We start from the raw sequence: 56,564 nt of genomic DNA on the forward strand, positions 1-56,564 counted from the left end.
CGGGCAGGTCGCGGTCGCGGCCCAGCACGTCGTCGGCGAGCAGGGCGAGCACGGCCGGCAGGTCGGCCCGGGTGGCCTCCCGGAAGATCACATCGGTCACCCCGGCAGCCTGGCACAGCGACACCGGGCGATGGGAATGCGGCGCTTGCCGGCACCGGGCAGCATGACGCCATGGACCTCCTGCTGCCGTTCCGCTGGATCTACCGGGGCCTGGTCTGGTTCGCCAACTCGCCGCGCACGCTGATCACGTCGTACCTGTTGATGATCGTGGTGGCGGGCGTGCTCTACAGCCACTTCGAGCACAAGAGCGCCCCGGACTCGGTCTGGTGGGCGGTGGTGACCGCGTCGACCGTCGGGTACGGCGACATCTCCCCGACCACGTTCGGCGGCCGGGTCCTGGCCGCGCTGCTCATCTCCACCATGGTGCTGCTGGTGATCCCGCTGATCACCGCGCACTTCGCCAGCCGGCTGATCGTCGACGACGACGCGTTCGAGCACGCCGAGCAGGAGGAGCTGAAGGCGGACGTGCGGCGGCTGCGGGTCCTGGTCGAGGAGATGGCCGCCCGGCAGGGCGTCGTGCTGCCCGAGCCGCCCCGTCCGGTGCCCGAGGTCGCGCCCGGCGACCGCCGCCGGCGCCGCCGCCGGTGAGGCGGCCTCAGCACCCGTCCAGCCAGCTGCGCAGCGCCCACCACCAGTGCACGGTCTGCGGCACCGTGCACCGCGCCCCCTCCTCGACCGGCGGGCCGCCGGTCACCTCCCGGAGCCGGCGCAACCGGTAGCGCACCGTGTTCGGGTGCACGTGCAGCGCGGCGGCGGTCTGGTCCAGTCGCTGGCCGTGATCCAGCCAGGCGAGCGCGGTGGTGGCCAGCTCCCGGTGGAACTCGTCGGCCGGGTCGAGCGGGCCGAGCAGCGTCGCCCGCAGCAGCTCGGCCAGGGCCGGCTGGGCGGCCAGCGCGGTCTCCCCGGCCAGGTCGGTCACCTGGCGCAGCCCGCGCAGCCGCCGGTGCGTGGCGGTACGCAGCGCCGCCAGGCAGAGCGCGTACATCGCCGGGGCGCGGGCCAGCGGCTGCGCCGGCGTCACCAGCGCGAGCAGGTCGGCCGGCGCGGCGCCGGGCAGCCGGGGGAGCAGGCCGGCCAGCCGGTCCTCGACGGCGCCGAGCAGACCGCCGTGCCGGGCGAGCTGCCGGTGCAACGCGTGCGCGCGGACCGGATCCGGCGCGGCGGCGACGAGGCAGTGGTAGCGCCCGTCCGGTCGTAGCCCGAACCGGGCCAGCTCCGCCGCCGGCGTGTCGTCGGGTCCGTCGATCAGCAACCGGCGCAGCAGGTGCGCCCGGGCGGCCGGGCCGCCGCGGACCAGCTCCCGTTCGGCCTCCCGGTGCCCGTCGACCACGGCCCGCTCCACCGCGGCGGCGTACCGGCCGATGGTGAGCAGTCCCTCGACGAGCACCTCGTCGGGGATGCCGGCGTCGCGGCCGTGCCGGACCACCAGCTCCACCGCCCGGTCCCGCCCGGCCTGCACGCCGCGCAGCAGGCCGGCGACGGAGACGCCCTGCGCCGCCCGGTCGGCGCCGAGCCGGCGGGCCTCGGTGAAGTCCCGGCCGGCGGGGTCCTCGCGGCGCTCCAACGCGCCCAACCCGCTGCTCAACAGCAGCACGACCTGCCGGCGGACCTCGGCGGCCGGGAGGCGGTCCACCTCCGGGGAGTTCGCCCGGGCGGCCCGGGCCACCTCGTCCACGGCGGCGGCGTCGGCGGCCAGGTGGCGCAGCAGCGCGCCGAACGCGGGGGCGCTTCCGGTCCGGGTCATCGGCGCCCGCCGTCCTCCCGTTGTCGTCGCGGCACAACCGGGCCGGTCGGGCGTTGGCGTCCGGTGCCTAGCCGGGCCGGCCGTCCGGTTGCTCTCCTGGTTGTTACCGAAAGGTAACACCGATCGAGCCGTTGAGAAACGTCGATGTCGCACCGGCTGCCAGGAGGCGTCCATGACCCCCGTGCCACCCCGCCCGTCCCGATCCCGCCGCCGCGCCGTCCTCGCCGCGCTGGCCGCCCTCGCCCTCGCCGCGCCCAGCCCGCTGGTGGCGGCGCCCACGCCCGCCGCCGCTGCCGCCGCGCTCCAGGAGGTGATGTTCGTCGGCAACAACTGGGACGGCACCGCCGACGTCATCCGCTCCCGGGGCGACTACGCCAGGCTCGGCCGGATCAACGTGATCCCGGACCGGGCCGCGCGGCTGCGCGAGATCTACCTCAACCCGATCCGGCTGGCGTTCTTCCTCGGCATCCGGCAGGGACCGGGGGAGGGACACGACCAGTTCGTCGACGACATGTACACCACCCCGGACGGCACCGCCCTGGTGGTGTCCCGGCCCAGCTTCGCCGACGTGGTCTCGATCGACCTGGCCACCGGCGCGATCCGCTGGCGGTTCCCGGTCTCCGGCTACCGCGCCGACCACATGGCCGTCTCGCCCGACGGCACCCGGGTCGCGGTCTCCGCCTCCACCTCGAACACCGTGCACGTGCTGGACATCCGCACCGGGGCGCAGCTCGGCTCGTTCGGCACCGGCGACAAGCCGCACGAGAACGTCTTCACCCGCGACGGGCGGCTGTGGAACATGTCCATCGGCGAGGTCAACACCGACCTGGACGCGCCCTGGCTCGACTGGACCAAGGGTGACCGGCGGATCACCGTCGCCGACGCCACCACGTACCAGGTGGTCAAGGTGATCGACATGCGTGACCGGCTGGACGCCGCGGGCCGCCGGGACCTCTCCGACGCGGTCCGCCCGGCGGTGTTCACCCCGGACGGCGGCACGCTCTACTTCCAGGTCTCGTTCTTCAACGGCCTGGTCGAGTACGACGTGGCCACCGACCGGATCACCCGGGTCACCACGCTGCCGAAGAACCCGGCGACCAGCGACGACCGCACCACCTGGGTGAACGACTCGCGGCACCACGGCCTGTCGGTCAGCCCCGACGGCACGCGGCTCTGCGTCGCCGGCACCATGGACGACTACGCGACGGTGGTGGACCGGGCCACGCTGCGGGAGGGCCCGCTGGTGCCGGCCAGCAAGCCGTACTGGGCCACGGTCAGCGGCGACGGCCGGGACTGCGTGATCTCCGAGTCCGGCGCGGACCGGGTCACCGCGATCACCTTCGCCACCGGGCAGAAGGTGGCCAGCGTCCCGGTCGGCGACCACCCGCAGCGGGTCCGCATCGGGCACCTGCCGGAGGGCTGGACCCCGCCGGCGGCCGGCTGACCGGCCGCCACGCCGTCACCGGGCGGGGCAGCGCAGCCCCTCCCGGGGGACGGTGAGCGAGATCAGGTACGCGTCGACGGCCGCGGTCACGCACGAGGTCTGCGGGTAGGCGGTGTGCCCCTCGCCCTCCCAGGTGAGCACCCGACCGACGCCCAGCATCGAGGCCAGCGCGGCGGTCTGCTCGTAGGGCGTGGCCGGGTCGCCGGTGGTGCCGACCACCAGGATCGGCGGCGCGCCGGTCGCCCGCCCGGTCGGGTAGGGGTCGCGCCCGCCGGGCCACTCCACACAGCCGAGCATCCCCACGGCCAGCGCCGGACCGAACAGCGGGTATTTCTGGCGCCACTGCGACTGCAACGACCGCACCTGCTCCCGGGTCGGCTTCTCGGTCTCGTCCGCGCAGTTGACCGCCATGTTGGCGTCGAACAGGTTGGAGTAGTGGCCGTCGTCCTCGCGACCCGCGTACGCGTCGGCCAGCTTGAACACCCCGTCCGGGTCGCCGCCCTGCAGGTCGTCGATCGCCCGGGCCAGCTCCTGCCAGCCCTGCTCGGTGTAGAGGGAGGAGATCACCGCGTAGAACACCCAGCCGGCGGTGGCCTCCCGGCCGCCCTGGCCGCGTACCGGGGAGGTGGTGGCCTTGTCGATCGCGGCGGTGACCGCGCCGCGGGCGTCCGGCGCGATCGGGCAGCGGCCGGCGTTCGCCGCGCACCACCGGGAGAAGTTGTCGAACGCCCGCTCGAAGCCCTTCGCCTGGCTCTCCGACCCGGCGATCAGCTTCTGCCGGGGGTCGACCGCGCCGTCGAGCACCAGGGCCCGCACCCGCTGCGGGTAGAGCTGGGCGTAGGTGGCGCCGAGCAGGGTGCCGTAGGAGTAGCCGAGGTAGGTGAGCTTGTCGTCGCCGACCGCCGCGCGCACCGCGTCCATGTCCCGCGCGGCCTGCTCGGTGCCGTAGAGCCGGAGCTGGTCGCCGTACTTGGCGCCGCACCGCTGACCGATGCGCCGGTTGAGGTCGACGAAGCCGTCGAAGGACGCCTGGCTCTCCGGATCGGGGTCGTAGCCGAAGCTGGCGTCCAGGTCGGCGTCGGGGATGCACTTCACCGGGCTGGACCGGGCCACCCCGCGCGGGTCGAAGCCGACGATGTCGAACCGGTCGGTGACCGCCGCCGGCAGACCGCCGAACGCCGGGCCGAAGGAGAGATAGACCGCCGTGTCGACGCCGGACGCGCCGGGGCCGCCCGGATTCACCACCAGCGACCCGATCCGGTCGCGCTGCTTGGTGGAGCGGATCCGGATCAGCGCGATCTCGAACGTCTCGCCGGTGCCCGGCCCGGCGGTGGCGCCGGTGGTCGCGCCGGTGCCCCAGTTGCGGGGCACGGCGATCCGGGCGCACTCGTAACGCATGTCGGCCGCGCCCCGACCGACCAGCTCGTCGGGCACCTCCGGGCAGGACCGCCAGGTGGGCGCGCTGCCCGGCGGGGCCGCCTCGCCCTCGCTCTCGGCGCGCGGGGCGAACGCCGGCAGCGTGCAGCCGGCGGTGAGGACCACCGCGGCCACGAACGCGGCCACTGTGGGCCGGAACCGGCGGGTCCGGTCGGGGAAGCCTGTCACGTGGGCGCCTTCCATGATCGTGTCGACCGCCAGGCTACGCCCGGCCGTGGGCGTCGCTCACCGTCGCCGCCGGATTCCCGCGCAGCACCTCGTCGACGTCGTAGCGGATCGGCCGGTCGAGCTGGCCGTAGCCGCAGGAGCGCGGGTCGCGGTCGGGCCGCCAGCGCAGGAACCGCGCGGTGTGCCGCAGCCGGTCGCCCTCCATCGCGTCGTAGGCCACCTCCACCACCAGCTCGGGTCGCAACGGCTCCCACTCCAGGTTCTTGCCGCCGGTCCACCGGCTCACCCCGCCCGGGATGCGTTGCCCCCGCTCGTGGTCGCCGTGCACCCACGGGTGGCCGCCGCCCACCTCGCGGTAGGGCTCCAACTCGTCGAGCAGCTCCTGGCGCCGGGCCATGGTGAACGAGGAGCTGACGCCGATGTGGTGCAGCACCCCGTCGTCGTCGTGGAGGCCGAGCAGCAGCGAGCCCACCACCGGACCGGACTTGTGCCAGCGGAAGCCGGCCACCACCGCGTCCATGGTGCGCGCGTGCTTGACCTTGGCCATCAACCGCTTGCCCGGCTCGTAGGGCAGGTCGGCCGGTTTGACGATGAGACCGTCCAGCCCCGCGCCCTCGAACACCTCGAACCAGCGCCGGGCGGTCTCCGGGTCGGTGGTCACCTGCGTCACGTGCACCGGCGGGCGGACCCCGGCCAGGGCCCGCTCCAACCGCTCCCGGCGCTGCGGGTAGGGCCGGTCGGTGAGCAGCTCGTCGTCCAGGGCGAGCAGGTCGAACGCGACGAAGTCGGCCGGGGTGGTCTCGGCGAGCAGCTTCACCCGGGAGGCGGCGGGATGGATCCGTTGGGCCAGCAGCTCGAAGTCGAGCCGTGGCTGCCAGCCGGGGCCGTCCCGGCGGATCACGATCAGCTCGCCGTCGACCGCGCACCGGGGCGGGAGCTGACGGAGCGCCTGCTCGACCACCTCGGGGAAGTAGCGGGTCATCGACTTCCCGCCCCGGCTGGCCAGCTCGACCTCGTCGCCGTCGCGGAAGATGATGCAGCGGAAGCCGTCCCACTTCGGCTCGTACGTCAGACCGGGATCGGTGGGCAGCTCGGCCACGCTCTTGGCCAGCATCGGCTCGACCGGCGGGTTGATCGGCAGGTCCACGGCGACCAGTCAACCAGACCCCACCGACGCTGGTGAGCCAGATCACCGCCCGGGCCGGGCGGCGTGTCCCGCCCCGGCCCCTTTCGTCCCCGCCGACCGGATGATGAAACCGCAGGTCAGAGCTACCGTCGCGGCGTGCCGGAGTGGAGTTGCGGATGCTGCGGGCGCTGGCGGGTCAGCGTCGAGCTGGTGCGCGGGCGCTACCGCTACCGGCTGGCGCACCGCTACCCGCCGGAGCACGGCGGCGGCGCGAACGTCGTCGGCGAGGTCGGCTCGGTGGCCGAGCTGGAACGGCTGCTCCGCCGGTACGCCCCGGTCGGCCTGGCCGACCTCCACGAGGCCGCCTGACCCGCCCGCCGCCCCGGGCTGTCGCCGCGCGCTCCCGCCGTCGGCCGTGCGGGACACGTCGTGCGAGTGGGCGGCGTAGGGTTGGGTGGACTGTCCATGGGGGAGGGACGCCATGCGGTTCGTCGAGTCCGTCGAGATCGCCGCCGACGTCGACCAGGTCTGGGCGGTGCAGAGCGACGTCGAGCGCTGGCCGGAGTGGACGCCCTCGGTCACCGCCGCCCGTCGCCTGGAGCCCGGCCCGCTCGCGCTCGGTGCGACCGCCCGGTTGACCCAGCCCCGGCTGCGGCCGGCGGTCTGGCGGGTCACCGAGATCGACCCGCCGTACGCGTTCGTCTGGGAGTCCACGAGCCCGGGCGTGCGCAGTCGGGGCGAACACCGCCTGGTGCGCCTCGACGACGGGCGGACCCGGGCCGAGCTGACGCTGACCCAGAGCGGCCCGTTGGCCGCGCTGGTCGGGCTGCTCGGCGGCTCGACGATGCGCCGCTACCTGCGGCAGGAGGCGGACGGGCTCAGGCGTCGCTGCGAGCGGGGCTGAGCTTCTCCAGCACCGCCAGGCGGTTGCCGTTCTCGTCCGGGCGGTGGGTCACCACCCGGTAGCCGCGCCGGGCGTACAGCCCCAGGTTCTCCGCGCTCTGCGCGCCGGTGAACAGCGCGAACCGGGCCACCCGGCCGGCGCAGGCCTGCTCGACCGCTGCGAGCAGCCGGCCGCCGACGCCGTGTCCCTGCTGGTCCGGGGCGACCGAGAGGCGGCCGACGTGGGCGGTGTCCCCGTCGATGCGGGCCCGCACCGAGCCGACCAGGCGGGGGCCGCGGCGGGCGGCGAGCACCACGTCCGGGCCGGTCAGCGCCGCCCGGACCTCGTCCAGCGTCTCGGTGAGCGGGGGCAGGAACACGTCCCGGTAGCGCTGCGCCTCGACCAGGTAGGCGGCGCGTTGCACGGTGAGGATCTCGCCGGCGTCGGCGACGACGGCGGGGGCGATGGTCACGTCGGTCACCGGCTCAGCTCACCACAACCGGCCCGGGCGGTCGTACCCTGGCGGGTGTGGAGAGGCCCGAACTGACGTACGCCGAGGTGGGTGCGACCCGCGGCGGCGACCTGCCGGCCGGCTACCACCACCTGCGCCACCGGGTCCGGCTGCCCGACGGCGGCTTCCCGCTCGCGGCGGACGCGGTGCTCGGCTGGCGGCTGCACCGCGCCGCCGGCGTGGTGATGCGCACCGACGCCCCGCGCGCCGCCCCCGGCGTCCGGGTCACCCCGGGGCTGGGCGTCGGCCCGGCGCGGGTCTGGGGGCCGACCGAGGTGGTCTGGGCGGTGGACGAGCCGGACCGGGCCGGGTTCGGCTACGGCACCCTGCCCGGGCACCCGGAGATCGGCGAGGAGGCGTTCCTGGTCACCCGGGGCCCCGACGGCACCTGGTTCGAGGTGACCGCGTTCAGCCGGCCGGCCCGGTGGTACGTGCGCGCCGCCGGCCCGGTCACCCGGGGCTTCCAGCTGGGGTACGCCTGGTGGCTGGGGCGCACGCTGCGCCGATTGTGCGCCCGCCGGTGAGCGGTCAGTAGCGGGCGAAGGAGCGGATCGGGGCGCGGGGGCCGTACTTCGGCGCCTGGATCCCGGCCGCCTCCAGCAGCACGCACACCCGACCCCGGTGCCCCCGGAACGGCTCCAGCAGCGCCAGCATCCGGGCGTCGTCGCCGCGCGGTTCCCCGGCCAGCGCCCAGGCCACCGTGTTCGGCACGTGGTAGTCGCCGACGCTGACCGCGTCCGGGTCCCCGTACGCGATCCGCACCACCTCGGCGGCGGTCCACGGGCCGATGCCGGGGACGGCGGTGAGCCGGCGGGTCGCCTCGACCGCGTCGGCGCAGCGTTCCAGCCGGTCCGCGACGGCGGCGGCGCGGCGCAGCGTGTCGGCCCGCCGCTGCTCCACCCCGAACGGGTGGAAGACCCAGTACGGCGTGGCCGCCACCGCGGCCGGCTCGGGCGGCAGCAGCAGTGGTTGCAGCGGGCCGGGCGCCGCCTCGCGGAAGTGCCGCACGGTCGCCGCGTACGCCCGGTAGGCCTCCTTGCCGGTGACCTTCTGCTCGAACACCGCCCGCAGCAGCCGGGGGAAGACCTGGCCGGTGGCGGGCATCCGCAGCCCGTGGTGCTCGTGGGCCAGCCGGGCGACCAGCGGGTGCGCGGCGGCCAGCGCGGCGAACCCGGTCAGGTCGTCGCGCAGCCCGGCCACCCGGTCGGCCCGCTCGAGGACCCACGCCGCGCCCGGCCCGTACCCCTCGGCGACCAGGTCGCCGGCCTCCGGACGCAGCGCCAGGGTGGCCGGCCCGTCCGGGGTGCGGGTGGCCCACCAGAAGCTCCCGGCGGCGATCCGCGCGCACGGGTCGTACGGGCTGAAGGTCAGCGCCCGCACCGAGGCGGCCAGTCGGTAGCCGGCCGGAGGGCGCAGCGTCCGGCGGGCGGTGGGCGAGGTCACCCCGCCACTCTGCCACGCCGCCCCGCCGTGACGGCCGACACCGCCGCGCGGGGCGCGGCGGTGCTCGTGCCGGAAGGCGGGGCGATGCCGGTACGCCCCGCCTTCCGGGTCCACGACGGTGACCGGCCGCGCCCTCCCCGGCGGCGACCGGTCACCGTGACCAGGTGCGTCAGTACGAGTAGGTCGACCCGCCACCCGAGTCGCCGCCGCCCGACGCCGGCGGGGCGACCGCCTTCGGCGTGCCGGTCGGCAGGCAGGTCAGGTTCTTCTTGCCGTTGGGGTCGACCACGAACCAGGTGCCGCCGACGCCCTGGCCCTTCCACTGGCCCGGCTTCTTGTCCCCGATGTAGCGGTAGACCGGCCAGCCCCCGATGGTGATCTGCCGGGTGCCGTCCTGCCGGGTGACCGTGCCGACCTTGTCGTCCGAGACGCCCTGCAGCTGCGGGTTGCCGTCGGTCAGCGCCGGCGGCCACACCTCGGCGCACTTGTCCACGCAGTTGGACTGCGCCGGGTCATCCGAGTCCTTGTCGAACCGGTACAGCACCCAGCCGTCCTGGTCGGTGACGACCTGGCCCATCCGGGGTAGCTTCTTGCCGACCAGCTCGTCGGTGAGCTTCACGTCGGACGGGGGCGCCTGGTCGGCGGCGGGCGCCTCGGGTGCCGCCGACGCCTCCGGTTCGGCCGCCGCGGTCGGTTCGGCCGCGGCGACGGCCACCGGCTCCGCCGCGCCCGAGTTCGCGCCGTTGTAGCCCGCGGGGGCGCAGGCCGTCAGTGCGACCATCGCGCTCGCGACGATGACGGTCGTCCGCTTGTGGTGTGCCACGTGCCCTCCTCGATTCTGGCAGTTCGCCGAGTAGTACGGGCGGCGGCGCTGTCAAGGTTGAAGTCGAAAGGGTGGTCCATTTCACAGTGGACCGGTTGAACCGTTCCGCACCGCCGCGCGTGCGGCACCGCGAGGGGGAGGTGGCGGAAACGACGCGACGGCGCCGGGCGGCCAGGCCGCCCGGCGCCGTCGGCGCGGTCACCTCAGAGGTCGGAGACGGTCACCAGCGGGCTCGCCACCCCGTTGACGTCGACCGACTGCACCTGGACCTTCTCGATGTCGCCGAGCGGGGCCGAGGTGGACGCGCTCAACTGCAGCGTGAGCGGGTTCTGGTTGGTGCCGTAGCCGTTGCCCGGCACCGACCAGGTGCTCACCACCTCGCTCGTGGCGTTCTTGCGCACCACCACCAGCCGGCAGGTGCGCGGCCCGGGCAGGCGGCCGAGCTGCACCGCGATCTGCGTGCCGTACTCCTTCTTCGCCAGCCACATCGTGGTCTGCACGCCGGTGCCCGGGTCGGTGGCGCGGTGCTCGTCGCCCTCGATCTCCTTGTCGCCGCCGACGCCCGGGGCGTTCGGGTCGGCCGGGCCGCTGCTCGGCGCGGCGGTCGGCACGGGCGGCGTCGGCCCGGCCTGCGGCACGGACGGCGAGTCGTCGCCGAGCATCCCGGCCGCGACACCGCTCAGGCCGCCGAACACCACCACGGCCGCCGCCGTGGCCAGCAACTGCCGGACCCGGGTACGCCGGCGGTCCCGCCGCACGGCCACCAGCGTGCGGTCCAGCAGCGCCGGGTCGGTGTGGGTCTGTTCCAGCGCGGCCATCGCCTCGCCGTCGATGCCGGAGAGCATCCCCACCACCGGGACCATCGTCTCCAGCTCCGCCGCGCACGCCCAGCAGGTGGCCAGGTGCTCCTCGAACCGCTCCGTGTCCTGCGGGTCCAGCACGCCGAGCGCGTACGCGGCGACGTCCATGTGGTCGGCCCGGCTCATTCCGTCACCCCCCTCTCCTGCAGAGCCGTGCGCAGCGCGCGCAGCGCGTAGTAGACCCGCGACTTCGCGGTGCCGAGCGGAAGGCCCAGCTCCTCGGCCGCCTCGGGCACGGTACGACCCCGGAAGTACGTCGCCACCAGGATCTCCCGGTGGGACTGGCTCAGCGTACGCAGCGCGTCCGCCACGGTCATCGTGCGCAACACCCGGTCGGTGCTGTCCGCCTCCGCGAACGCGGTCAGGTCCCGGTCGTACGTCTCCGCCGGCCGGGCCTGCTCGCTGCGGTGCTCGTCGATCGCGATCCGCCGGGCCACCGTCACCAGCCACGGCCGCAGCGAGCCCTGACCACCCTGCACGCCGAGGCGGTGCGCGTTGCGCCAGGCCCGCAGCAGCGTCTCCTGCACGATGTCCTCGGCGCGCTGCCGGTCCCCGCCGGTCAGCCGCATCACGAACATCAGCAGCGGCCCGGCGTGCTCCGCGTAGAGCAGCCGGATCAGCTGGTCCGAGTGGCTGGCCTCGGCGGAGGTCGCCTGGTGGCGTCCGGGGGCGGGTCGCGGCGGCACCGGGTCATTCTGGCGATCCGCCGGACGGGCGTCGACCCCCCGTCCCGAGCGCGACGCGCGCGAGTGTGGCTGCGCCCGGGCGAACATCCACTCGGGCCTCGCCACCTCGCCGTGCCAGCCGGCCGCCACCGCATGCATGCAGACCTCCGGTGTCCAATGACATCAGCCGGCCCCCCACGGGCATGGCCGCCCGGTGATACGCAGCGACCCGCCGATCGGATCAACGATCGACCGAAAAAATTCCCGGCGGGGGCGGAGTGGAGTCGACGGCGTCCGCGTCGCGCACCACCGCGACGCCGCCGGAGAACCGGTCCAGGTCCGCGCCGGCCACCACCCGGCCGGGGAACCAGTCGCCGGCCGCGCGTCGGGTCAGCTCCGGCACCGGCGGCTCCACCCGGGACGCCACCAGCACCAGGTTGCCGTACCGCCGGCCGCGCAGCACCGCCGCGTCGGCCACCAGGCAGGCCCGGGGCAACACGGTACGCACGGTGGCGACCTGCCCACGGGCGTGTCGCAGCGGCGGCCCGTCGGCGATGTTCGCCAGGTAGCAGCCGTCGGGCGCGAGCACCCGGGCCACCTGCGCGGCGAACTCGACGGAGGTCAGGTGCGCGGGGGTGCGGGCGCCGGCGAACACGTCCGCCACGATCACGTCGTACGCCCCGTCCCGGCTGGACGTCAGCGTGGCGCGAGCGTCCGCCACCCGCACCTTCAGGCGGGGGTCGGACGGCCAGGGCAGGGCACGTCGGACCAGGTCCACCAACGCGCCGTCCACCTCGGACACGCGTTGCGTCGAGCCGGGCCGGGTGGCCTGCACGTAGCGGGGCAGGGTGAGCGCGCCGCCGCCCAGGTGCAGCACCCGCAGCGGCGCGCCCGCCGGCGCCACCACGTCGAGCGCGGCGGCCAGTCGCCGGACGTACTCGAACTCCAGGTGGGTCGGGTCGTCCAGGTCCACGTGGGACTGCGGCGCGCCGTCCAGCAGCAGCGTCCAGGAGCCCGGGCGGTCCCGGTCCGGCACCAGCTCGGCCCGGCCGGTGTCGACGTCGGCCACCACCCGGTCGTCGTCGCGTCGCCGGCCCATCAGCGCCGGATCCCGCGCGCCGCCGCGGTGAGCACCCGGTGCAGCAGCCGGGCGTCGCCGAGCATCCCGCGCAGCCGGCGCTCCAGCCCGGCGATCGGCACCAGGTTCTGCGGGGCGCGCGGGTCCTTGTACGGGGTGGACGCGAACCGGGGCAGCGTGACCAGCGACAGGTCGGCCAGCGCTACCGCCTCCGGGACGGTCAGGTCGGCCGAGCACTCCATCCGCACGATGCCCGCCCACGGCGCCCCGGCGGCCACCGGCAGCCGCAGGTACCAGGACCAGCCGCCCCACGCCGTGCCCAGCCGGAACACCGGGCAGCGCTGGCCCGGCGCCAGCCCGGTCACCACCGCGGTGAGCCGGGCGTCCAGGTACTGGCTGTGCTGGGTCTTGATGTAGCCGAGCGTGCGCGGCAGGTTGCGCCGGCTGCGCAGCGGGCCGTCCACCACCAGCAGGTCGCCGTCGGTGCGGACCGCGTCCGAGACGGCCACCTCCAGCGCGGTGAGCGGGGCCTGCACCGCGGCCGGCAGCTTGCTCAGCTCGCCGGTGCCGGAGACCCGGTGCACCGGGTAGCGGATCGCCCCGGCCACCACGTCCTGCGCCGACGGGCTGGCCGTGAACAGCCCCCGGCCCACCCGGGCGCCGGCCAGCTCGGCGGCGCCCCGGTCCAGGTCGCAGCGGACCACCCCGGCGGCGTACGAGGCGGCGATGCCGGGGAACGAGCCGCCGTCCTCCTCGGCGGTCCACACGCTGGCGTCGATCCGGCGCACGCCGTCGACCAGCAGCACCACGTCCGGCGCGCGCACGTCCGGGCGGGCGTCGATCGCCCGCCAGTCCGTCGCCGGCAGCTCGACGTCCGCGTCGACCTGGGCGCTGCTCGGCGCGGCCGGACCGGACCCACCCGCCGCCTCGAACGACGCGCCGTACGCCGGGTCCCACGTGTCGACGAAGAACTTCGGGGTCACAGGCCGGTCCGCTCGACGCGGGCCGTGCGCGCGTCCTTGCGGACCTCGAAGCGGACCGGGATCCGCTCCGCCAGGGCCGGCACGTGGGTGACCACCCCCACCATCCGGTCGCCCCGGGCGGCCAGGTTCTCCAGCGTCGCCGCGACCGTGTCCAGCGTCGCCGCGTCCAACGTGCCGAAGCCCTCGTCCAGGACGATCGACTCCAGGCTCGCGGCGCTGGTCGACATGCCGGCCAGCTGCTCCGACAGCGCCAGCGCCAGGGCCAGCGACGCCTGGAACGTCTCCCCGCCGGACAGCGTCCGCACGCCGCGCCGCAGCCCGGCGTCGTGATGGTCGACCACGAAGAACTCGCCCTTGTCGTGGACCAGGTCGTACTGCCCGCCGGACAGCTCCCGCAGGATCCGCGACGCGCCGTCGACCAGCAGGTCCAGCGCCTCGGTGAGCAACCAGCGCTCGAAGTTGTTGGCCCGCAGGTGCCCGGCCAGCGCGCGGGCCACCCGCGCCTGGCGCTCGTGGCCGGCCCGCTGCTCGCGCAGGTCGGCGGCCTGCTCGCGGCGCTCGGTGAGCCGGCGCACCTCCGCCTCGGCCCGTTCCACCGCCACCGCCACGTCGCGCGGTGCGTCCTGCGGTGCGTCCAGCCCGGCCGCGGTGAACAACGCGGCGATCCCGTCGGCGACCTCGGCCGCGGCCCGCTGCGCCGCCTCCACCGAGGCGGCCAGCCCGGCCCGGTCGGCGCGCCGCCGGTCGGCCTGCTCGCCCGCCCAACCGGCGAGCGCCGCCCACGCCGCTGCCACGTCGTCCCGGTCGGCGGCCGGCGGCCCGAAGCGGGCCAGCCCGTCGCGTACCGCGTCGAAGTCACGCCAGGCCCGGCGCAGCCGCTCCTGCGCGGCGTCGAGCGCACCCCGCGCCCGCCGGGCCGCCTCCCGGCCGGCCCGCACCGCACCGGCCGCCTCCTCCAACGCGGTCCGCAGCCGCGCGTGCTCGGCCAGCGACTCGCGCAACCGCTCCGGCGCCGGCGCGTCCGTGAGCTGCTCGTCCAGCTCGGCCAGGCGAGCGCCGAGCTGGTCGTGCTGGGTCCGGGCACGCAGCAGCACCCGATCCAGATCACGCGCCGCGGTGTCGCGGTCCTGCACGACCCGCTTGGCCACCTCGCTCGCCGCCCGCGCCGCCTTGCCCGCCTCGATCGCCCGGCTCACCGCCGAACCCTTCGGCACCGCCGGCACCGTGGTGACCGTCTGCTCGCACACGGGGCACGGCGCGCCGCCGACCAGGTGCGCCCGCAGCGCCACCGCCTGGTCGGCGGCCTTCGCCTCCTCGTGCGCGCGGAACGCCGACTCCAGCTCCGTCTCGGCCCGCTGTGCGTCCGCCCGCGCCGCCGCCAGCGCCGCCACCGCCGCGTCGTGCTCGGTCCGCGCCGCGTCCACCGCCGCGCGGACCGTCGCCGCCTCCGCGGTCAGCCGGTCCCGGTCCGCGTACGCCTTCAGGTGCAGCCGCAGCGCGCTCTCGTCACCGGCGGCGGCCAGCTCCCCGCGCAGCTTCTCCTCGCGTTCCTCGGCCAGCCCGACCGCGGCCGCCGCCTCGTCGGCGGCGACCCGGGCCTGCGCCACCGCCCGCGCCAGCTCGGCGGTGCCGTCCGGCGGCCGCACCCCGGCCAGCACACCCAGCTCGGCGTCGAGGGCGGCCAGCGCCGCCGCCCGTTCACCCGCCGTGGCCCGGGCCTGCTCCCATTCGGGTACGGCGGCAGCGACCGCGGCGGCCAGTTCCCGCATCGCGTCCACCCGCTCCCGGGCGGCGGTCAGACTGTCGTCGTCGACGTCGGCGAGCCCGCCGAGCATCTTGTCGACCGCCTCCAGCTTCGCCTCGGCCTGCCCGGCGCGTTCGACCGCCTTCTTCTGGACCTCCTCGTAGACGCCCAGCCCCAGCAGGTTGACCAGGATCTGCTGGCGAGTGGCCGGCTTGGCGTGCAGGAAGTCGGCGAACTGCCCCTGCGGCAGCACCACGCAGGAGGTGAACTGCTCGTACGGCAGCCCGACCGCGTCCAGCACCGCCTGCTCCATCTCAGCCGGGGTGCCGGCCACCACCTCGCCCAGGTCCTCCGGGCTGAGCCCGGTGTCGAGCTTGGTGACGTCGAACCCCGGCGGCATGAGCTGGAGCCCGGCGTTGGCCGTCTTCACCGTGCCCCGGCCGTCGCGACGGACCACCCGGGTGGCGACGTAGCGGTCGCCGGCGGACTCGAAGACCAGCCGGACCCGCGCCTCGGTCGCCGACGGCGCCAGCGCGTTGGCCAGCCCCCGCGCGCCGCCCCAGCGGGGGACCGTGCCGTAGAGGGCGAAACAGATCGCGTCGAGCACCGTGGACTTGCCGGAGCCGGTCGGGCCGACCAGCGCGAAGAAGTCGGCGTCGGTGAAGTCGACGGTGGTCTCGTCGCGGAAGACGGTGAAGCCGGCCATGTCCAGTCGCATCGGGCGCATCAGTGGTCGACCTCCTCGAGCAGCTCGTCGAAGAGTTCCCGGACGTCCTCGTCGGCGTGCCCGCGGCTGCCCAGGTAGTCGGCGAACAGGTCGCGCGGTGAGCGGCCGGCCCGCTGGGCGGTGCGGGTGCCGCTGCCCGGCGTCGGCACCAGCTCCGGGTCGATCCGGATCTCCAGCGCCCGGGGCAGCAGTTCCTGCACCTCCTCGCGCAGCCCGGCCCGGGGCTGCTCCCGGACGTAGACGCGCAGCCAGCCCTCCGGCGGCTCGATCTCGGCGAGCTGGGCGAGGGTGCCGCGCACCGTGCGCAGCGGCACCGCGCCGGGCACCGGCACCTCCCGGATCCGGGCGGCGGTCGTCGCGGTCACCTCCACGATCGTCACCGAGCCGACGTTCTCCTGCTCACCGAAGTCGACCGCGAGCGGGCTGCCGCTGTAGCGGATCGGGCAGGGCCCGACGACCCGCTGCGAGCGGTGCAGGTGGCCCAGGGCCACGTAGTGCGCGTTGCCGGGGAACACGGTGGCCGGCACCGCGTAGCCGAGCACGGTGTGCGCGTCCCGCTCGCCACCGCCGGTGCTCGCCCCGACCACGGTGAGGTGGGCGGTGACCAGGTGCACCCGGTCCGGCTCGGTGAACCCCTCGGCCAGCTTGCCGAGCACCCGGCCGAGGTGGTCGGCGTAGGTCTGGTTGGCCTCGGCGGGGGTGAGCGAGTACATCTCCACCGCGCGGACGGCGAAGCGCTGGGACAGGAACGGCAGCGCGGCGACCTGCCACCGCTCGCCGTCGCGGGTCACCCCGTCGACGACGTGCTCGGCCGGGTTCTCCCGGACGCTGCCGCGCAGCGTGATGCCGGCGGCGTCGGCCCACGGCCGCAACGCGTCCAGCGCCGCGCCGTTGTCGTGGTTGCCGCCGATCACCACCACGTCGGCCCCGGTACGCCGCAGCGCGGTCAGCGCCCGGGTCACCAGTCGGGTCGCCTCCGGCGTCGGCGCGGCGGTGTCGTAGAGGTCACCGGCGACGATGACCAGGTCGGGCCGCTCGTCCCGGGCGATGTCGATCACCTGGGCGAGGACCTGTGTGTGCTCCTCGGCCCGGGACTGCCCCTTGAGGACCTTGCCGACGTGCCAGTCCGAGGTGTGCAGGATCTTCATGGTGGGTGCCGCCTAGAACGGGATGTCGTCGTCGGAGGAGCCGGAACCGACCACCGCGAACGGGTCGGCGGCCTGGGTGATCGACCGTAGCGTCTCCGACGGCGCGCGGCCCGCCTCGGAGACCCGGGTGGCCCAGGCCGGGAACGGGAACTCCAGGCAGAGCGGCACCGGGATGTCGGGCTGGTTGACGAACATCGTGCCCGGCTTGGCCAGCAGCGCCCGCTGCCGCTGGGCGGGCGGGAGGAAGCCGTACTCCGGGCGGGACGCCTCGGCCGGGTCGAGCCGGCCGACCACCCGGATCGCCGAGTTGGTGACGATGCGCCGCTCGACCTCGCTGGCGGTCTGCTGCGCGCCGACCAGGATCACGCCCAGCGAGCGGCCCCGCTCGGCGATGTCGAGCAGCACCTCCTTGATCGGCGACGAGCCCTCGCGCGGGGCGTACTTGTTCAGCTCGTCGAGCACGACGAAGAGCAACGGCTTGGCGGTGCCGGCCTTCTCCTTGCGCTCGAACTCGCTCTTGAGCGTCACGCCGACCACGAAGCGCTGCGCGCGGTCCGGCAGGTTGTGCAGGTCGACCACGGTGACCTGGGCGCTCTCCGCGGTGTTGATCGAGTGCGGGCGGCGGGTGGCCAGGTCGCCCCGGATCAGCCGGCCCAGGTCCTTCTTGCTGCCGATCAACCGGCGGGCGAACGCGTTGACGGTGCCCAGCCCGACCGCGCTGCCGGCCCAGTCGCCCCGGGTCTCGTCGTCGTTGAGCTGCTCGACCACGTGGTCGACCAGATCCGCGTAGGAGCCGAGCCGCACCCCGTCGATGCTCACCCCGCCGTCGGCCGGCTGGGCGTACCGGGCCAGGTGGGCGGCGACCGAGTGGACCACCATCGTGTACTGCTGGCGCTCGTCGTCGGCGTCGGCGAACACGTAGGGCAGCAGGCGGTCGGCGCAGAACTCGGTCAGCGTCCAGTAGAAGCTGTCCACGCCGGTGAGCCGGCTGCTCACGTCGGGGGTGCCGGAGGAGTCGCCGACCCGGGGCGGCGCGTAGACCCGCACGTCCGGGAATGCGCCGGCGTCGAGGCCGAGCTTCGCGTACGCCGCGCGGGTCGGGTCGTCGAGCCGGCTGTTCGGGTGGTCGAGGAAGAGCAGGTCCTCGCCCTTGACGTTGAAGATCAGCGCCTTGGCGTTGACCGCGTCGCCGCCGAGCACACCGGAGCGGAACACCGAGTAGAGCAGGAAGGTGGCGAAGCTGGTCTTGGTGGCGACACCGGAGATGCCGGAGATCGACACGTGCGCGCCCCGGGTGCCGTCGAGGAAGTCGGCGTTGAGGTAGACCGGCACCCCGTCACGGCCCATCCCCATCGGGATCCGCCGCTCCATCCGGTCGAAGTGCAGCGCGCGGGCCCGGGCGTCACCCTCGGCCCGGTGCACCACCGCGCCGGGGGTCGGCGGGACGTAGAACTCCGGGTCGACCCGGGTGGTGGTGACCTCGGCCGCCTCCTGCACCTGGGCCGGCAGTGTGCCGTCGGCGATGGCGAAGACGTCGGAGTCGAACTGCGCGCCCTCGTGCCGGGCGCGCACCTGGGTCACCACCCCGGCGATGGTCACCGGCTCGCGGTCGGGCAGCTCGCGGCGGGTCACCACCACGTCGTCGAGTTGCAGGTAGCTGCCGGGGGCGACGGCCGTCCAGAAGGTGAGCGGGGTGGCGTCGGCGGTGCCGAGCACCCGGCCGACCCCCTCGCCGGGCCCGTCGAGCTGGTCGTCGGTCATCGGCTGTCTCCGGTCGGCTGGTCGTACCGTTGGCGGTGCACGTCGTGCATCCTGCCCGAGGGATGCGACAGGTTGCCACGCGACGCGGCGGACGCCACGCCGGCCGTGTGCCCGGCGGTCGCCCCCCGGATCCGACCGACCACGGTGCGTGCCGTCCGGTCCGCCTCGGCGGCGTCCCGGGCGAACGGGCCCGACTGTTCTCCGCCCGCTCGGGTCGCTGCGGTGGCTGCTCCGGCGACCACGTGCCACGCAGCAGGTTTCCGAACTTCGAGAAGCATGTCCCGCTTCTCGGGAAGCGTGGAGATCTTGGTACGAAACGGCCCTCATCGGGGCCCTTTCGTACCAAGATCTCGCCAGCCGCCAGCCGCCAGCCGCCAGCCGCCAGCCGCCAGCCGCCAGCCGCCAGCCGCCAGCCGCCAGCGGCGGAGGGCTGCTCAGGCGGGGGGTGCGGCCCCGGCGGGCGGGGGGTCGCCCGGGTCGCGGGCGTAGCGCAGCATCAGCGTGCCGTCGCCGGCGGCCAGCACGTGGCGTAGCGGCAGGCGGCGCGGGACGCTGCCGTCGCCGGCGGTGATCCGCCCGGGTCCGGCGCCGGCGAGCAGCGGCGCGACGGTCAGGCACAGCTCGTCGACCAGGTCGGCCGCGGTGAGCGCGCCGAACAGGTGCGGGCCGCCCTCGCAGAGCACCTGCCCCAGCCCGCGGCGGCGCAGCTCGGCCAGGCCGGCGGCCAGGTCGACGCGCTCGTCGCCGTAGCGGAGCAGGTCGGCCACCTCGGTCAGTCCGGCCGGTGCCTCCGCGTCGGAGCGGGTGAGCACCAGCGGCCGGACCGGGGCGTCGGCGAAGCAGGCCTGGGCCGGGTCGAGGTCGAGCGAGCCGGAGACCACCACCAGGGTGGGGAACTCGGCCAGCCCCCGCTCGCGACGCCAGGCCCGTCGCTCGGCGCTCAGCCGGACCGCGCGGTAGCCCTCGTGGCGCAGCGTGCCGGCGGCCACCAGGAGGCCGTCGCAGAGCATCCGCAGCAGCCCGAACACGCGCTTGTCCGGCTCGCCGGAGAGCCCGGCCGAGTAGCCGTCCAGGGTGACCGCCCCGTCCGCGCTGGCGACGAAGTTGACCCGCAGGTGCGGGTGGTCGGCGCGGCCGTAGAGCGCGGTGAGCTGCGGGTCGGTCAGCGCGCCGGTGACGGGTGCGGGCCAGATCCGTTCGATCGGGCTTCCGACGCTCATTCGCCGGCCGGACCGGTGACCGGCGGGGTGGGTTCGGGGGTACGGTGCTGGCAGTCGCACCACTTCCGGCCAGGACAGTCGTCGTGCCGCCGCTCCCGGCAGGCTCGGCAGATCATGCCGGCAGCCTATGCCGAGGAAGGATGGGACCGCGTGTCGCGTCAGATCTTCCAGCTGATGGTGTCGCTGGCCGGGGTCCGGCCGCCGGTGTGGCGGCGGGTGCTGGTGCCCGGCGGCTACACCCTGGACCGGCTGCACCGGGTGCTCCAGCACGCGATGGGTTGGCGCGACTGCCACCTGCACTCGTTCGACGTCGACGGGCGGCAGTACGGCGAGCCCGATCCGGACGGCGAGCTGGCGCTGCGCGACGAGTTGGACGTCCGGCTGGACGCGGTGGTGGGCAAGGGCGACCGGTTCCGCTACACCTACGACTTCGGCGACTGGTGGGAGCACGACCTGGTGGTGGAGGACGTTTGCGCCGCCGACCCGGACGAGCGTTACCCGGTCTGTCTGGACGGGGAGCGGGCCTGCCCGCCGGAGGACGTGGGCGGCCCGGGCGGCTATGCCGTCCTGCTGGCCGCGCTCGCCGATCCGGCGCATCCCGAGCACCCGGCCATGCGGGAGTGGGCCGGTCCGGCGTTCGATCCGGCCGGGTTCGACCCGGACCGCGCGACCGTCCTGTTGCGCCGCTGCTGCTGACCGCGCCCCCGGGATTCCGGCCCGGGGGATGACGCGGTAACGAAATGGGAACGCTCCCACCGGTCTATTGACACCCCTGACACCTGCCGGCAATCTCATGGGAGCGCTCCCGCGAGTGGCGTCGGTCTCATCCCTGCCTCTTCCGGTTCGCGCGACACGCACCCCCCACCACACAGATATCGCCTCACCACCGAAAGAGGGGTCTCGGATGAGCGTCCCAATCCGCCGTCGGCAGCTCGCGGCCATCGCGCTCGCGTCCGTCGCGGTGCTCGCCACCGCCACCGCCTGCGGCGACGACTCGTCGGACAGCGGCGACAGCAGCGGTCCGGTGACCCTGGTCGTCGACGTCTTCGGCGATCAGGGCTTCGGCTACGAAGAGCTGTACAAGCAGTACGAAGCCGACCACCCGAACGTCAAGATCCAGGAGCGCGGCAAGGGCCTCGGCCTGGGTGACTACAACACCCGCCTGACCCAGCAGATCACCGCCGGGTCGGGCGCCGGCGACGTGGTGGCCCTGGAGGAGGGCACCATCGTCCAGTTCTACGCGCAGGCCGACAAGTTCGTGAACCTCGCCGACCACGGCGCGAACGACCTCAAGGGCAACTTCCTGCCGTGGAAGTGGGAGCAGGGCACCACCCCCGACGGCAAGGTGCTGGGCCTCGGCACCGACGTCGGCTCGATGGCGCTGTGCTACCGCAGCGACCTGTTCAAGGCCGCCGGCCTGCCCACCGACCGCGAGCAGGTCGGCGCGCTCTGGCCCACCTGGGACCAGTTCATCGCCACCGGCCAGAAGTTCGCCGCCGCCGACAAGAAGCACAAGTTCGTCGACTCGGCGACCAACTTCTACAACGTGGTGCTGATGCAGATCGCGGGCCAGGGCACCGGCTACACGTACTACGACAAGAGCAACAAGATGGTCATCGACCAGAACCCGGACGTGCAGGCGGCCTACCAGCTGACCACCAAGATGATCGCCGCCGGGCTGTCGAACAACCTGCAGTCCTTCTCCAACGAGTGGAACGCCGGGTTCAAGAACGGCACCTTCGCCACCATCGCCTGCCCGGCGTGGATGACCGGTGTCATCAAGGGCCAGGCCGGTGACGCGGCGGCCGGCAAGTGGGACGTCGCCAAGGCCCCGGGCAACGGCGGCAACTGGGGCGGTTCGTTCCTCGGCGTGCCGAAGTCGAGCAAGCACCAGAAGGAGGCCGCCGAGCTGGCCAAGTTCCTGACCAGCGCGCAGGGCCAGATCGGCGCGTTCAAGGCGGTCGGCAACCTGCCGTCGAACCCGCAGGCGCTGACCGACCCGGCCGTGGCCGACTCGACCAACGACTACTTCAGCAAGGCCCCGGTCGGCAAGATCTTCGCCGCCGGCGCCACCGACCTGAAGCCGGTCTACCTCGGCCCGAAGAACAACGCGGTCCGCACCGCCGTGGAGAACACGCTGCGCGCCGTCGAGCAGGGCAAGTCGGCCGACGAGCAGTGGCAGGCGGCCCTGAAGAACGGTGCGGCCGCCGGTAAGTGACCCGGCTGAGCCGCCCGCGGGTGGCGCCGGCAGCCCCGCGCTGCCGGCGCCACCCGCGGTGCCCGCAGAGCCCGGCGTCGCCCGTGTGGCGGGTGACGCCGGCCGAGGAGAAGGACTCCCCATGAGCCTCGACCTGCACGCCACGGCGCCGCCCGAGCCCGGTCCGCCGCGCGCCGCCCGTCCCGCGCACCGTCGCGCCGCCTCCGCGACCAAGCTGGACCTGAAGTACTCGCCCTACCTGTACGTCCTGCCGTTCTTCCTGATCTTCGCGGTGTTCAGCGCGTATCCCATCGCGTACACGGTCTGGATCGCGTTGACCGACCGGTCCCCGCTGAACTCGACGATCTCGTTCGTCGGGCTGGACAACTTCGTCGAACTGATCACCGACGACCCGCAGTTCTGGAACGCGGTGGTGAACACGTTCGGCATGTTCGTGCTCTCCACCGTGCCTCAGCTGCTGCTGGCGCTGATGCTGGCCAACGCGCTGAACCGGAAGCTGCGCGCGCAGACGTTCTTCCGGATGGCCATCGCGATGCCGATCATCACCTCGACCGCGGTGGTCGCGCTGATCTTCTCGATGATCTACGCCAAGGACTTCGGCCTGGTCAACTGGCTGCTCGACAGCATCGGCCTGGACCCGATCGACTGGCGGGCGAACCGCTTCGCCTCCTGGTTCGCCATCTCCACCATGGTCGACTGGCGCTGGGTCGGCTACAACGCGCTGATCTACCTGGCCGCCATGCAGTCGATCAGCAAGGACATGTACGAGGCCGCGGCGCTGGACGGGGCCTCCCGGCGGCGCCAGTTCTGGTCGATCACCGTCCCGCAGCTGCGTCCGACGATCATCTTCACGCTGATCATCTCGACCATCGGCGGGCTCCAGCTCTTCACCGAGCCGTTGCTGTTCACCAGCGGCTCGGGCGGCCTCTCCGGCGGCTCGGAGGGGCAGTTCCAGACCATCACGATGTACCTGCTCGACGTGATGAACCAGCGCTTCCGGTGGGGGTACGCCGGGGCGGTCGCGCTCGTGCTCTTCGTGCTCATCGCGCTGATGTCGACGGTCAACTACCTGCTGGCCCGCCGCATCAGCTCCGACAAGTGAGGTGACGAGATGACGACCACCACGCTTCGCCCACCCACCCGGCCGACCGCGCCGGCGAAGGCCACCCACCAGGCCGAGCGGCTCTGGAAGGCCAGCCCGCTCACCTGGTTCGGCCTGGTCCTCGGCGTGATCCTGTCGCTGTTCCCGTTCTACTGGATGATCGTGATCGCCTCCCGGACGAACGACGCGGCCAACTCCTGGCCGCCGCCGTTCCTGCCCGGCGGAAAGCTCGGCGAGAACATCGAGCGGGTGCTCGCCAACGGCGACGCCAACATCGTCAAGGGGCTGCTGAACTCGTTCCTGGTCTCCGGGACGATCACCGTCGCCACGGTCTTCTTCGGCTCGCTGGCCGGCTTCGCGTTCGCCAAGCTCCGCTTCCGGGGCAAGAACGCGCTGCTGCTGATCATCCTCGCCTCGATGATGGTGCCGATCCAGCTCGGCGTGCTCCCGCTCTACATCCTGATGGCCAAGCTCGAGTGGCTGAACACCATGCCGTCGGTGACCGTGCCGTTCCTCATCGGCGGCTTCGGGATCTTCATGATGCGCCAGTACGCCGAACAGGCGGTCCCGAACGAGCTGATCGAGGCCGCCCGGGTGGACGGCTGCTCCACCTGGCGGGTCTACTGGCACGTGGTGGCGCCCGCGCTGCGGCCCGCCGCCGCGGTGCTCGGCCTGCTCACCTTCATGGAACAGTGGAACCAGTTCTTCTGGCCGTTCGTGGTGTTGGCCGACCCGTCCAACCCCACCGTCCAGATCTCGCTGCGCAGCCTCAACACCGCCTACTTCGCCGACAACTCGCAGATCTTCGCCGGTACGTTGATCGCGACCCTGCCCCTGTTCGTCGTGTTCGTTCTGTTCGGCCGCCAGATCATCGGCGGCATCATGGAAGGCGCCGTCAAGTCGTGAGCAACCCAGCCAGCCCGCCCGCCGTCGGCGTCCTCGACGGGGGCCCGGCCCTGACCTTCCCGCCCGGTTTCCTCTGGGGCGCGGCCACCGCCGCGTACCAGATCGAGGGCGCCGCGGCGGAGGGTGGCCGTACGCCGTCGATCTGGGACACCTTCAGCCACACCGAGGGTCGGACGGTGGCCGGGCACACCGGCGACGTGGCCTGCGACCACTACCACCGGATGCCGGACGACGTGCGGCTGATGGCCGACCTGGGGCTGCGGTCCTACCGCTTCTCCGTGTCCTGGCCCCGGGTGCAGCCGGGCGGCACCGGCGGGGTCAACCAGGAGGGGATGGACTTCTACCACCGCCTGGTCGACGAGCTGCTCGGCCACGGCATCGAGCCGTGGGTGACGCTCTACCACTGGGACCTGCCCCAGCCGCTGGAGGACGCCGGCGGCTGGCCGGCCCGCGACACCGCCGGCCGGTTCGCCGAGTACGCGCACCTGGTCGCCGACGCGCTCGGCGACCGGGTGAAGTACTTCACCACGCTGAACGAGCCGTGGTGTTCGGCGTTCCTCGGCTACGGCTCCGGCGTGCACGCGCCGGGCCGCAGCGACGGCGGGGACGCGGTCCGGGCCGGGCACCACCTGATGCTCGGGCACGGCCTGGCCGTGCAGGCGGTGCGGGCGTCCCGCCCGCAGGCGCAGCTCGGCATCACGGTGAACCTCTACCCGGTCACCCCGGCCTCCGGGTCGGCGGCGGACGCCGACGCGGCCCGCCGGATCGACGCGCTGGCGAACCGGTTCTTCCTGGACCCGGTGCTGCGCGGCGCGTACCCGGCGGACCTGGTCGCCGACCTGCGCGGGATCACCGACCTCGGGCACGTCCGCGACGGCGACCTGGCGACCATCTCGACCCCGCTGGACATGGTCGGCGTCAACTACTACAGCCGGCACGTGGTCGCCGCGCCGGTCGAGGGCGCGGAGCCGGAGCCCTACTGGCGGGCGCCGTCCTGCTGGCCGGGCAGCGAGGACGTGCGGTTCGTCACCCGCGGCGTGCCGGTCACCGACATGGACTGGGAGATCGACGCCCCGGGCCTGGTGGAGACGCTGGAGCGGGTGCACCGGGAGTACACCGACCTGCCGCTCTACGTCACCGAGAACGGGTCGGCGTTCGTCGACACGGTGGTCGACGGCGAGGTGGACGACCCGGACCGGCTGGCCTACTTCGCCTCGCACCTGCGCGCGGCGCACGCCGCGATCGAGGCCGGGGTGCCGCTCAAGGGCTACTTCGCCTGGTCACTGATGGACAACTTCGAGTGGGCCTGGGGCTACACGAAGCGGTTCGGCATGGTCTACGTCGACTACGACAACCAGGCCCGGATCGCGAAGTCCAGCGCCAGGTGGTACGCCGACGTGATCCGACGCAACGGCCTGGCCGCACAATAAGCTGGGCCAGCCAGTAACGGGCGGCCCGGCACCGACGCCTCAATCGGTGCCGGGCCCGCCCGACCGTCGGAGGAGCACAGACGATGACAACGCAGCGCACCCGCTCGCTCGGGCGCCCGACCCTCGACGCGGTCGCGGCCCGCGCCGGCGTCGGGCGCGGCACGGTATCCCGCGTGGTCAACGGCTCGCCGCAGGTCAGCCCGGAGGCCCGGGCCGCCGTCCAGCAGGCCATCGCCGAGCTGGGATACGTGCCCAACCGGGCCGCCCGGGCGCTGGTCACCCAGCGGACCGACTCGGTGGCGCTGGTCGTCTCCGAGTCCGGGGAGCGGGTCTTCACCGAGCCGTTCTTCGCGGCCATCGTCCGGGGCGTCAGCTCCGGGCTGGTGGAGACGCCCATGCAGCTCTGGCTGGCCATGGTGCAGTCGCCGATCGAGCGGGAGCGGGTCGAGCACCACCTCACCAACCAGCACGTCGACGGCGTGCTGCTGCTCTCCCTGCACGACTCCGACCCGCTGCCCACGCTGCTGGAGGAGCGTGGCCTGCCCGCGGTGCTCGGCGGCCGGCCGGCCCGGATGCTGCACCCGAACGCGCAGCCGGCGTGGTTCGTCGACGTGGACAACGTCGGCGGGGCCCGGCAGGCGGTGGAGCACCTGTTCGCCCAGGGACGCCGCCGGGTCGCCACCATCGCCGGCCCACAGGACATGGGCGCCGGCCTGGCGCGGCTCTCCGGCTACCAGGAGGCGGTGCGGGCCGCCGGGGGCACCGTCGACCCCGGGCTGATCGGGTACGGGGACTTCAGCGAGGGCAGCGGCACCGCCGCCATGCGCCGGCTGCTGGAGACGTGCCCGGACCTGGACGCCGTCTTCGTCGCCTCCGACCTGATGGCGTTCGGCGCGTTGCGCGCGCTGCGCGAGGCCGGCCGGCGGGTCCCCCAGGACGTGGCGGTGATCGGCTTCGACGACGCCCCGATCGCGCGCCAGGCCGAGCCGCCGCTGACCACGGTGTTCCAGCCGGTGGAGGAGATGGGCCGGCAGATGGCCCGCCTGCTGGTCTCCCGCATCCGGGGCGACGAGGTGCCCTCGCCGCACGTGCTGCTGGACACCGAGCTCATCCACCGCGCCTCCGCCTGACCCCGACCGCCGCGCGGGCGGCCGGGGCGGTCAGGACCAGCGGCGCAGTTCGCGGCGGGCCAGGGACGCCCGGTGGACCTCGTCGGGGCCGTCGGCCAGGCGCAGCGTCCGGGCCTGGGCCCAGAGCGCGGCGAGCGGGGTGTCCTGGCTGACGCCGGCCCCGCCGTACGCCTGGATCGCCTTGTCGATCACCCACTCGGCCATGGCCGGGGTGGCGATCTTGATGGCCTGGATCTCGGTGTGCGCGCCCTTGTTGCCGACCGTGTCCATCAGCCAGGCGGTCTTGAGCACCAGCAGGCGGGCCTGCTCGATCCGGACCCGGGACTCGGCGATCCATTCCCGCACCACGCCCTGCTCGGCGAGTGGGCGGCCGAACGCCACCCGGTCGAGGGCGCGCCGGCAGAGCAGCTCCAGGGCCCGCTCGGCCATGCCGACCAGCCGCATGCAGTGGTGGATCCGGCCGGGACCGAGGCGGGCCTGGGCGATGGCGAAACCGGTGCCCTCGGCCCCGACCAGGTTCTCCGCCGGCACCCGGACGCCGGAAAAGTCGATCTCGGCGTGCCCGCCGTGCGGGGCGTCGCTGTAGCCGAAGACCGTCATCCCGCGCCGTACCGTCACGCCCGGGGTGTCCCGGGGGACCAGGATCATGCTCTGCTGGCGGTGCCGGTCGGCGTCCGGGTCGGTCTTGCCCATCACGATGAAGATCTCGCAGCGTGGATCCATCGCCCCGGACGACCACCACTTGCGGCCGTCGACCACGTAGTGGTCGCCGTCGCGGGTGATCCGGGTGGCGATGTTCGTCGCGTCCGAGGAGGCGACCTCCGGCTCGGTCATGCAGAACGCGGAGCGGATCTCGCCGGCCAGCAGCGGCGCGAGCCAGCGCTCCCGCTGCGCGTCCGAGCCGAACTCGGCGAGCAGCTCCATGTTGCCGGTGTCCGGCGCGGCGCAGTTGAGCGCCTCCGGGGCCAGGTGCGGGCTGCGACCGGTCAGTTCGGCCAGCGGCGCGTACTGGAGGTTGGTCAGGCCGGCGCCGTAACGGGCGTCGGGCAGGAACAGGTTCCACAGGCCCCGGGCCCGCGCCTCGGCCTTCAGCTCGTCCATCACCGGCGGGCGGGCCCACGGGTCGCCGGCCGCGAGCACCTGCTCGTGGTGCACCGGCTCGGCCGGGTGGACGCACTCGGTGAGGAACGCCTCCAGCCGCTGCCGCAGCTCGACCGTCCGGTCGTCGTACGCGAACTCCATCTACTTCTCCCTCACCGCGTGCAGACCGTGCGCGACCAGCGGCGCCACCATCTCGCCGATCCGGTCGAACCCCTCGCCGAGCGTCTGCCCGAGGGTGTGCCGGTAGTGGATGCCCTCGCAGATCACCGCGAGCTTGAAACAGCCGAGCGCCACGTGCCAGTGCAGCGGGCCGACGTCCACGTCGCTGCGGCCGGCGTAGCGTTCGATCAACTCGGCGCCGGTGGGGAAGCCGGCCCGGGGGCCGATGCCGTCGGCCACCGGGTTGCCCTCGGCCTGCTCGCTGTCGCCGAGCACGTCCCAGTAGGTCAGCAGCAGGCCGAGGTCGGCGAGCGGGTCGCCGAGCGTGGCCATCTCCCAGTCGAGCACGGCCCGCACCGCCACCGGGTCGACGGTGGCGAGCAGGTTGTCCAGCCGGTAGTCGCCGTGCACGATCCGACCCGCGTTCGCGCCCTCCGGCACGCTGCCGGCCAGCGCGTCGCGCAGTTCGTCGATGCCGGGCAGCGGGCGGCTGCGGGAGCGGTCGAGCTGGCCGGCCCAGCGGCGCACCTGCCGGGCCAGGTAGCCCTCCGGTCGGCCGAAGTCGGCCAGCCCGACCTCGGCCGGCTCCACCCGGTGCAGGGTGGCGAGCGTGTCCATCATCGCCATGGCCAGGTCACGCCGCTGGTCGGCGGTGAGCGCGTCGGTCTGCTCGCGCCGCCGGTAGACCTCACCGTCGACCTTCGCCATCAGGTAGAACGGCGCGCCGATCACGCTGTCGTCCGGACAGAGCAGCAGCGCCTCGGGGACCGGCACCCCGGTCGGGGCGAGCGCCGAGATCACCCGGTGCTCGCGGGCCATGTCGTGCGCGGTGGCCAGCACGTGCCCGAGCGGCGGCCGGCGCAGCACGACCTCACGGTCACCGGCGCGCAGCAGGTAGGTCAGGTTGGACTTGCCGCCGGCGATCAGCCGCGCCGACAGCGGCCCGGCCAGATCCGGCCGGTGCGTGGCGAGGTGGGCGGCGAGCCGGTCGAGGTCGAGCCCGCGTGGGGCCGGACCGGTCGGGGGCCGGGCAGCGTCGACGGCCGGATCGGTCATCCGAATAGTTGATGGCAGCTCAGCTTTCTTGTCAAGGTCGGATTTTCCCGCCGGGACATGCCGCTGCAACGGGGGCGAAATGGTCAGCCGGCAGGCTGGGCCCCAGCCTGCCGGCCGTCGGGCCGGCCCGCCGAGCGGAGGGGATCAGACATGCTGCTGAGAGTTCGGGTGACCCTGCCGGACCGACCGGGCACGCTCGGCCAGGTGGCCCGGACGCTCGGCGTCTCCGGCGCCGACATCGTGCAGGTGGTGGTCCTGGAACGGCTCGGCGGGCGGGCGGTCGACGACTTCACCGTGGTCTGGCCGGGCGCGGCGCGGGTGGAGCGGCTGCTCGCCGGGCTGGCCGCGATCCCCGGTGTCCGGGTGGACGGGGTGTGGCGGGCGATCGGCGCGCCCACCACCACCGGCCAGGACGCCGAGCTGCTCGCCCAGGTGGCGGCCAACCCGACCGACGGGGTGGCCACGCTCGTGGACGCCGTGCCCGGGCTGCTCGCGGCGGACTGGGCGGTGGCCGCCGTGGTCCCGCTGGACTGGGCCTCGCGCAGCGGCGAGTGCGGCACGGCCACGGTCGGGCACGCGAGCTGGCGGGCCCCGAGCCCGCCCCGGCTGCCCGAGGTGACCCCGCTGCGGGCCCGCGCCCTGACCGCGCCGGACGGGCACCACTACGCGGTCGCGCCGTTCGGTCGGGCCGGCCTGGTGCTGGTGGTCGCCCGCGACCACAGCGAACCGCTCGCGGCCGCCGGGTTCCACTCCACCGAGGTGGACCGGCTCGCCCAGCTGGTCCGCGCCAGCGCGGTGATCCTCGGCGACCGGCTGGACCTGGTCGGCGCGCCGCCGGTGACCACCATCACCTGACCGGTCGCGCCGCGTCACCCCGGGGCAACGGGGGCGCAACAGGCGGCCGGCATGGTCGGGGGTGAGGAAGGGAGACAACCATGGCGCTCTGGCGGATCCGAGCCACCGTGGACGACCGGCCGGGTTACCTGTCGGTGCTCACGGCGAGCCTCGCGTTGCGCGGGGTCAACATCCTCACCGTGCAGGTGCACACCACCGAGGTCGGCGCGGTCGACGACTTCCTGGTCGACGCGCCCGAGCAGGTCACCGAGGCCGAGCTGCGGGCCGCCGTGGAGCGCGGTCGGGGCCGGGACTGCTGGGTGGCGCGCAGCGAGGCGCGCGGGTTGGCCGACGAGCCGACCCGGGTGCTCGGCCTGGCCGGCCGGCTGGTGCGCGACCCGGAGGCGGCCGGCGCGACGCTGCGGACGCTGCTCGGCGCCGACGCGGTGACCTGGCGCCCGACCCCGGCCGCCGCGCCCGGCGGCGTGGGCGGCACCACCATGCTGCTCACCGACCCGGCGGGCGGCGGCTACGAGCTGCGCCGCCGGGAGCCGAGCTTCACCCCTGCCGAGTACGCCCGGGCGCAGGCCCTGGTCGAGCTGGCGGCGACCCTGGCCCGTCGGGACGTCGACCGGGTCACGCTGGTGCTGCCGGACGGCGCGGAGGTCACGGTGCGGCCGGCCACCGTCGAGGACGTGCCGGCCGTACGCGAGCTGCACGCGGCCTGCTCGGCGCGGAGCCGGCAGCGGCGCTACCTGAGCGGGGCGGCGGACCCGTCGCCGGCGCGGCTGCGCCGACTGCTGGAGCCGGCCCGGGGGGTGACAGTGCTCGCCACGGCGGGCTCCGGCGGGGCGGCGGAGCCGGTCGTGGCCATGGCCAACCTGCTCGGCGAGGGGGACGAGGCCGAGGCGGCGCTGCTGGTGCGCGACGACTGGCAGCGCCGGGGCCTCGGCTCGGCGCTGCTGCGCCGCCTGGTCGGGCACGCCGAGCGGGCCGGCTACGCCGCCGTGCTGCTGCACGTGCAGGCGGAGAACACCCCGATGCTGCGGACACTGCGCCGGCTGGACCGGCCGGTGGCGGTGGAGCGCGACGGCGCGGTGCTGACCGCGACGCTCCCGCTGGTCCCGGCGACGGCCGGGTGGCCGGCGCCCGGCGGTACGGCGGGCGCGGTGACCGGCGGACCGGCGACGGCCGGTCGCGGCGCGGGCGCCGGTGCGGTCGTGCCGGCGCAGCGGTCGGATTGAGCTGACGGTCGTCCGGTCCGACCACGGAGGTGAGCCGCAACGGCGCGGCACGCCCGAGGGGCCCGACCGGACGGCCGCAACCGGCGCCCAGTGCGCCACCCGGACCGACTCCCGATGCGGGGGACGGTGACACGGCGGGGCCCCCGGTGCGGGGGCCCCGTTCGTGTGTCGGGACGGCTCAGGTGGCCGGGTAGCTGCTGTAGTCCGGGAAGTTGCCGTAGAGGCGCCGGTCGCCGCCCACGGTGACCGCCTGGACCAGCAGGTCGCCGCCGACGAACGCGCCCTTCCAGGACGCGCCCCGGCCGCCGAACGGCTCGTCCCGGTCGCCCCGGGAGCGGGGCTTGTTGATGCCCACCTTGAACGCCTGCAGGTCGACCGCCAGCTTGCCGGCCAGCTCCTCGTCGTCGCAGGCCAGCGACGCGACCAACGCGCCGTTGGAGGCGTTCATCTGGGCCAGCAGCTCGTCGGTGGTGTCCACCACGACGATGGTGTCCACCGGGCCGAACGGCTCGGCGTGCATCAGGCGGGACCGGCCGGGCGGGGCCAGCAGCACGGCGGGGGCCACGTACGCCGAGGTGTCCTGCCCGTCGAGGAACGGCGCCCCGTCGAGCTTGCCCCGGTGCAGCGGCACGGCGCCGCCGCGTACCGCCTCGTCGACCTTGCGCCGCAGCTCGTCGGCCTTGGCCGCGCTGATCAGCGGGCCGAAGTCCAGCTCCGGCAGCGGGTCGCCGGCCGACCAGTCGTCGCCGACGGCGAGCGGGTGGCCGAAGCGGACCGAGCGGACGACCGGCAGGTACATGTCGAGGAACTCGTCGACCAGGTCCCGCTGGACCACGAACCGGGGGTACGCGGTGCAGCGCTGCTTGCCGTACTCGAAGCCCTTCTTCAGGTGCGCGGCGAGCGTGTCCCACTGGGAGAAGTTCCAGATGCCCCAGGCGTTGAGGCCCTCCTGCTCGATGAAGTGCCGCTTGTCGGAGTCGAGCAGCGCCGCGGCGACCTTGCCGCCGTTGGAGCGCCCGCCGACGAACGCCACCGCGCCGATCTCGGGCGCGCGGACCAGCACCTCGGACAGTTCCTCGCCGCTGCCGGAGACCAGGGTGGCGGGCAGCCCGGCCCGGCGCATCAGCGCGTGCGCGACGGTGAGGCAGACCGCGCCGCCCTGGGACGGGGTCTTGGCGATGACCGCGTTGCCGGCCAGGAGCTGCACCAGTTCGGCGTGCACGAGCACGCTCATCGGGTAGTTCCAGGAGGCGATGTTGCTGACCGGGCCGGGCAGCGGCTCGCGGCCGTCGGCGAGCATCCGCTCGATCTCACCGACGTACCAGCGCACGCCGTCGAGCGCCCGGTCCACGTCGGCGCAGGCGAGCCGCCACGGCTTGCCGATCTCCCAGACCAGCAGCAGGGCGAGCAGGTCGCGGTGCGCGGTGAGCGCGTCGAGCGCGTCGGTGACCCGGGCGGTGCGCTCGGCCAGCGGGGTCCGGGCCCACTCCCGGTGCGCGGTGGCGGCGTGGGCGACCGCGGCCCGGGCGGCGTCGGCGTCGAGCCGGGCCAGGTTCACCAGCGTGGTGTTGTCGACCGGGCTGCGGACCGCGGTGGGCGTGCCGAGCGCCCGCCACTGGCCCTCCACGAGGTTGTGCAGCGTGGCGCCGCCGTCGGCGCTCGTGTCGAAGGCCTCGGGGGTGGCGGCCACGGCCCGGGCGAGGGTGTCGGACCAGGAGGTGCCGTCGGCGAGTCGAAGGGCCATCGCGATCTCCTCAGGTTGTCCGGGGGAGCGGCGGCGTCGATGGCACCGCTGGTGACGCGTACTGTCCCGCGGGGCCGATCGGGCGGGCAACCGTACGCTCGTATGCCAGGACGCGAGGCCCCCTCCCGTCGGTCTCCGCGCTCGGCGCGGGTGTCGCCGGCTTGACTCTGAGCTGCGGATACGCCTGCAACCCAACCATGAACATCGATGATGTGATTCATCTCCATCGGGTTACCGACGGGTAGGGCGGCCGGGGGCCGCCGCCGTCCGTCTTCCCAAACCGCCGCGCACGCCGTTACATTGTCGCTTATCCATGGGAGCGCTCCCGCGCCTCCGCGGTCCACCCCACCACCACCACTGCGCGGCGGTCCGGCCGGCACGTCCCCGCCGGTCCGGGCCGCCGTGCGGCATCCTCCACAGGAGCTCGCCATGCTTCGACCGACCCCGCCGCCGCGCGGTCGCCCGTCCCGCCGGTGGCTCGCCGCCGGCGCCGCGCTGGTGGCCGCGCTGGCCACCGTCGCCCCGCTCCCGGCCGCCGCCGCGCCCGCCGCCGCGCAGGCCGCGCCCGCGTTCAACTACGCCGAGGCGTTGCAGAAGTCGCTGTTCTTCTACGAGGCGCAGCAGTCCGGCCGCAAGCCCTCCTGGAACCGGGTCTCCTGGCGAGGCGACTCGGCGCTCACCGACGGCGCCGACGTCGGCGTCGACCTGACCGGCGGCTGGTACGACGCCGGCGACCACGTGAAGTTCGGCTTCCCGATGGCGTTCAGCGCCACCATGCTCGCCTGGGGCGCGGTCGAGTACCGCGACGGGTACGTCGCCTCCGGCCAGCTGACGCACCTGCTCAACAACCTGCGCTTCGTCAACGACTACTTCGTCAAGGCGCACCCCGCGCCGAACGTCCTCTACGGCCAGGTGGGCAAGGGCGACGACGACCACAAGTGGTGGGGTCCGGCCGAGGTGATGCCGATGGCGCGGCCCGCGTACAAGATCGATGCGAGCTGTGGCGGCGCGGACCTGGCGGGGGAGACGGCGGCCGCGATGGCCGCCTCGTCGATGGTCTTCCGGTCCACCGACGCGGCCTACGCGGACAAGCTGCTCGGCCACGCCAAGCAGCTCTACACGTTCGCCGACACGGTGCGCAAGAGCTACCACGAGTGCATCACCGACGCGACGAGCTTCTACCGGTCGTGGAGCGGCTACCAGGACGAACTGGTCTGGGGCGCGATCTGGCTCTACCGGGCCACCGGCGACGCCACCTACCTGGCCAAGGCCGAGAGCGAGTACGACAAGCTCGGCACCGAGCCGCAGTCCACCACCCGCTCCTACAAGTGGACCATCGCCTGGGACAACAAGCAGTTCGGCGCGTACGTGCTGCTGGCCAACCTGACCGGCAAGCAGAAGTACGTCGACGACGCCAACCGGTGGCTCGACTACTGGACCGTCGGCGTCAACGGGCAGAAGGTGCCGTACTCGCCGGGCGGGATGGCGGTGCTCGACTCCTGGGGCGCGCTGCGCTACGCCGCCAACACCGCGTTCGCCGCGCTGGTCTACAGCGACCGGACCACCGACACCACGCGCAAGGCGCGCTACCACGACTTCGCCGTTCGGCAGGTCAACTACGCGCTCGGCGACAACCCGCGCAACTCCAGCTACATGATCGGGTTCGGGAACAACGCGCCGAAGAACCCGCACCACCGCACCGCGCACGGCTCCTGGTGGGACAGTCAGACCGTGCCCGCCGAGACCCGGCACGTGCTCTACGGCGCGCTGGTCGGCGGCCCGTCGGCGGCCAACGACGCGTACACCGACAGCCGGTCGGACTACGTGATGAACGAGGTGGCCACCGACTACAACGCCGGCTTCACCTCCGCGCTGGCCCGGCTCACCAACGAGTACGGCGGCAGCCCGCGCGCCGGCTTCCCGGTCGCCGAGACACCCGACATCGACGAGCTGACCGTGGAGACCACGGTGATGCAGGCCGAGCCGCGCGCCACCGGGCTCAAGGCGATCGTCTACAACAAGTCGGCGTTCCCGGCCCGGGCGCTCACCACCGGAAAGTTCCGCTACTACTTCCGGCCCGACGGCACCGGACCGGTCACCGTCACGCCCGGCTACACCCAGGGCTGCCCGTCGCCGTCCACCGCGAAGCAGTTCTCCGGCGACATCTGGTACGTCGAGGTCGACTGCACCGGCTGGACCATCGCGCCGGCCGGGCAGTCGCAGCACCGGATGGAGGTCCAGTTCAAGATCGGCGTGCCGGAGGGTGGCACCTGGGACCCGACGAACGACCCGTCGTACCAGGCCACCGCCGGGCCGAACCGCAAGGTTCCGCTCTGGTCCGGCGGCGTGCGGGTCTGGGGTGACGAGCCCGGCCCGGCCACTCCGGACACCACCGCGCCCAGCGTCCCCGGTACCCCGGTCGCCTCCGCCGTCACGTCCACCGGCCTCACCCTGACCTGGCCCGCCTCCACCGACACCGGTGGCAGCGGCCTGGCCGGCTACGAGGTCACCCAGGCCCAGACCGGCAGCGACGCGCTGGTGCTGCGGACCGCCACCACGAACACCCTGGCCGTGACCGGGCTGCTGCCGGAGCGGACGTACCAGTTCACCGTGCGGGCCCTCGACGGCGCCGGCAACCGGTCCGCGTCGTCGGCGGCGCTGACCGTCACCACGCCGGCCGCCCCGGCGCCGGACACCACCCCGCCGACCGCGCCCGGCACGCCCACCGCCTCCGCGATCGGCCCGACCGGCCTGACACTGACCTGGGGCCCGGCCACCGACGCCGTCGGCGTCACCGGCTACCGCGTCTACCGGGGCGGGACCGTCCTGGTCGGCTCCGCCACCGGCACCACGCTGGCGGTGACCGGGTTGACCGCCTCCACCGCGTACACCTTCACCGTGGTCGCGGTGGACGCGGCCGGCAACATCTCGCCGGCCTCGCCGCCGGTCACGGTCACCACCACGGCCCCGCCGACCGGCGGCGGCTGCGCGGTGACCTGGACGGCGAACACCTGGGACACCGGGTTCACCGCGAACATCACCGTCACCAACACCGGCACCACCGCGATCAACGGCTGGACGCTGGCCTTCACGTTCCCGAGCAGCGGGCAGAAGGCCGGGCAGGCCTGGTCGGCGAACGTCACCCAGACCGGGGCGGCCGTGACGGCGTCGAACCTGTCCTACAACGGAACCCTCGCGCCGGGTGCGTCGACGAGCTTCGGCTTCAACGGCACCCACACCGGCACCAACCCGAGGCCGTCGGCCTTCACCCTCAACGGGACGGCCTGCGTCGTCTCCTGAGCGCCGGCCCGGCGAGCGTGGTCGGTCACCGTACTCCGGGTGGCCGACCACGCCACGCCGCCTTTCCTGCGGCGCGGGACCGGGGGCCCGGCGCACACCTTTCCGAAACTTTTCCGAAACCTGTTGTCCTGGACCGGGACCCGATGTAAGCATCGATGTTAATCGATCTTTAACCAGGGCGTCCGGTCGTAGGCACTCCGACGGCCCGGGTGCGGGCCAGTGAGGAGGCCAAGGTGGCAATCAGCCCATTCGTTCCCCGTGGCGGGAACAGGCGGCGGCGGTCGCCCGCCGTCAGAGCGCTGCTCGCCGGCGTGGTCGGCGTCGTGACAACCGCCGCGGTCGCGGTCGTGATGCCGTCGGCGAACGCCGCGGCGAGCACGCTGGGTGCGGCGGCGGCGCAGTCGGGTCGCTACTTCGGCACGGCGATCGCGGCGAGTCGGTTGAACGATTCGACGTACAGCACGATCGCGGGTCGTGAGTTCAACATGATCACGGCTGAGAACGAGATGAAGCCGGACGCGACGCAGCCGCAGCGGGGTCAGTTCAATTTCAGCTCCGGCGACCAGATCTACAACTGGGCGACGCAGCGTGGTCTGAAGGTGCGGGGTCACACGCTGGCGTGGCATGCGCAGCAGCCGGGGTGGATGCAGAGTCTGAGCGGCGGCAACCTGCGTCAGGCGATGATCGACCACATCAACGGGGTGATGGGTCACTACCGGGGCAAGTTGGCCGCGTGGGACGTGGTCAACGAGGCGTTCAACGAGGACGGCAGTCGCCGGCAGTCGAATCTGCAGGGCACGGGCAACGACTGGATCGAGGTGGCGTTCCGTACGGCGCGGGCGGCGGATCCGTCGGTGAAGCTGTGTTACAACGACTACAACATCGAGAACTGGTCGTACGGCAAGACGCAGGGTGTCTACCGGATGGTCCAGGACTTCAAGTCCCGTGGTGTGCCGATCGACTGTGTGGGGTTGCAGACCCACTTCACCGGCGGTAGTTCCCTGCCGGGCAACTTCCAGACCACGCTGTCGAGCTTCGCCGCGCTGGGCGTGGACGTGGCGCTGACCGAGGTCGACGTCACCAACGCCTCCACGTCCCAGTACGCGGGGCTGACGCAGGCGTGCCTGAACGTGCCGCGTTGCATCGGCATCACGGTGTGGGGCGTGCGCGACAGCGACTCCTGGCGCTCGGGCGAGAACCCGCTGCTGTTCGACGGCGGGGGCAACAAGAAGGCCGCGTACACCTCGGTCCTCAACGCCCTCAACGCCGCCGCACCGACCTCGGGGCCGACCACGACCCCGACCACCGGGCCGCCGCCGAGCGGTGGCGCCGGCCGGATCGTCGGAGCGCAGTCGGGCCGGTGCGTCGACGTGCCCAACGCGTCGCAGACCAACGGCACCCGCGTGCAGCTCTACGACTGCCACGGCCAGACCAACCAGCAGTGGACGTACACCGCCAGCAAGCAACTGATGGTCTACGGCAGCAAGTGCCTCGACGCGAACGGCGCGGCCACCGGGAACGGCACCGGAATCATCATCTGGGACTGCAACGGCCAGTCGAACCAGCAGTGGAACGTCAACGCCAACGGCACCATCAGCGGCGTGCAGTCCGGCCGGTGCCTGGACGTCTGGGGCACCGGCAACGGCCAGCAGATCCAGCTCTACGACTGCCACGGGCAGTCCAACCAGCAGTGGCGGACCGACTTCGGCGGCACCACGCCCCCGACGTCGACGCCGCCGACCACGCCGCCCGCGGGCGGGTGTGCGCTCCCGTCGACCTACCGGTGGTCGTCGACCGGCGCGCTGACCAACCCGCAGAACGGCTGGGTCTCGCTCAAGGACTTCACCAACGTGGTCTACAACGGCAAGCACCTGGTCTACGGGTCGAACGTCAACAGCAGCGGCCAGTACGGCTCGATGAACTTCAGCCTGTTCACGAACTGGTCCGACATGGCCTCGGCCAGCCAGACCGGAATGAGCCAGGGCACGGTGGCGCCCACGCTGCTCTACTTCGCGCCGAAGAACATCTGGGTGCTGGCGTACCAGTGGGGACCGACCTCGTTCAGCTACAAGACGTCGAGCGACCCGACGAACGCCAACGGCTGGTCCTCGGCGCAGACGCTCTCCACCGCCACCCTCCCCGACGCCCCGTACGGCGTGATCGACCAGACGCTCATCGGCGACGACCAGAACATGTACCTGTTCTTCGCCGGGGACAACGGCAAGATCTACCGGTCGAGCATGCCGCTCGGGAACTTCCCGGGCAGCTTCGGTTCGAGCTACACGACGATCATGACCGACTCGACCAACAACCTGTTCGAGGGCGTCGAGGTCTACAAGGTGGCGGGCCAGAACCAGTACCTCATGATCGTCGAGGCGATCGGGAGCCAGGGACGCTACTTCCGGTCGTTCACGTCCAGCAGCCTGAGCGGCACGTGGACCCCGCAGGCGGCCAGCGAGAGCAACCCCTTCGCCGGCAAGGCCAACAGCGGCGCGACGTGGACCAACGACATCAGCCACGGTGACCTGGTCCGCACCAACCCCGACCAGACCAAGACCGTCGACGCCTGCAACCTGCAGTTGCTGTACCAGGGCAAGAACCCGAGTGCGGGCGGCGACTACAACCTGCTGCCGTGGCGGCCGGCGGTGCTGACCCTCCAGCGCTAGGCGCCACACCGTCCGAGGACAGCGTGCCCGGCACCCGTGCGGTGCCGGGCACGCTGTCCGACGGGTGACGTCCCGGCCGGACGGCCGAATTCGGGGCGACCGCCGACCGGCCACCCCGGTAGCCTCCCGGCATGCCCGAGCTGATCACCCCGACCATCCGCCTGCACCGGTCCTGGCTGGCCGCCCGGGACGAGTGGGGGCGTGGCGTGCACCAGGACGGCGCGGGGCTGCGCCCCGCCGACGACGTCGACACCCCGGCCGGCTTCGCCGCATGGGTGGACGGGCTGCGCGCCGGGGAGGACGAGTCCCGACTGCCAGAGGGCATGGTGCCGGCGCTCTACTGGTGGATCGTCGAGGAGGACGAGGTGCTCGGGGCGATCTCGCTGCGGCTGCGCCTCAACGACTTCCTGCGCGAGGCCGGCGGCCACATCGGCTACGGGGTGCGCCCCTCGGCCCGGCGGCGCGGGCTGGCCACCTTCGCGCTCGGCGCCGCGCTCGCCGAGGCGGCCCGGCGCGGCATCGACCCGGTGCTGGTCACCTGCGACGTGGAGAACACCGCCTCGGCGCGGACCATCGAGCGGCACGGCGGGGTGCTGGAGGACGTCCGCGACACCGAACTGGGCCGGCTGCGCCGGTACTGGATCGCCACCCGCTGACTCAGCCGGGCAGGTCCTCGGCGAGCAGGTCCATCAGCAGCGCGTCGTGCCAACGCCCGTCCGCCCCGCGCTCGTAGCGGCGCATGATGCCCACCGGGCGGAACCCCACCTTCGCGTACGCGCGGATCGCCGCCGTGTTCGCCGCCGCCGGGTCGATGGTGAACCGGTGGTGGCCGTACTCGTCGACCAGGTGCCGGGCCAGCGTGCGCACGGCGTCCCCGCCCAGCCCGGCGCCGCGTGCCGCCGGGTCGAGGAAGATGTCCAGGCTGGCGTGGCGGTAGTCCGGGTCGGTCTCGGCGTACCACTGGATCGCGCCGACCAGCCGGCCGGAGTGCTCGATCGCGTAGACGGTCAGCGCCTCGTCGGCCAGGTCGGCGCGGACCGCCTCGACCAGGTCGTCCCCGCCGCGCCACCAGCGGCGCACCTCCGGGGTGGCCCGGATCGCGGCCAGCGCGGGCACGTCCTCGTCCGTCGCCGGTCGCAGCGTCACCGCCCGTCCCCGCAGCACGCCTCAGCCCCGCCGCTCGCCGTGCTCGACGCAGACCGCCGACCAGCCGGTCGGCACGACCTGCACCTTCATCCGCCGCCGGCAGGACGCGCACCAGCGCGGCGGCTCCAGCGCCCGGGCCGCCGCGCACGCCGGGTGCGGGCCGGCCGCGACCGACTCGCCGCACCTGTCGCACCAGAGCGCGGCGGGGAGGGCCGTGGCGGGGGAGGGTTCGGTCACCGCTGCCTCACAGGGTCGCCGAGAGCGCCTTCACCGGCATCTTCAGGTCTTCCAGCAGCTTCAGGTCGTCGGTCGCCGGCCGACCCAGCGTGGTCAGGTAGTTGCCGACGATGACCGCGTTGATGCCGCCGAGCAGACCCTCGCGGGTGCCGAGGTCACCGAGGGTCAGCTCGCGGCCGCCCGCGTAGCGCAGGATGGTGCGCGGCATGGCCAGCCGGAACGCGGCGATGGCCCGCAGCGCGTCCTTGCCCTCGACCGTCGGGCGGTCACCCAGCGGCGTGCCCGGACGCGGGTTGAGGAAGTTCAGCGGCACCTCGTGCGGGTCCAGCTCGGCGAGCTGGGCGGCGAACTCGGCACGCTGCTCGACCGTCTCGCCGAGCCCGAGGATGCCGCCGCAGCAGACCTCCATGCCGGACTCGCGGACCATCCGCAGCGTCTCCCAGCGCTCCTCCCAGGAGTGCGTGGTGACCACGTTGGGGAAGTAGGAGCGGCAGGTCTCCAGGTTGTGGTTGTAGCGGTGCACGCCCATCTCGACCAGCTCGTCGACCTGCTCCTGGGTGAGCATGCCGAGCGAGGCGGCGACCTGGATGTCGACGGCGGCGCGGATGGCGGCCACGCCCTCGCGCATCTGCGTCATCAGCCGGGCGTCCGGGCCGCGCACGGCGGCCACGATGCAGAACTCGGTCGCCCCGGTCGCCGCGGTCTGCTTCGCGGCCTCGACCAGCGCCGGGATGTCCAGCCAGACCGAGCGCACCGGCGAGGTGAACAGGCCGGACTGGGAGCAGAAGTGGCAGTCCTCCGGGCAGCCGCCGGTCTTGAGCGAGACGATGCCCTCGACCTCGACCTCCGGGCCGCACCACCGCATCCGGACCTCGTGGGCGAGCTGGAGGGCGGCGGGCAGGTGCTCGTCGGGCAGGTTCAGCACGGCGAGGATGCCGGCCTCGTCGAGGCCGACGCCGTTCTCCAGCACCCGGGTCCGGGCCTGGTCGAGGATCTCTGGCATGGCTCGTAACCTAACAGGCCGCCGAGACACCGGGAAACCGCTGGCGAGCCGGGACCGCGCCACGCCGGGGCGGTCCGCCCGGGTGGTAACTTCGCCCCGCGGAAGCGCCCGGCGGGGCGGGGAGTCGGCGGGAGGGGACGGCAGGTGGCGGACTGGCTGGCGGCCCTGGACCGCCGGGCCGAGCTGCGGGCCCGGGCCGGTCTGACCCGCACGCTGCGCCCGCGGGCCGCCGACGACGCCGTGGTCGACCTGGCCGGCAACGACTACCTCGGCCTGGCCACCCACCCGCAGGTCACCGCCGCCGCCGCGCGGGCCCTCTCCGGGTACGGGCTGGGCGCCACCGGGTCGCGCCTGGTGCGCGGCTCCACCGACCTGCACCACGCGCTGGAGGACGACCTGGCCGGCTGGCTCGGCGTCGACCGGGCGCTGGTGTTCTCCTCCGGCTACCTGGCCAACCTCGCCGCGGTCCGGGGCCTGACGCAGCCGCGTACGCTGCTCGTCTCCGACGCCCACAACCACGCCTCGCTGATCGACGGCTGCCGCATCTCCGGCGCGGAGACGGTGGTGACGCCGCACGCGGACGTGGCGGCGGTGGAGGCGGCGCTGGCCGCCGCGCCGGGCCGACCGGCGGTGGTGGTGACCGAGTCGGTCTTCTCGGTCGACGGCGACCTGGCCCCGCTCGCGCGGCTGCACGCGGTGGCCCGCCGGCACGGCGCGCTGCTGCTGGTCGACGACGCGCACGCGCTCGGCGTCACCGGTCCGGCCGGGGCCGGCGGGGTGGCCGCCGCCGGGCTGGCCGGCGCGCCGGACGTGGTGGTCACGGCGACGCTGTCCAAGGCGCTCGGCGGGGCGGGCGGCGTGGTCGCCGGGCCGGCCGAGTTCGTCCGGCACCTGGTGGAGACCGGGCGCACGTTCATCTTCGACACCGCGTTGCCGCCGGCGGTGGCGGCCGGGGTACGCGCCGCGGTGCGGCTGGCCCGCGCCGGGGACGCGCTCCGCGCCGAGCTGGCCGACCGGGCCGCGCTCGCGGTGCGGGTGCTGGGCGAGGCGGGGCTGTCGGTCTCCGCGCCGGACGCGGCAGTGGTGTCGGTGACCGCGCCCGGCCCGGAGGCGGCCACCGCCTGGGCCGCCGCCTGCCGCGACCGGGGTGTGGCGGTCGGCTGCTTCCGACCCCCGTCCACGCCGGACAGCCGGTCCCGGCTGCGGCTGACCATCGGCGCCGGGGTGGACCGGGCCGACTTCGCCCGGGCCCTGGACGTGATCGTGGCGTGTGCGCGGGAGGTCTCATGAGCGACGGCTGGACCGGACCGGTGCTGGTGACCGGCACGGACACCGAGATCGGCAAGACCGTGGTGACCGCGGCCGTCGCCGCCGCCGCGCAGGCCGCCGGCCTGCGGGTCGCGGTGGTCAAGCCCGGCCAGACCGGTACGGCCACCGGTGAGCCCGGCGACGTCGACTCGGTGACCCGGCTCGCCGCCCCGCTCACCGGCCGGACGCTGGCCAGCTACCCGGACCCGCTCGCCCCGCTCGCCGCCGCCCGGGTCGCCGAGCTGCCGCCGCTGGAGCTCTACACCGCCGTCGACGCGATCCGCGAGGAGGCCGACAAGCACGACCTGGTGCTGGTCGAGGGCGCCGGCGGGCTGCTCGTACCGATGGGGTTGCGCCCGTCCGGCGAGCCCTGGACGGTGGCCGACCTGGCCGTGTCGCTCGGCGCGCCGGCGGTGGTGGTGACCCGGGCCGGCCTGGGCACGCTCAACCACACCGCGTTGACGCTGGAGGCACTGGAGCGGCGGGCCGTCCCGGCCAGCGTGGTGATCGGCGCCTGGCCGGCGGAGCCGGAGCTGGTGCACTGGCTCAACCTGTCCGAGCTGGTGCCGAACCTGCTCGGCGCGGTCCCGGCCGGCGCCGGCGGCATGGACCCCGGCGTGTTCCGCCGGTCCGCCCCCGGCTGGCTCACCCCCGCCCTCTACGGCGTGCTCGACGACTGGCGGGCGTGGGCCGAGGAGACCTGACCTTCGTCGGTGTCCGGGCCTCCCAGCGGTGGGTAGCGTGACCGCCGTGGAACCGCGCCCGCTGTCGCCCGCGGCCCGACGCCGGGCCGGTGACCTGCTGCTCTGGGCCGTTCTCGCCGCGCCGGCGACGTCGGCCCGGCTCAGCCCGCCATGGCAGCCGTACGACGTGCCGCTGTTGGCCGTCGTGCTTGCGCTGCTCGCCGGCTCGGTCGTGGTGGCTCGCCGGTGGCCGCTCGTGGCGGTGCTGGCGGTGGTGGCCGGTTCGCTGGTCGACGGCAACGTGGTGTTCGCCATCCCGGTCTTCGGCTACCTGGCCGGGCGGCGCAGCGCCCGGGCGGCCCCGGCGGCGGTCGTGTTCGCCGCCATCGCGGTCACCGGCACCGGGCTCAACCTCGGGCTGCTCGGCACCGAGCCGGCGGTCTGGTTCCAGCTCGCCTCGGTGCTGCTCTTCGCCGGCGTGTTCCCCTGGCTGCTGGGTCGGCTGCGACGGCAGCACCGGGCGCTCGCCGATGCCGGGCGGCGGCACGCCGAGGACGAGCGGCGGGCCGCGGTGGAGCGGGTACGCCTGCGCGAGCGGGCCCGGATCGCCCAGGACATGCACGACTCGCTCGGGCACGACCTGAGCCTCATCGCGCTGCGGGCCGGCGCGTTGGAGCTGGCGCCGGACCTGCCCGGCGCCCACCGGGCGGCGGCAGGGGAGCTGCGGGCCAGCGTCGCCGCCGCCACCGAGCGGCTGCACGAGGTGATCGGGCTGCTGCGGGAGGACCGGCCCGGCCCGCTGCGTCCGCCGGGGGAGACCGTCACCGACCTGGTCGACGGCGCCCGGGACGCCGGCATGACCGTCGACCTGCGCGCCGGGCCCGCCGACGCCGACCTGCCGCCGCTGGTGGCGCACGCCGTGCACCGGGTGGTCCGGGAGGCGCTGACGAACGCCGCCCGCTACGCCCCGGGCGCCCCGGTCACGGTGACGGTGGACCGGGGCGTCGACACGGTGACCGTCGTGGTGGTCAACCCGCCGCCGCCGGCCGCCGCGCTGCCCGGACCGGCGTCGCACGGCTCCGGGCTGCTGGCGCTGCGCGAGCGGGTCCGCCTCGCCGGTGGCCTCCTGGACGCCGGTTCCCGCGACGGCGGGTGGGCGGTCACCGCCCGTCTCCCGCTGACCTCGGCCGCCCCGCCCACCGCCCACCCGGTCACCGATGCCACGCCGACCGGAGGCCCGGTGCCCACCGCCGCCCGGCTCGACGACGGCCGGCGGGAGGGCGACGTCGGCGGCGCGGCGGTCGACGGGCCGCACCGGCACGACCGGCCCGGCGACGCGGCGTCGCGGCTGCGGGAGGCGCGCCGGCGGCTGCGGCGCAGCCTGCTCGTCGCGATCGGCGTGCCGGCCGGGCTGGCCCTGGCGCTCGCGCTGGTCTACTACCCGATGGCCACGGCCGGCGCGGTGCTGGACCGGTCCGGCTACGACCGGCTGCGGCTGGGCGAGCAGCGCGACACGCTCGGGCTGCCCCGCCGGCAGGCCGACCCGCCGGCGACCGGCGCCGCCCCGGGCTGCGAGTTCTACACCGACGGGAACTTCCCGTTCGCCGAGGCGACCTGGCGACTCTGCTTCACCGACGGGCGGCTGACCAGCAAGGAGCGGATCGAGGAATGAGCGACGACCACGGGCGCCCGCTGCGGGTGGTGCTCGCCGACGACGAGGCGATGGTCCGGGCCGGGGTCCGGGCGATCCTGGCCGCTGATCCGGGCATCGAGGTGGTCGGCGAGGCGGGCGACGGCCACGCCGCGGTCGAGCTGGTCCGCGCGCACCGCCCCCGGGTGGCGCTGCTGGACGTCCGGATGCCGCGCTGCGACGGGCTGAGCGCGGCGGCGCAGATCCGCCGGCTGGTGCCGGAGACCGCCGCGGTCATGCTCACCACGTTCGGCGACGACGACCTGATCGCCCGGGCGCTCGGCCACGGCGCCGCCGGGTTCCTGCTCAAGTCCGGCGACCCGAGGGAGCTGCTGGCCGGCGTCCGGGCGGTGGCCGACGGCGGGGCGTACCTGTCGCCGCGGGTGGCCCGCCGGGTGATCGAGCTCAGCGGCGGCCGGCTCGCCCGCGCCCCGTACGCGCGGGACCGGCTGGCCGGGCTGACCGACCGGGAACGGGAGGTGCTCGCGCTGGTCGGGGCGGGCCTGTCCAACGCCGAGATCGCCCGGCGGCTGCACCTGGTCGAGGGCACCGTGAAGAGCTACCTGACCAGCGTCTTCACCCGGCTGGACGTGCGCAACCGGGTGCAGGCGGCGATCCTCGCGTACGAGGCGGGGCTGGTCCCGCCGTCCGGCTGACCAGCCCCGCCCCGCTCAGGCGTCGCGTCGGGCCAGCGCCCACCGGCCCAGCGCCAGCGCGGCGGCGGCCCAGCCGGCGAGCAGCAGCAGCCCGACGGCCGCCGGGTAGGGCTCGGTGTCCCCGGCCAGGAAGTGGTTGCCCGCGACGCCGGGGAACGCGTCGGCGATCCGGGTGAGCACGGTGATCTCCGGCTCCTGCAACGACAGCGGCACGATCATCAGCGCGGCGAACAGCACGGTCAGGGTCAGCACCGCGCCGCGCAGCGCCGCGGCCAGCCCGAGCGCCAGCACACCCAGCAACGCCAGGTACGCGGCGCAGGCGAACACGTCCGCCACGGTGCCGCCGAGCGGGGCCCGGCCCCACTCGCCCAGCACCGGCCGGGCCACCACCGCGCCGAGGACGCCGAGCAGCAGCCCGACGCCGAACGTCACCGCGCCGACCACGAGCGCCTTGGCCGCGAGCACCCGGCCCCGGGACGGGGTGCAGCGCAGCGTGGTGCGAATGGTGCCGGTGGCGAACTCGCTGGTGATCGCGAACAGGCCCAGGGCCAGCACGACGTACTGGGTCAGCTCCAGCGAGCCGGCCACCACCTCGCCGACGTCGAGCACCCCCGGGTTCACCGTCGGGTCGTCGTCGGTGTTGGCGTTGACCGCGTAGATGGCGAGCTGGGCGCTGGTGGCCGCCATGGTCAGCGCCGCCGCCAGCAGGGTCCACCAGGTGGAGCGGACCGACCAGAGCTTCGTCCACTCGGCGGCCACCGCGCCGGCGAGCGGGTGGCCGGCCGGGGCCGGTCGGGACGCCGGGCGGGTCGGGTCGAGCGTGGGCAGCGTGGTCATCGGGTTCCGCCTCCGGTCGGGCCGGCGGCGTACTCCACGCTGTCGGCGGTCAGCTCCAGGAACGCCTCCTCCAGGGAGGGCGCGATCGGGGTCAGCTCGTGCAGCCGCACCCCCCGCTCGTACGCGAGGTCGCCGACCCGGTCGGCGGTGCTGCCGGCCACGGTCAGCGTGTCCCCGTCGGTGGTGACCGTGGCGCCCTCGGCGGTCAGCCGCTCGCCCAGCGCGGCGAGCGCGGCCGGCTCGGGCCCGCGTACCCGGACCGCGGCGGCGGGTCGCGCGGCGATCAGCTCGGCCAGCGGCGCGTCCGCGACCAGCCGACCCCGGCCGAGCACCACCACCCGGTCGGCGGTCTGCTGCATCTCGCTCATCAGGTGGCTGGAGATCAGCACGGTGCGCCCCTCGTCGGCGAGGCGCCGGGTGAACCCGCGGATCCAGCGCACGCCGTCCGGGTCGAGCCCGTTGACCGGCTCGTCGAGCAGCAGCACCGGCGGGTCGCCGAGCAACGCGCCGGCGATGCCGAGCCGCTGCCCCATGCCCAGCGACAGCGCCCGGCCCGGCTTGCCGGCGGCGCGGTCGTCCAGGCCGACCAGGTCGAGCACCTCGGCCACCCGCCGGGCCGGTACGCCGTTGCTGCGCGCCATCGCCCGCAGGTGCGCCGCGCCGGACCGGGCCGGGTGCACGCCGGTGGCGTCGAGCAGCGCGCCGACCTCGTACAGCGGGTGCCGCAGGGTGCGGTAGGCCCGGCCGTTCACCAGCGCCGTCCCGGCGGTGGGCCGGTCCAGGCCGAGCACCATCCGCATGGTGGTGGACTTGCCGGCGCCGTTCGGGCCGAGGAACCCGGTGACCTGGCCGGGGCGGATTTCGACGGTCAGGCCGTCGACGGCGGTCACCCCGCCGAACCGTTTCGTCAACCCACGAAGTGTGATCATGCGGGGACGCTATGCGGCGGCGGCGGAGCGGCGCCGCTGTCGAAGGACGGGGGCGCCCCCTGACTTTTGTAAGGAAGGGCCCCCCTTTAACGCCTCCGGTAGAGGAAGGGCCCCCTCTTAACGCCGCGGGGTCAGGCGCGGAACGCCGCGGGGTCAGGCGCGGCGGACCACGAACGCGTCCGGCATCCGGAAGGTGAGGTTGTCCGGGCACCACGGTGGACGGACCACTGCCACACCGTCGAGCAGCGGCGTGGCCTCGGCGACCACCACGGCGGCCTCCATCCGGGCCAGTTGCGCGCCGACGCAGCGGTGCGGGCCGGCGCCGAACGCCAGGTGCCGGCGGGAACCGGGCTGCCCCGGGCGGAACTCGCCCGGCGCGGCGACCACTGCCGGGTCCCGGCCGGCGCGGGCCAGCCAGGCCACCACGCTGGTGCCCGCCGCCACCGGCGTCTCGCCCAGCGAGGTGTCGACGGCGGCCACCCGCCGCCAGGTGACGATCGGCGGCTCTAACCGCAGCCCTTCCTCGACCACGTCGTCCACGCCGATCTCACCGGCGCGCAGCCCGGCCCGTACCGCCGGTTCGCCGGCGAGCCGGTGCAGCAGCAGGGTGAGGAACTGCGAGGTGGTCTCCTGGCCGGCGACGAGCAGGAAGAACAGCGCGCCGACCACCACGTCGGGGGAGTGCCCGGCGGTACGCAGGCGCGCGGCGAGCCCGCCCCCGGTGGCGGCGAACCCGCGCAGCACGGTGTGGAACCGGCCCACCTCGGCGGCCAGCGCGAGCTGCCGGGAGGCGTCCAGCGGCGCCCAGAACAGCTCCAGCGCGGCCCGGGCGAAGTCCTTGACCGCGCCGACCGGCGCGTCCGGCAGCTCGACCAGCCGGGCCAGCACCAGCAGCGGCAGGTCGGCGGCGAGGTCGGCGTACAGGTCGACCGGCCGGCCGGCGTCGAGTGCGGCCGTCAGCCCGGCCACCCGCTCGCGGACCAGCGCGGTCAGCCACTGACGTTGGGCGGCCACCCGGTGCGGGTGCAGCGCGTCGGCGACGATGCCCCGGATCTCCGGATGGCTGGCGCCGCCGTTGTTCGCCAGCGTCGGCGGCAACCGGAACCGGTGCCCGGCGAGCACCCGCAGCGCGGCCACCGGGATCGGGGTCACCGCGTCGAGCGCGTTGTCCGGCCGGAACGTCACCGGGTCGGCGAGCACCCGGCGCACCAGCGCGTGCCGGGTCACCACCAGGTGCGGCACGCCGACGTGGTCGACCACCGTGGCCAGGTCCGGCCACGGTCCGTCGACGGACCTCCCCCAGCCCCGGAACAGCACGCGCCGACGCTACCGGCGCGCTCCCGGCGGCTTCGGGTCCAGCTCCCAGACGGTGGTGCGCTTCACCCGCACGCTCTCCAGCGCCTCGGACACCGGCACGTCGTACGCGGCCAGTTCGTGGAAACGCTCGCGGGGCAGGAACGCCCGGCCCGGGTCGCCCACCAGCACCCGCGCTCCGGCCCGGGCGGCCCGGAGCAGGAAGCGCAGCATCCGGCGGGCCATCGCCTCGCTGTAGAAGACGTCCCCGGCCAGCACCACCTCGGCGTCGCCGGCGTCGGAGTCGAGGATGTCGCCGAGTTCGGCGTCGACGCGTACCCCGTTGGCCTCGGCGTTGAGCGCGACCGCCGCGACGGCCCGCTCGTCCACCTCGACCGCCCGGACGGCGGCCGCGCCGGCCCGGGCGGCGGCGATGGCGACCAGGCCGGAGCCGGACGCCAGGTCGAGGACCCGGCGGCCGGTGACCAGTTCGGGGTGGTCGGTCACGTAGCGGGCCAGGCCCTGGCCGCCGGCCCAGGCGAAGGCCCAGAACGGCGGCGGCTGGGCGCTGCGGAACTCGCCCTCGGTCAGCTCCCAGAGGCCGATCGGCTCGTCGGCCTGGTGCAACCGCACCTCGGGGACGAAGGCGACCGGGGCCAGGCGGGCGTGCAGCCGGACGAACGCGGCGGACAGTTCGGACACCGACCGATTGTGTCCCACCGCGGTCGACGCGCCGATCCCGGGCGTGTCGCCGGTCGACGGTGACCGGTTCACCACCCTCGGTGAAAGGGACCCCCGATGTTGACGACCGGTGCGAACACGCCCGTCTACCGGCGGGCCGGGCCCGCTCCTAGCGTTGCGGGTGGATACGACCGAGGTGAGGGAGGCGTGGTGAGCGGGTGGCGGCACGCGCTGCGGATCGGGCTGGTGCTGACCTGTCTGGCGGGAGCCGGCTACGGCGGGGCGGCGCCGGCACGGGCGGCGGCCGCGTTCTCCACGGAGTTGAGCGGCCTGCCCGACGAGTTCACCGCCGGCGACCGGGTGGAGACGCTCTCCGCGGTGGTGTCCCGGTCCGACCGGGGCGCCCGCTCGGAGTGCGTCAAGGTGCGCTGGTCGATGCTGTTGCGGGTGGACGGCCTGCGGCTGGACCAGGTGAAGGTGGACCGGGTCGAGGAGACCGGCTCGTTCCCGCTGGAGATCCGTGCCGACGGTGACACCGCCCGGCTGACCGACCGGGAGCTGGATCCGGGGGTGCTCTGTCCGGGGCGTACGGTGACCGCCCGCTACCGGGTGGCCTTCGCCGAGGACGTCGGGCGCGGCCGGGTCAGCTTCGCCGCGGAGGTGTACGACCCGCAGGCGCGGCTGCTGGCCCGGCGGACCGCCTCGCGCCAGGTGGTGGGCGAGGCGGCCGAGCCGACGCCGGAGCCGACCCCGACGAGCGCCGAGCCGACCGACCCGCCCAGCGAGGAGCCGGCCACCGAGGAGCCGGTGACGGAGGAGCCGACCGACGCGGCGGTGGTCGAGCCGCCACCGCCGGGCGCGGCCGGCCGTCCGGTCGCCGCCACCGGAGGGTTCGGCGTGGTGCAGGCCGCCTTCCTGCTCGGTGGCCTGCTGCTCTTCCTCGGGGCCGGACTCCTGCTGCGGATGCGCCGCCTGCTGCGTACCGCCGACGGGGTGGAGGAGGACCTGCCGCCGTCGTTCGAGCGGCGGCGGACCCGACGACGCTGGCGCTGACCGGCCTCAGCCGGACGCCGCCGCCCCGGCGTACGCGGGCGCGCCGACGGTCGCCGCCGGCCGCAGCGACAGCACCGTGCCCAGCCCCGCGACCTCCTGCCGCTCGACGGCGAACTCGGCGGCCAGCGACCGACCGAGGTACGCCAGGGTGTCCGCGTCGGTGGCGCACATCTGCGGCGCGCTCGCGTCGGTGGCGACCAGGTGCACCTCGCCGGCCAGCAGCAGCGACGAGTTGACGAACTGGCACAGCTCCGGCCAGAGCAGGTAGCGCCAGAAGTCCACGCTGACCACCGCGTCGAGGCTGCCCGGCGCGAGCGGCGGCGCGAGGCCGATCAGGTGGAAGTTGGTCGGGCCGACCGGCGCGGCGTAGTCGAAGGTCATCGCGGACGCGCTCAGTCCGGCGTCGGCGGACCCGGTGCCGACCCAGAGCACCCGGGGGCCGGGGAGCCGGTCGGCGAGCCGGGCCACGGCGGGTCCGATCGCGCAGGTCGACTGTTCGACGCAGTCGCGTACCAGCGAGCGGAAGAGCAGGATCCGCTTGACCGCCTCGGGGCCGACGATGACGCTGAGGAACTCCCACTCCAGGCACGGGTAGAGCGCGGTGATCGAGCGCGTGTTCGCCATCATCTCGGCCCAGTTGCGACCCATGTTGCGGTGGTGCGGCAGGTGGACGACGCGGGCGTCGTCGTCGTACCCGAAGCTCACCCCGGCCCGGTCCACCCGGTAGAACAGCTCGATGTCCTCCATGCCGTAGCTCAGCGCGAACTCCTCGCGGAAGCCGCCGACCCGGTCGAACAGCTCCCGGCTCAGCGAGATGTTGTGGGTGTACGCGACGGTCCAGCCCACCTCCAGCCAGTCCCGCCGCTGGTCCGGCACGCCGTCGGGAGGGAACCGCATGTCACCGCCGTGCGGGGAGAGGCGGGGGATCGCGGCCGGGTCGTCGCGCAGCACGGCGGGCAGGTGCGCCAGCCCGATGTCGTCCCGGCGCCCGATCAGCACCTCCGGGTGGCCCGGCTCCCGGTGGTGGGCCAGGTGCCGTTCCAGCAGGTCGGGCAGGGACCAGGAGTCGGCGTCGAGGAAGACGAGCAGCGGCGCGGCGGCGTGCCGGACGCCCTCGTTGCGCACGCCCGCGCGGCCGCGCCGCTCGGCGAGTTCCACCAGCCGCAGGCGCAGGCCCGCGCCGGCGGCCAGCGCCTCCGGGTAGCCGTCGGGGGATCCGCCGTCGCGCACCACGACGACCTCGAAGCGGTCCGGCGGAAGGGTCTGGCGGGCCAGCGCCCGCAGGGTCAGCTCCAGGCAGTGCGGGTCCTGGAAGGTCGGCATCACCACGCTCAGCTCGGGGGTGCCGGTGGTCTGCAGCGACATGCGTTCGGTCTCCGTTCGTCGGACCGCGGCGGGCGTGCGCCGCCGGGGCCACGGGCGCGGCGGGTACGTTGCGGGCCGCCGGCGCGGGCGTGCGGGAAGGGCCGGCCGTGGGGTGGGGCCGGGAGCGCTCTCCGGGATGGTCCGACGATAACCGTACGCATAGTTAACCGTCACTGAAGGTAGGGGTCGATAGGGGTGATCCGCTTTACAAAAAACTCGCTCTTGTAAAAATGCGTGACGGCTGCCACAGTCGGTTCAGGAGTCGACCGATCGGAGTCCGTTGATGCGCACCGACACCGTTCCGTGGCGGGACACCCGCAAACCGCTCTGGCCGCTCGCCCTGCTCGTCCCGGTGCTGCCGTTCGTGGCCTGGTCGGTCTGGCACGCCACGGACGCGGGGTGGGCCTGGTGGCTCACCCCCGCCGTGGTCTTCGGCCTCATCCCCGTGATCGACCTGCTGATCGGCGACGACCGGGAGAACCCGCCGGACGAGGCGGTGCCGGCGTTGCAGGCGGACGGCTACTACCGCTGGCTCACCTACCTCTACCTGCCCGCCCAGTACGCCGCCCTGGTGCTGTGCTGCGCCGTGTGGGCCGGCGGCGGGCTCTCCTGGTGGGCGGCCGCCGGCCTGGTCGCCACCGTCGGGGTGGTGGACGGCATCGCCATCAACACCGCGCACGAGCTGGGCCACAAGCGGGAGCGGGCGGAACGCTGGCTGTCCAAGATCGCCCTGGCGCCGGCCGGGTACGGGCACTTCTACGTCGAGCACAACCGCGGCCACCACACCCGGGTCGCCACCCCCGAGGACCCGGCCAGCTCACGGCTGGGCGAGACGTTCTGGGCGTTCTGGCCGCGTACGGTCTGGGGCAGCCTGCGCTCGGCCTGGCGGCTGGAGACCGGGCGGTTCCGCCTGCGTGGCCGCAACCCGTGGACGTGGCGCAACGACGTGCTCAACGCCTGGGCCATGACCGTGCTGCTCTACGCCGCGCTGGCGGTGGCGTTCGGCCCCGGCGTGCTGGTGTTCCTCGTCCTCCAGGCGGTGGTCGGCTTCTCCCTGCTGGAGGTGGTCAACTACCTGGAGCACTACGGGCTGGCCCGGCAGCGCACCGCCGCGGGCCGCTACGAGAAGGTGGATCCCCGGCACAGCTGGAACAGCGACCGGACGGTCACCAACGTCTTCCTGTTCCAGCTCCAGCGGCACAGCGACCACCACGCCAACCCGCTGCGCCGCTACCAGGCGCTGCGCAGCTTCGACGCCTCGCCGCAGCTGCCCGCCGGCTACGCCACCATGGTGGTCGCCGCGCTGGTGCCCCCGGTCTGGCGCCGGATCATGGACCACCGCGTGCTGGCCCACTACGACGGCGACCTCTCCGCGGCCAACGTCCACCCGCCGGCCCGCGCCCGTCTCTCCCGGCCCTCGGCCCGCCCCGCGTTCCCGGAACCCCCCGCGCCCGCCCCGCGCTCCCAGGGGTGACCGGGGAGTTCGCGTCCGCGTTCCGGTGTGACGCGGACGCGAACTCGGGGTCTGGGCGACTCAGTCGAGCTGGCTGGGTTCCAGGCCCAGCTCGCGGGCGGCGACCAGGCGGATCCACTCGGCGATCTGCCGGCGGGTGATCACCCGCTCGTGCACCGCGAGCTGCACCGCCAGGCCGTCCATCACCGCGCTGATCCGCCAGGCGGCGCCGGCCGGGTCGGGACAGTCGAAGGTGCCGTCAGCGACCCCGTCGCTGATCACCGACGCCAGGTCCTGACGCCACCGCAGGTCCAGCCGGCGGGAGAGCTTCTCCAGCTCCGGCGTCCGCAGCGACTCGGACCAGCCGTCGATCCACATGGACCAGGAGGTGGAGCGGCCGGTCGGCGCGTAGAGCCGGAGCATCCGCCGCAGCTTCGCCAGCGGTGGGGCGGAGGAGCGGAGCACCGCGTCCAGCCGGGCCAGGTCCTGCTCCACCGCGTACGCGAAGGCCTGCGCGAGCAGCCGGTCCTTCGTCGCGAAGTGGTAGAACACCAGCGCCTGGCTCACCCCGGCGGCCTCGGCCACGTCGGCGGTGCGGGTGTTGGCGAGCCCTCGTTCCGCGATCACCTCGCAGGCCGTGCGCAGCAGCGCGTCCAGGCGGATCTCGGCGGCACGTCTCGTCACGCGGTTACCGTAACCCATCCGAATGACCACGAGGAGTTACCGGAGCGGCCGGTCGGCGGTGGGACAGTCGGATGCCGGACACTCCACCCGCCGGCCTGGATCCGCAGGTGGACGCGCTTCTCGGCCGACTCCGCGGCTGATTGCCCAGGCTCCTAGGAAGCTCTATGGGAAGTTCGGTGCTCACCGCCCGGACGCGCCGGGAGGGGACCCGATTTGGCAACCGTTCCCGGGCTCGGCTAAAGTTCTCATCCGTCACCGGAAAACAACCGGGGGCGTGCGGACGTAGCGCAGCTGGTAGCGCATCACCTTGCCAAGGTGAGGGTCGCGGGTTCGAATCCCGTCGTCCGCTCGGAGATGCCGCCACGCATGTCGGGGGCAACCTCGGTGGAGTGGCCGAGAGGCGAGGCAACGGCCTGCAAAGCCGTGTACACGGGTTCAAATCCCGTCTCCACCTCGGCAGTTGACGAGGGCGATTGGCGCAGTGGGAGCGCGCTTCCTTGACACGGAAGAGGTCACTGGTTCAAACCCAGTATCGCCCACCATCGGAAAGGCCGTGTCGAACACTCGACACGGCCTTTCTCGTTCCCTCCGTCAGGCCGACGCGCCCAGCAACGCCTCCGCCACCGCGGTCCGACTGCTCAGCAGCGACCGGCCCTGGCGCCGGGTCACCACCAGGCCGGCGGCCCGCAACGCGGTGAGGTGCTGCGACACCCCGGCCGGGGAGAGCCCGGTCCGTCGGGCCAGCTCCGTCGTCGACCGGGGCGCGTCCAGCGCCGCCAGCAGCCGCGCCCGGCCCCGGCCCAGCACCGCGCCCAACGCGTCCGGCGCGCGCACCGGGGTCTCCCACAGCGTGCCGACACCGCGCGCCGGATAGGCCAGCTGGGAGACGTCCCCGGCCGCGATGCTCAGCACCGACGGCCAGACGAACACCGAGGGCACCAGGACCAGACCACCCCCCTCGGGTACGTCCGGCGCCGGGCAGTGCCGCTGGCTGACCAGCAGCGCGTCGCCCTCCCAGCGGACCAACTCGTGCAGGTCGTTCAGGAGGCCGGCGGTGCCGTCCTCGGCCATCCGGCAGGCCCGGTGGAAGACCTCCGCGTCGAGCACCGCCCGGATCCGGGGCCAGTCGTCGGCGACGGCAAGCCGCCAGTAGGCGTCGATCTCGGCGGCCAACCGGGCCAGCCCGGCGACCGGATCGGCGTACAGGGCGGCCACCACCGCCGGGCGGGGACCGGGCAGCAGGTCCAGGTGGGCGCGGACCACCTCGGGGCGGGTGGCGCGCAGCGTGGCCAGCTCCTCGGCCAGGTCCGGGTCCAGGCCGGCCGGCGGCGGGGTGAGGAAGTCCGGCAGGTAGCCCGGGGCCGCCGGCACCAGGCGCCACAGCAGGCCGGCCTCCGGGTCGAGCAGCCCCGCGTCGGCCAACCGCGGCCGGACCCGGGCGGCCCAGGGCAGGTGGATCGCGTGCCGGCCGGGATCGCGGAGCACCCGGACGCCGGCCATCACCTCCCACAGGCCGGACAGCGCGAACCGGACCCGTGCCACGGCGCCCGCCGACAGGCCGATCGCGACCACACCGCCCCCTTCGTTTCAGCCAGGACTGAAACAATACGGCGACCGGCCGACCCCGACCGAGACTGACCGGGTGAACGAACAGCACATCCGAGCCCGACAGTTCCGCAGCCTGCACGTGCCCGGCGAGCCGCTGGTCCTGGTCAACGCCTGGGACGCGGCGAGCGCCCGGATCGTGGCCGCCGCCGGCGCCCGCGCGGTCGCCACCACCAGCGCCGGCGTGGCGTGGAGTCGCGGCGCGCCCGACGGCGACGCGCTCGCCCGGGAGACCGCCGTCGACGTGATCCGCCGGGTCGCCGCCGCGGTGCGCCTGCCCGTCACCGCCGACATCGAGTCCGGATACGGCGCCCGCCCCGACGACGTCGCCGAGACCGTCACCGCGGTGCTCGCGGCCGGCGCCGTCGGAGTCAACGTCGAGGACGCCCGGCACGACGGGGGTGGGGCGTTACGCCCGGTCGACGAGCAGTGCGCCCGGCTCGCCGCGGTCCGTGCCGCGGCCGACCGCGCCGGCGTTCCGCTGTACCTGAACGCGCGGGTGGACACCTTGCTCCGGGGCGTCGGCGGGGTGCCGGAGACCGTGGCGCGGGCCGAGGCCTACCTGGCCGCCGGCGCGGACGGTGTCTTCGTGCCGGGGACGGTCGACCCGCAGACCGTGGCGGCGCTGGTGGCGGCGATCCCCGCGCCCCTGAACGTGCTGGCCGGGCCGGGCGCGCCGCCGGTGGCGGAGTTGGCGCGTCTCGGGGTGGCCCGGGTCAGCCTCGGCTCGGCGGTGGCCGAGGCGGCGTACGCGGTGGCCCGGCGCGCGGCCGTGGAGGCCCTCGGCGACGGCACGTACGGGGCGCTGGCCGACGCGCTCGACTACGGGACGATCAACGAGCTGATGCGGGACTGATCCCGGCACGCGGACGGGGGCGCCACCTGGCGCCCCCGTCCGGGCCGGTCCGGGGACCGATCAGCTCCGTCGGCCCCCGGCTCGCCTCACATCGGCGGGGCGACGTCCCGGCGCTCCTCGACCCGGCGGTACTCGACCGGCTGCTCGGTGGTGGTGACCACCTGGCGGCGCCGGCCCCAGACCAGCGTGGTCATGATGAGGCCGAGCACGCCGGCCGCCATCAGGATCCAACCGACGACGTCGAGGTCGACCCCGCCGACGTTGGCGTTGAGCGCGAAGGTGAGGATCGCGCCGACCGCGATCAGGAAGATGCTCGTACCGATACCCATGACAGCCTCCTTCGGGGGGATGGTTGTGCTGTCGCATCGCC

General features: G+C 74.4%; 52 protein-coding genes and 3 tRNA genes (1 of these 55 cut by a window edge). 26 read left to right on the plus strand and 29 right to left on the minus strand.

What is annotated here, in order from left to right; translation table 11 throughout:
- Nucleotides 1–100: the 5' end (the start) of a GNAT family N-acetyltransferase gene (locus tag ACN27B_RS18260; protein WP_099161955.1), read on the minus strand. Its footprint begins 353 nt before the window's first position; the window shows 100 of its 453 coding nt (coding positions 1–100); its start codon is at nt 98–100; the stop codon falls past the left edge of the window.
- A gap of 71 nt (nt 101–171) precedes the next feature.
- On the opposite strand from ACN27B_RS18260, the gene ACN27B_RS18265 reads away from it, so the two are divergent.
- Nucleotides 172–648: a potassium channel family protein gene (locus ACN27B_RS18265; protein ID WP_099161954.1), complete on the plus strand. Its 477-nt coding sequence runs from the start codon at nt 172–174 to the stop codon at nt 646–648.
- A gap of 7 nt (nt 649–655) precedes the next feature.
- On the opposite strand, the gene ACN27B_RS18270 is transcribed toward ACN27B_RS18265, so the two are convergent.
- Nucleotides 656–1,804 carry a PucR family transcriptional regulator gene (locus ACN27B_RS18270; RefSeq protein ID WP_099161953.1) on the minus strand — a complete coding sequence of 383 codons (1,149 nt, stop codon included), beginning with the start codon at nt 1,802–1,804 and terminating at the stop codon, nt 656–658.
- A 172-nt stretch (nt 1,805–1,976) separates the two neighbouring features.
- On the opposite strand from ACN27B_RS18270, the gene ACN27B_RS18275 reads away from it, so the two are divergent.
- A complete protein-coding gene (locus tag ACN27B_RS18275) occupies nt 1,977–3,248 on the plus strand; it encodes a YncE family protein (RefSeq protein ID WP_422741071.1) in 1,272 nt (423 codons plus the stop codon).
- 15 nt (nt 3,249–3,263) lie between these two features.
- Here ACN27B_RS18275 and ACN27B_RS18280 read toward each other — a convergent pair whose 3' ends face one another.
- A complete protein-coding gene (locus tag ACN27B_RS18280) occupies nt 3,264–4,853 on the minus strand; it encodes an alpha/beta hydrolase (protein WP_099161951.1) in 1,590 nt (529 codons plus the stop codon).
- Nucleotides 4,854–4,887: 34 nt separating this feature from the next.
- Entirely contained in the window at nt 4,888–6,000 is a 1,113-nt protein-coding gene (locus ACN27B_RS18285) for an ATP-dependent DNA ligase (RefSeq protein ID WP_422741072.1), read from the minus strand.
- Between the two features lie 135 nt (nt 6,001–6,135).
- Here ACN27B_RS18285 and ACN27B_RS18290 point away from each other — a divergent pair, with 135 nt between their 5' ends.
- Both ACN27B_RS18290 and ACN27B_RS18295 read left to right on the plus strand, forming a co-directional pair.
- Complete coding sequence (locus ACN27B_RS18290; protein WP_091579363.1) at nt 6,136–6,348, plus strand: hypothetical protein; 213 nt, start codon at nt 6,136–6,138, stop codon at nt 6,346–6,348.
- Nucleotides 6,349–6,460: 112 nt separating this feature from the next.
- Nucleotides 6,461–6,883: an SRPBCC family protein gene (locus ACN27B_RS18295; protein ID WP_098745768.1), complete on the plus strand. Its 423-nt coding sequence runs from the start codon at nt 6,461–6,463 to the stop codon at nt 6,881–6,883.
- On the opposite strand, the gene ACN27B_RS18300 is transcribed toward ACN27B_RS18295, so the two are convergent.
- The gene (locus ACN27B_RS18300; protein ID WP_099161948.1) at nt 6,858–7,343 is read right to left on the minus strand and encodes a GNAT family N-acetyltransferase; all 486 of its coding nucleotides are present in this window, start codon (nt 7,341–7,343) and stop codon (nt 6,858–6,860) included. The genes ACN27B_RS18295 and ACN27B_RS18300 overlap by 26 nt on opposite strands.
- Before the next feature lie 47 nt (nt 7,344–7,390).
- Between ACN27B_RS18300 and ACN27B_RS18305 the strand changes: the two genes are divergently transcribed.
- Complete coding sequence (locus ACN27B_RS18305; protein ID WP_253866610.1) at nt 7,391–7,897, plus strand: DUF1990 family protein; 507 nt, start codon at nt 7,391–7,393, stop codon at nt 7,895–7,897.
- Nucleotides 7,898–7,901: 4 nt separating this feature from the next.
- Here the strand turns inward: ACN27B_RS18305 and ACN27B_RS18310 are convergent, their stop codons facing one another.
- From ACN27B_RS18310 to ACN27B_RS18355, 10 genes are all read right to left on the minus strand, one after another.
- On the minus strand, nt 7,902–8,816 hold the full coding sequence (locus ACN27B_RS18310; protein WP_422741073.1) for a DNA-3-methyladenine glycosylase family protein: 915 nt from the start codon (nt 8,814–8,816) through the stop codon (nt 7,902–7,904).
- 169 nt (nt 8,817–8,985) lie between these two features.
- Nucleotides 8,986–9,639 (minus strand): hypothetical protein, encoded by a 654-nt coding sequence (locus tag ACN27B_RS18315; protein WP_099161946.1) that lies wholly within the window; start codon nt 9,637–9,639, stop codon nt 8,986–8,988.
- A gap of 203 nt (nt 9,640–9,842) precedes the next feature.
- Entirely contained in the window at nt 9,843–10,625 is a 783-nt protein-coding gene (locus ACN27B_RS18320) for an anti-sigma factor family protein (RefSeq protein WP_099161945.1), read from the minus strand.
- Nucleotides 10,622–11,323 carry a sigma-70 family RNA polymerase sigma factor gene (locus ACN27B_RS18325; protein WP_091579334.1) on the minus strand — a complete coding sequence of 234 codons (702 nt, stop codon included), beginning with the start codon at nt 11,321–11,323 and terminating at the stop codon, nt 10,622–10,624. Before ACN27B_RS18325 ends, ACN27B_RS18320 begins: the two co-directional genes overlap by 4 nt.
- Before the next feature lie 82 nt (nt 11,324–11,405).
- On the minus strand, nt 11,406–12,263 hold the full coding sequence (locus ACN27B_RS18330) for a spermidine synthase (RefSeq protein ID WP_099161944.1): 858 nt from the start codon (nt 12,261–12,263) through the stop codon (nt 11,406–11,408).
- Nucleotides 12,263–13,225 carry a hypothetical protein gene (locus tag ACN27B_RS18335; RefSeq protein WP_099161943.1) on the minus strand — a complete coding sequence of 321 codons (963 nt, stop codon included), beginning with the start codon at nt 13,223–13,225 and terminating at the stop codon, nt 12,263–12,265. Before ACN27B_RS18335 ends, ACN27B_RS18330 begins: the two co-directional genes overlap by 1 nt.
- A complete protein-coding gene (locus ACN27B_RS18340) occupies nt 13,222–15,696 on the minus strand; it encodes an AAA family ATPase (RefSeq protein WP_422741074.1) in 2,475 nt (824 codons plus the stop codon). Before ACN27B_RS18340 ends, ACN27B_RS18335 begins: the two co-directional genes overlap by 4 nt.
- A complete protein-coding gene (locus tag ACN27B_RS18345; RefSeq protein WP_357629594.1) occupies nt 15,696–16,844 on the minus strand; it encodes an exonuclease SbcCD subunit D in 1,149 nt (382 codons plus the stop codon). Before ACN27B_RS18345 ends, ACN27B_RS18340 begins: the two co-directional genes overlap by 1 nt.
- 12 nt (nt 16,845–16,856) lie before the next feature.
- Complete coding sequence (locus tag ACN27B_RS18350) at nt 16,857–18,605, minus strand: ATP-binding protein (protein WP_091579317.1); 1,749 nt, start codon at nt 18,603–18,605, stop codon at nt 16,857–16,859.
- A gap of 434 nt (nt 18,606–19,039) precedes the next feature.
- The gene (locus ACN27B_RS18355) at nt 19,040–19,825 is read right to left on the minus strand and encodes a pyrimidine reductase family protein (protein ID WP_422741075.1); all 786 of its coding nucleotides are present in this window, start codon (nt 19,823–19,825) and stop codon (nt 19,040–19,042) included.
- Between the two features lie 150 nt (nt 19,826–19,975).
- On the opposite strand from ACN27B_RS18355, the gene ACN27B_RS18360 reads away from it, so the two are divergent.
- The 6 genes from ACN27B_RS18360 to ACN27B_RS18385 all read left to right on the plus strand — a co-directional run bounded on the left by ACN27B_RS18360 (nt 19,976) and on the right by ACN27B_RS18385 (nt 26,611).
- Entirely contained in the window at nt 19,976–20,521 is a 546-nt protein-coding gene (locus tag ACN27B_RS18360; protein WP_172967825.1) for a plasmid pRiA4b ORF-3 family protein, read from the plus strand.
- A gap of 208 nt (nt 20,522–20,729) precedes the next feature.
- On the plus strand, nt 20,730–22,043 hold the full coding sequence (locus ACN27B_RS18365; protein ID WP_099161937.1) for an ABC transporter substrate-binding protein: 1,314 nt from the start codon (nt 20,730–20,732) through the stop codon (nt 22,041–22,043).
- A gap of 121 nt (nt 22,044–22,164) precedes the next feature.
- Nucleotides 22,165–23,145 carry a carbohydrate ABC transporter permease gene (locus ACN27B_RS18370; protein ID WP_099161936.1) on the plus strand — a complete coding sequence of 327 codons (981 nt, stop codon included), beginning with the start codon at nt 22,165–22,167 and terminating at the stop codon, nt 23,143–23,145.
- A gap of 9 nt (nt 23,146–23,154) precedes the next feature.
- A complete protein-coding gene (locus ACN27B_RS18375; RefSeq protein WP_099161935.1) occupies nt 23,155–24,051 on the plus strand; it encodes a carbohydrate ABC transporter permease in 897 nt (298 codons plus the stop codon).
- Nucleotides 24,048–25,481, plus strand: a complete 1,434-nt coding sequence (locus tag ACN27B_RS18380; protein WP_422741076.1) for a GH1 family beta-glucosidase — start codon at nt 24,048–24,050, stop codon at nt 25,479–25,481. The genes ACN27B_RS18375 and ACN27B_RS18380 overlap by 4 nt, the downstream gene beginning before the upstream one ends.
- A gap of 83 nt (nt 25,482–25,564) precedes the next feature.
- Complete coding sequence (locus ACN27B_RS18385) at nt 25,565–26,611, plus strand: LacI family DNA-binding transcriptional regulator (RefSeq protein WP_422741077.1); 1,047 nt, start codon at nt 25,565–25,567, stop codon at nt 26,609–26,611.
- 30 nt (nt 26,612–26,641) lie between these two features.
- Here the strand turns inward: ACN27B_RS18385 and ACN27B_RS18390 are convergent, their stop codons facing one another.
- Complete coding sequence (locus tag ACN27B_RS18390; protein WP_422741078.1) at nt 26,642–27,853, minus strand: acyl-CoA dehydrogenase family protein; 1,212 nt, start codon at nt 27,851–27,853, stop codon at nt 26,642–26,644.
- On the minus strand, nt 27,854–28,927 hold the full coding sequence (locus ACN27B_RS18395) for a phosphotransferase family protein (RefSeq protein WP_099161932.1): 1,074 nt from the start codon (nt 28,925–28,927) through the stop codon (nt 27,854–27,856).
- A gap of 150 nt (nt 28,928–29,077) precedes the next feature.
- Here ACN27B_RS18395 and ACN27B_RS18400 point away from each other — a divergent pair, with 150 nt between their 5' ends.
- Together ACN27B_RS18400 and ACN27B_RS18405 are read left to right on the plus strand one after the other, a co-directional pair.
- Entirely contained in the window at nt 29,078–29,782 is a 705-nt protein-coding gene (locus tag ACN27B_RS18400) for an amino acid-binding protein (RefSeq protein ID WP_098745747.1), read from the plus strand.
- 80 nt (nt 29,783–29,862) lie between these two features.
- Nucleotides 29,863–31,005, plus strand: a complete 1,143-nt coding sequence (locus tag ACN27B_RS18405; protein WP_422741079.1) for a GNAT family N-acetyltransferase — start codon at nt 29,863–29,865, stop codon at nt 31,003–31,005.
- A gap of 178 nt (nt 31,006–31,183) precedes the next feature.
- Here ACN27B_RS18405 and ACN27B_RS18410 read toward each other — a convergent pair whose 3' ends face one another.
- A complete protein-coding gene (locus ACN27B_RS18410) occupies nt 31,184–32,749 on the minus strand; it encodes an aldehyde dehydrogenase family protein (protein ID WP_422741080.1) in 1,566 nt (521 codons plus the stop codon).
- Nucleotides 32,750–33,178: 429 nt separating this feature from the next.
- Between ACN27B_RS18410 and ACN27B_RS18415 the strand changes: the two genes are divergently transcribed.
- From ACN27B_RS18415 to ACN27B_RS18425, 3 genes are all read left to right on the plus strand, one after another.
- On the plus strand, nt 33,179–36,049 hold the full coding sequence (locus ACN27B_RS18415; protein WP_422741082.1) for a glycoside hydrolase family 9 protein: 2,871 nt from the start codon (nt 33,179–33,181) through the stop codon (nt 36,047–36,049).
- Between the two features lie 233 nt (nt 36,050–36,282).
- A complete protein-coding gene (locus ACN27B_RS18420) occupies nt 36,283–38,715 on the plus strand; it encodes a non-reducing end alpha-L-arabinofuranosidase family hydrolase (protein ID WP_422741083.1) in 2,433 nt (810 codons plus the stop codon).
- A gap of 131 nt (nt 38,716–38,846) precedes the next feature.
- Nucleotides 38,847–39,371, plus strand: coding sequence for a GNAT family N-acetyltransferase (locus tag ACN27B_RS18425; protein ID WP_422741084.1), 525 nt, complete (start codon nt 38,847–38,849; stop codon nt 39,369–39,371).
- 1 nt (nt 39,372) lies between these two features.
- Here ACN27B_RS18425 and ACN27B_RS18430 read toward each other — a convergent pair whose 3' ends face one another.
- Genes ACN27B_RS18430 through bioB form a run of 3 tightly spaced genes read right to left on the minus strand, consistent with a single transcriptional unit; the run spans nt 39,373 to nt 41,101 of the window.
- Entirely contained in the window at nt 39,373–39,879 is a 507-nt protein-coding gene (locus ACN27B_RS18430) for a GNAT family N-acetyltransferase (RefSeq protein ID WP_098745743.1), read from the minus strand.
- A gap of 3 nt (nt 39,880–39,882) precedes the next feature.
- Complete coding sequence (locus ACN27B_RS18435) at nt 39,883–40,098, minus strand: hypothetical protein (protein ID WP_099161928.1); 216 nt, start codon at nt 40,096–40,098, stop codon at nt 39,883–39,885.
- A gap of 7 nt (nt 40,099–40,105) precedes the next feature.
- Nucleotides 40,106–41,101 (minus strand): biotin synthase BioB, encoded by a 996-nt coding sequence (gene bioB / locus ACN27B_RS18440; RefSeq protein ID WP_091579258.1) that lies wholly within the window; start codon nt 41,099–41,101, stop codon nt 40,106–40,108.
- A gap of 144 nt (nt 41,102–41,245) precedes the next feature.
- Between bioB and ACN27B_RS18445 the strand changes: the two genes are divergently transcribed.
- From ACN27B_RS18445 to ACN27B_RS18460, 4 genes are read left to right on the plus strand one after another with little or no spacing between them, the layout of a single operon-like run.
- Complete coding sequence (locus ACN27B_RS18445; protein WP_099161927.1) at nt 41,246–42,391, plus strand: 8-amino-7-oxononanoate synthase; 1,146 nt, start codon at nt 41,246–41,248, stop codon at nt 42,389–42,391.
- Nucleotides 42,388–43,113, plus strand: a complete 726-nt coding sequence (gene bioD, locus ACN27B_RS18450) for a dethiobiotin synthase (RefSeq protein ID WP_422741085.1) — start codon at nt 42,388–42,390, stop codon at nt 43,111–43,113. Before ACN27B_RS18445 ends, bioD begins: the two co-directional genes overlap by 4 nt.
- Before the next feature lie 37 nt (nt 43,114–43,150).
- A complete protein-coding gene (locus ACN27B_RS18455) occupies nt 43,151–44,764 on the plus strand; it encodes a sensor histidine kinase (protein ID WP_099161926.1) in 1,614 nt (537 codons plus the stop codon).
- Nucleotides 44,761–45,438 carry a response regulator gene (locus ACN27B_RS18460; protein WP_099161925.1) on the plus strand — a complete coding sequence of 226 codons (678 nt, stop codon included), beginning with the start codon at nt 44,761–44,763 and terminating at the stop codon, nt 45,436–45,438. The genes ACN27B_RS18455 and ACN27B_RS18460 overlap by 4 nt, the downstream gene beginning before the upstream one ends.
- A 15-nt stretch (nt 45,439–45,453) precedes the next feature.
- Here the strand turns inward: ACN27B_RS18460 and ACN27B_RS18465 are convergent, their stop codons facing one another.
- The 4 genes from ACN27B_RS18465 to ACN27B_RS18480 all read right to left on the minus strand — a co-directional run bounded on the left by ACN27B_RS18465 (nt 45,454) and on the right by ACN27B_RS18480 (nt 49,199).
- On the minus strand, nt 45,454–46,275 hold the full coding sequence (locus ACN27B_RS18465; RefSeq protein WP_099161924.1) for an ABC transporter permease: 822 nt from the start codon (nt 46,273–46,275) through the stop codon (nt 45,454–45,456).
- The gene (locus ACN27B_RS18470; protein WP_422741086.1) at nt 46,272–47,204 is read right to left on the minus strand and encodes an ABC transporter ATP-binding protein; all 933 of its coding nucleotides are present in this window, start codon (nt 47,202–47,204) and stop codon (nt 46,272–46,274) included. The genes ACN27B_RS18465 and ACN27B_RS18470 overlap by 4 nt, the downstream gene beginning before the upstream one ends.
- 153 nt (nt 47,205–47,357) lie before the next feature.
- Nucleotides 47,358–48,521 (minus strand): cytochrome P450, encoded by a 1,164-nt coding sequence (locus ACN27B_RS18475; protein ID WP_422741087.1) that lies wholly within the window; start codon nt 48,519–48,521, stop codon nt 47,358–47,360.
- Nucleotides 48,522–48,530: 9 nt separating this feature from the next.
- The gene (locus tag ACN27B_RS18480) at nt 48,531–49,199 is read right to left on the minus strand and encodes a class I SAM-dependent methyltransferase (RefSeq protein WP_099164703.1); all 669 of its coding nucleotides are present in this window, start codon (nt 49,197–49,199) and stop codon (nt 48,531–48,533) included.
- Nucleotides 49,200–49,388: 189 nt separating this feature from the next.
- On the opposite strand from ACN27B_RS18480, the gene ACN27B_RS18485 reads away from it, so the two are divergent.
- Entirely contained in the window at nt 49,389–50,231 is an 843-nt protein-coding gene (locus tag ACN27B_RS18485; RefSeq protein WP_099164702.1) for a hypothetical protein, read from the plus strand.
- 6 nt (nt 50,232–50,237) lie between these two features.
- Here ACN27B_RS18485 and ACN27B_RS18490 read toward each other — a convergent pair whose 3' ends face one another.
- On the minus strand, nt 50,238–51,596 hold the full coding sequence (locus ACN27B_RS18490; RefSeq protein ID WP_099161921.1) for a glycosyltransferase family 2 protein: 1,359 nt from the start codon (nt 51,594–51,596) through the stop codon (nt 50,238–50,240).
- Between the two features lie 283 nt (nt 51,597–51,879).
- On the opposite strand from ACN27B_RS18490, the gene ACN27B_RS18495 reads away from it, so the two are divergent.
- On the plus strand, nt 51,880–53,070 hold the full coding sequence (locus tag ACN27B_RS18495; protein ID WP_422741088.1) for an alkane 1-monooxygenase: 1,191 nt from the start codon (nt 51,880–51,882) through the stop codon (nt 53,068–53,070).
- Between the two features lie 60 nt (nt 53,071–53,130).
- On the opposite strand, the gene ACN27B_RS18500 is transcribed toward ACN27B_RS18495, so the two are convergent.
- Nucleotides 53,131–53,733: a TetR/AcrR family transcriptional regulator gene (locus ACN27B_RS18500; protein WP_091583912.1), complete on the minus strand. Its 603-nt coding sequence runs from the start codon at nt 53,731–53,733 to the stop codon at nt 53,131–53,133.
- Between the two features lie 276 nt (nt 53,734–54,009).
- Between ACN27B_RS18500 and ACN27B_RS18505 the strand changes: the two genes are divergently transcribed.
- The 3 genes from ACN27B_RS18505 (at nt 54,010) to ACN27B_RS18515 (ending at nt 54,275) form a co-directional block, all read left to right on the plus strand.
- A tRNA-Gly gene (locus tag ACN27B_RS18505) sits at nt 54,010–54,082 on the plus strand.
- Nucleotides 54,083–54,116: 34 nt separating this feature from the next.
- Nucleotides 54,117–54,187 (plus strand) — tRNA-Cys (locus ACN27B_RS18510).
- Nucleotides 54,188–54,200: 13 nt separating this feature from the next.
- Nucleotides 54,201–54,275 (plus strand) — tRNA-Val (locus ACN27B_RS18515).
- 49 nt (nt 54,276–54,324) lie between these two features.
- Here ACN27B_RS18515 and ACN27B_RS18520 read toward each other — a convergent pair.
- Nucleotides 54,325–55,305: a helix-turn-helix domain-containing protein gene (locus tag ACN27B_RS18520; RefSeq protein ID WP_422741089.1), complete on the minus strand. Its 981-nt coding sequence runs from the start codon at nt 55,303–55,305 to the stop codon at nt 54,325–54,327.
- A gap of 70 nt (nt 55,306–55,375) precedes the next feature.
- Here ACN27B_RS18520 and ACN27B_RS18525 point away from each other — a divergent pair, with 70 nt between their 5' ends.
- Complete coding sequence (locus ACN27B_RS18525) at nt 55,376–56,194, plus strand: isocitrate lyase/PEP mutase family protein (RefSeq protein ID WP_422741090.1); 819 nt, start codon at nt 55,376–55,378, stop codon at nt 56,192–56,194.
- Nucleotides 56,195–56,280: 86 nt separating this feature from the next.
- Here ACN27B_RS18525 and ACN27B_RS18530 read toward each other — a convergent pair whose 3' ends face one another.
- A complete protein-coding gene (locus tag ACN27B_RS18530) occupies nt 56,281–56,523 on the minus strand; it encodes a DUF6458 family protein (protein WP_091579214.1) in 243 nt (80 codons plus the stop codon).
- Nucleotides 56,524–56,564: the final 41 nt, after the last annotated feature.

Origin of the sequence: Micromonospora sp. WMMD754 (genome assembly GCF_049315235.1) — a bacterium.
Taxonomy (GTDB): Bacteria; Actinomycetota; Actinomycetes; order Mycobacteriales; family Micromonosporaceae; genus Micromonospora; species Micromonospora sediminicola.

Bases quoted from the DNA above. Each gene is read 5' to 3' on its own strand.
- ACN27B_RS18495 (WP_422741088.1), top strand. From the start codon at position 51,880: ATGCGCACCGACACCGTTCCGTGGCGGGACACCCGCAAACCGCTCTGG.
- ACN27B_RS18295 (WP_098745768.1), top strand. From the start codon at position 6,461: ATGCGGTTCGTCGAGTCCGTCGAGATCGCCGCCGACGTCGACCAGGTC.
- bioB (WP_091579258.1), bottom strand. From the start codon at position 41,101: ATGCCAGAGATCCTCGACCAGGCCCGGACCCGGGTGCTGGAGAACGGC.
- ACN27B_RS18270 (WP_099161953.1), bottom strand. From the start codon at position 1,804: ATGACCCGGACCGGAAGCGCCCCCGCGTTCGGCGCGCTGCTGCGCCAC.
- ACN27B_RS18320 (WP_099161945.1), bottom strand. From the start codon at position 10,625: ATGAGCCGGGCCGACCACATGGACGTCGCCGCGTACGCGCTCGGCGTG.
- ACN27B_RS18530 (WP_091579214.1), bottom strand. From the start codon at position 56,523: ATGGGTATCGGTACGAGCATCTTCCTGATCGCGGTCGGCGCGATCCTC.
- ACN27B_RS18355 (WP_422741075.1), bottom strand. From the start codon at position 19,825: ATGAGCGTCGGAAGCCCGATCGAACGGATCTGGCCCGCACCCGTCACC.
- ACN27B_RS18345 (WP_357629594.1), bottom strand. From the start codon at position 16,844: ATGAAGATCCTGCACACCTCGGACTGGCACGTCGGCAAGGTCCTCAAG.
- ACN27B_RS18330 (WP_099161944.1), bottom strand. From the start codon at position 12,263: ATGGGCCGGCGACGCGACGACGACCGGGTGGTGGCCGACGTCGACACC.
- ACN27B_RS18365 (WP_099161937.1), top strand. From the start codon at position 20,730: ATGAGCGTCCCAATCCGCCGTCGGCAGCTCGCGGCCATCGCGCTCGCG.
- ACN27B_RS18275 (WP_422741071.1), top strand. From the start codon at position 1,977: ATGACCCCCGTGCCACCCCGCCCGTCCCGATCCCGCCGCCGCGCCGTC.
- ACN27B_RS18465 (WP_099161924.1), bottom strand. From the start codon at position 46,275: ATGACCACGCTGCCCACGCTCGACCCGACCCGCCCGGCGTCCCGACCG.
- ACN27B_RS18375 (WP_099161935.1), top strand. From the start codon at position 23,155: ATGACGACCACCACGCTTCGCCCACCCACCCGGCCGACCGCGCCGGCG.
- ACN27B_RS18410 (WP_422741080.1), bottom strand. From the start codon at position 32,749: ATGGCCCTTCGACTCGCCGACGGCACCTCCTGGTCCGACACCCTCGCC.
- ACN27B_RS18395 (WP_099161932.1), bottom strand. From the start codon at position 28,927: ATGACCGATCCGGCCGTCGACGCTGCCCGGCCCCCGACCGGTCCGGCC.
- ACN27B_RS18370 (WP_099161936.1), top strand. From the start codon at position 22,165: ATGAGCCTCGACCTGCACGCCACGGCGCCGCCCGAGCCCGGTCCGCCG.
- ACN27B_RS18405 (WP_422741079.1), top strand. From the start codon at position 29,863: ATGGCGCTCTGGCGGATCCGAGCCACCGTGGACGACCGGCCGGGTTAC.
- ACN27B_RS18390 (WP_422741078.1), bottom strand. From the start codon at position 27,853: ATGGAGTTCGCGTACGACGACCGGACGGTCGAGCTGCGGCAGCGGCTG.
- ACN27B_RS18265 (WP_099161954.1), top strand. From the start codon at position 172: ATGGACCTCCTGCTGCCGTTCCGCTGGATCTACCGGGGCCTGGTCTGG.
- ACN27B_RS18385 (WP_422741077.1), top strand. From the start codon at position 25,565: ATGACAACGCAGCGCACCCGCTCGCTCGGGCGCCCGACCCTCGACGCG.
- ACN27B_RS18460 (WP_099161925.1), top strand. From the start codon at position 44,761: ATGAGCGACGACCACGGGCGCCCGCTGCGGGTGGTGCTCGCCGACGAC.
- ACN27B_RS18400 (WP_098745747.1), top strand. From the start codon at position 29,078: ATGCTGCTGAGAGTTCGGGTGACCCTGCCGGACCGACCGGGCACGCTC.
- ACN27B_RS18325 (WP_091579334.1), bottom strand. From the start codon at position 11,323: ATGCATGCGGTGGCGGCCGGCTGGCACGGCGAGGTGGCGAGGCCCGAG.
- ACN27B_RS18415 (WP_422741082.1), top strand. From the start codon at position 33,179: ATGCTTCGACCGACCCCGCCGCCGCGCGGTCGCCCGTCCCGCCGGTGG.
- ACN27B_RS18490 (WP_099161921.1), bottom strand. From the start codon at position 51,596: ATGTCGCTGCAGACCACCGGCACCCCCGAGCTGAGCGTGGTGATGCCG.
- ACN27B_RS18340 (WP_422741074.1), bottom strand. From the start codon at position 15,696: ATGCGCCCGATGCGACTGGACATGGCCGGCTTCACCGTCTTCCGCGAC.
- ACN27B_RS18425 (WP_422741084.1), top strand. From the start codon at position 38,847: ATGCCCGAGCTGATCACCCCGACCATCCGCCTGCACCGGTCCTGGCTG.
- bioD (WP_422741085.1), top strand. From the start codon at position 42,388: ATGAGCGACGGCTGGACCGGACCGGTGCTGGTGACCGGCACGGACACC.
- ACN27B_RS18470 (WP_422741086.1), bottom strand. From the start codon at position 47,204: ATGATCACACTTCGTGGGTTGACGAAACGGTTCGGCGGGGTGACCGCC.
- ACN27B_RS18350 (WP_091579317.1), bottom strand. From the start codon at position 18,605: ATGACCGACGACCAGCTCGACGGGCCCGGCGAGGGGGTCGGCCGGGTG.